Annotated in this window: 52 protein-coding genes (1 of these 52 only partly in view); 23 read left to right on the top strand and 29 right to left on the bottom strand. The window is 72.0% G+C overall.

The features are described from left to right. Positions 1-838: 838 nt before the first annotated feature. Positions 839-2,077 (bottom strand): acyltransferase family protein, encoded by a 1,239-nt coding sequence (locus VYL96_RS14570; protein WP_131885077.1) that lies wholly within the window; start codon positions 2,075-2,077, stop codon positions 839-841. A 104-nt stretch (positions 2,078-2,181) separates the two neighbouring features. On the opposite strand from VYL96_RS14570, the gene VYL96_RS14565 reads away from it, so the two are divergent. Continuing rightward, positions 2,182-3,537 (top strand): cell envelope lipid trafficking protein PgfA, encoded by a 1,356-nt coding sequence (locus VYL96_RS14565; protein WP_131885076.1) that lies wholly within the window; start codon positions 2,182-2,184, stop codon positions 3,535-3,537. Positions 3,538-4,126: 589 nt separating this feature from the next. On the opposite strand, the gene VYL96_RS14560 is transcribed toward VYL96_RS14565, so the two are convergent. Next, positions 4,127-5,407: a polysaccharide biosynthesis protein gene (locus VYL96_RS14560; protein ID WP_131885075.1), complete on the bottom strand. Its 1,281-nt coding sequence runs from the start codon at positions 5,405-5,407 to the stop codon at positions 4,127-4,129. A gap of 181 nt (positions 5,408-5,588) precedes the next feature. On the opposite strand from VYL96_RS14560, the gene VYL96_RS14555 reads away from it, so the two are divergent. Continuing rightward, entirely contained in the window at positions 5,589-7,475 is a 1,887-nt protein-coding gene (locus VYL96_RS14555; RefSeq protein ID WP_243699586.1) for an MmpA family trehalose lipid delivery protein, read from the top strand. On the opposite strand, the gene VYL96_RS14550 is transcribed toward VYL96_RS14555, so the two are convergent. After that, a complete protein-coding gene (locus VYL96_RS14550; protein ID WP_131885074.1) occupies positions 7,441-8,655 on the bottom strand; it encodes a glycosyltransferase family 4 protein in 1,215 nt (404 codons plus the stop codon). The genes VYL96_RS14555 and VYL96_RS14550 overlap by 35 nt on opposite strands. Before the next feature lie 56 nt (positions 8,656-8,711). On the opposite strand from VYL96_RS14550, the gene VYL96_RS14545 reads away from it, so the two are divergent. After that, a complete protein-coding gene (locus VYL96_RS14545; protein ID WP_131885073.1) occupies positions 8,712-9,530 on the top strand; it encodes a class I SAM-dependent methyltransferase in 819 nt (272 codons plus the stop codon). A 91-nt stretch (positions 9,531-9,621) separates the two neighbouring features. Further along, the gene (locus tag VYL96_RS14540; protein WP_131885072.1) at positions 9,622-11,121 is read left to right on the top strand and encodes an aldehyde dehydrogenase; all 1,500 of its coding nucleotides are present in this window, start codon (positions 9,622-9,624) and stop codon (positions 11,119-11,121) included. 27 nt (positions 11,122-11,148) lie between these two features. On the opposite strand, the gene VYL96_RS14535 is transcribed toward VYL96_RS14540, so the two are convergent. The 7 genes from VYL96_RS14535 to VYL96_RS14505 all read right to left on the bottom strand — a co-directional run bounded on the left by VYL96_RS14535 (position 11,149) and on the right by VYL96_RS14505 (position 18,865). After that, entirely contained in the window at positions 11,149-11,811 is a 663-nt protein-coding gene (locus tag VYL96_RS14535) for a response regulator transcription factor (RefSeq protein WP_131885071.1), read from the bottom strand. A gap of 98 nt (positions 11,812-11,909) precedes the next feature. Beyond that, positions 11,910-13,406 (bottom strand): sensor histidine kinase, encoded by a 1,497-nt coding sequence (locus VYL96_RS14530; protein ID WP_243699585.1) that lies wholly within the window; start codon positions 13,404-13,406, stop codon positions 11,910-11,912. Between the two features lie 77 nt (positions 13,407-13,483). Further along, positions 13,484-14,428 (bottom strand): hypothetical protein, encoded by a 945-nt coding sequence (locus VYL96_RS14525; protein ID WP_131885069.1) that lies wholly within the window; start codon positions 14,426-14,428, stop codon positions 13,484-13,486. Positions 14,429-14,590: 162 nt separating this feature from the next. Then, the gene (locus VYL96_RS14520; protein WP_131885068.1) at positions 14,591-16,417 is read right to left on the bottom strand and encodes a phosphoenolpyruvate carboxykinase (GTP); all 1,827 of its coding nucleotides are present in this window, start codon (positions 16,415-16,417) and stop codon (positions 14,591-14,593) included. Between the two features lie 104 nt (positions 16,418-16,521). After that, entirely contained in the window at positions 16,522-16,935 is a 414-nt protein-coding gene (locus tag VYL96_RS14515; RefSeq protein ID WP_131885067.1) for a DUF6802 family protein, read from the bottom strand. Next, on the bottom strand, positions 16,932-18,212 hold the full coding sequence (locus VYL96_RS14510; RefSeq protein ID WP_131885066.1) for a hypothetical protein: 1,281 nt from the start codon (positions 18,210-18,212) through the stop codon (positions 16,932-16,934). Before VYL96_RS14510 ends, VYL96_RS14515 begins: the two co-directional genes overlap by 4 nt. Further along, on the bottom strand, positions 18,209-18,865 hold the full coding sequence (locus VYL96_RS14505) for a hypothetical protein (protein ID WP_131885065.1): 657 nt from the start codon (positions 18,863-18,865) through the stop codon (positions 18,209-18,211). The genes VYL96_RS14510 and VYL96_RS14505 overlap by 4 nt, the downstream gene beginning before the upstream one ends. A gap of 100 nt (positions 18,866-18,965) precedes the next feature. Between VYL96_RS14505 and trmB the strand changes: the two genes are divergently transcribed. The 5 genes from trmB to VYL96_RS14480 all read left to right on the top strand — a co-directional run bounded on the left by trmB (position 18,966) and on the right by VYL96_RS14480 (position 24,663). Continuing rightward, positions 18,966-19,742, top strand: a complete 777-nt coding sequence (trmB, locus tag VYL96_RS14500; protein WP_007630135.1) for a tRNA (guanosine(46)-N7)-methyltransferase TrmB — start codon at positions 18,966-18,968, stop codon at positions 19,740-19,742. A gap of 49 nt (positions 19,743-19,791) precedes the next feature. Next, on the top strand, positions 19,792-20,466 hold the full coding sequence (locus tag VYL96_RS14495; RefSeq protein WP_131885064.1) for an NYN domain-containing protein: 675 nt from the start codon (positions 19,792-19,794) through the stop codon (positions 20,464-20,466). A gap of 11 nt (positions 20,467-20,477) precedes the next feature. Further along, the gene (locus tag VYL96_RS14490) at positions 20,478-22,886 is read left to right on the top strand and encodes an MMPL family transporter (protein WP_131885063.1); all 2,409 of its coding nucleotides are present in this window, start codon (positions 20,478-20,480) and stop codon (positions 22,884-22,886) included. A gap of 65 nt (positions 22,887-22,951) precedes the next feature. Then, positions 22,952-24,298, top strand: a complete 1,347-nt coding sequence (locus VYL96_RS14485; protein WP_131885062.1) for a lysylphosphatidylglycerol synthase transmembrane domain-containing protein — start codon at positions 22,952-22,954, stop codon at positions 24,296-24,298. Positions 24,299-24,303: 5 nt separating this feature from the next. Continuing rightward, positions 24,304-24,663 carry a DUF3054 domain-containing protein gene (locus tag VYL96_RS14480; RefSeq protein WP_131885061.1) on the top strand — a complete coding sequence of 120 codons (360 nt, stop codon included), beginning with the start codon at positions 24,304-24,306 and terminating at the stop codon, positions 24,661-24,663. A gap of 17 nt (positions 24,664-24,680) precedes the next feature. Here the strand turns inward: VYL96_RS14480 and VYL96_RS14475 are convergent, their stop codons facing one another. Beyond that, complete coding sequence (locus VYL96_RS14475; protein WP_207913527.1) at positions 24,681-25,709, bottom strand: glycoside hydrolase family 25 protein; 1,029 nt, start codon at positions 25,707-25,709, stop codon at positions 24,681-24,683. A gap of 254 nt (positions 25,710-25,963) precedes the next feature. On the opposite strand from VYL96_RS14475, the gene VYL96_RS14470 reads away from it, so the two are divergent. Beyond that, complete coding sequence (locus VYL96_RS14470) at positions 25,964-26,236, top strand: hypothetical protein (protein ID WP_070722748.1); 273 nt, start codon at positions 25,964-25,966, stop codon at positions 26,234-26,236. A 27-nt stretch (positions 26,237-26,263) separates the two neighbouring features. On the opposite strand, the gene VYL96_RS14465 is transcribed toward VYL96_RS14470, so the two are convergent. After that, positions 26,264-26,953 carry a pentapeptide repeat-containing protein gene (locus tag VYL96_RS14465; protein WP_131885060.1) on the bottom strand — a complete coding sequence of 230 codons (690 nt, stop codon included), beginning with the start codon at positions 26,951-26,953 and terminating at the stop codon, positions 26,264-26,266. A 175-nt stretch (positions 26,954-27,128) separates the two neighbouring features. Between VYL96_RS14465 and VYL96_RS14460 the strand changes: the two genes are divergently transcribed. The 6 genes from VYL96_RS14460 (at position 27,129) to VYL96_RS14435 (ending at position 34,460) form a co-directional block, all read left to right on the top strand. Further along, positions 27,129-27,641, top strand: a complete 513-nt coding sequence (locus VYL96_RS14460) for a DUF4395 domain-containing protein (protein ID WP_061229224.1) — start codon at positions 27,129-27,131, stop codon at positions 27,639-27,641. Between the two features lie 71 nt (positions 27,642-27,712). Further along, on the top strand, positions 27,713-28,303 hold the full coding sequence (locus VYL96_RS14455; protein ID WP_131885059.1) for a hypothetical protein: 591 nt from the start codon (positions 27,713-27,715) through the stop codon (positions 28,301-28,303). A 76-nt stretch (positions 28,304-28,379) separates the two neighbouring features. Beyond that, the gene (locus VYL96_RS14450) at positions 28,380-30,386 is read left to right on the top strand and encodes a M13 family metallopeptidase (RefSeq protein WP_131885058.1); all 2,007 of its coding nucleotides are present in this window, start codon (positions 28,380-28,382) and stop codon (positions 30,384-30,386) included. Positions 30,387-30,526: 140 nt separating this feature from the next. Next, positions 30,527-32,284, top strand: a complete 1,758-nt coding sequence (gene ctaD, locus VYL96_RS14445; protein WP_131885057.1) for an aa3-type cytochrome oxidase subunit I — start codon at positions 30,527-30,529, stop codon at positions 32,282-32,284. A gap of 80 nt (positions 32,285-32,364) precedes the next feature. Continuing rightward, complete coding sequence (locus tag VYL96_RS14440) at positions 32,365-33,441, top strand: NAD(P)H-dependent amine dehydrogenase family protein (protein WP_131885056.1); 1,077 nt, start codon at positions 32,365-32,367, stop codon at positions 33,439-33,441. Next, entirely contained in the window at positions 33,438-34,460 is a 1,023-nt protein-coding gene (locus VYL96_RS14435) for an alpha/beta fold hydrolase (RefSeq protein WP_131885055.1), read from the top strand. The genes VYL96_RS14440 and VYL96_RS14435 overlap by 4 nt, the downstream gene beginning before the upstream one ends. A 166-nt stretch (positions 34,461-34,626) precedes the next feature. Here the strand turns inward: VYL96_RS14435 and VYL96_RS14430 are convergent, their stop codons facing one another. The 8 genes from VYL96_RS14430 to VYL96_RS14395 form a co-directional block, all read right to left on the bottom strand. Beyond that, positions 34,627-35,691, bottom strand: a complete 1,065-nt coding sequence (locus VYL96_RS14430; RefSeq protein WP_131885054.1) for an ABC transporter ATP-binding protein — start codon at positions 35,689-35,691, stop codon at positions 34,627-34,629. A gap of 122 nt (positions 35,692-35,813) precedes the next feature. After that, entirely contained in the window at positions 35,814-37,139 is a 1,326-nt protein-coding gene (locus VYL96_RS14425) for an ABC transporter substrate-binding protein (protein ID WP_131886713.1), read from the bottom strand. A 75-nt stretch (positions 37,140-37,214) separates the two neighbouring features. Continuing rightward, a complete protein-coding gene (locus VYL96_RS14420) occupies positions 37,215-38,306 on the bottom strand; it encodes an IS110 family RNA-guided transposase (RefSeq protein ID WP_198150851.1) in 1,092 nt (363 codons plus the stop codon). A gap of 236 nt (positions 38,307-38,542) precedes the next feature. Beyond that, the gene (locus VYL96_RS14415) at positions 38,543-39,382 is read right to left on the bottom strand and encodes a carbohydrate ABC transporter permease (protein ID WP_131886654.1); all 840 of its coding nucleotides are present in this window, start codon (positions 39,380-39,382) and stop codon (positions 38,543-38,545) included. Continuing rightward, complete coding sequence (locus VYL96_RS14410) at positions 39,379-40,254, bottom strand: carbohydrate ABC transporter permease (RefSeq protein WP_043565650.1); 876 nt, start codon at positions 40,252-40,254, stop codon at positions 39,379-39,381. The genes VYL96_RS14415 and VYL96_RS14410 overlap by 4 nt, the downstream gene beginning before the upstream one ends. Positions 40,255-40,482: 228 nt before the next feature. Further along, positions 40,483-41,424, bottom strand: a complete 942-nt coding sequence (locus VYL96_RS14405) for a L,D-transpeptidase (protein WP_131886653.1) — start codon at positions 41,422-41,424, stop codon at positions 40,483-40,485. A 124-nt stretch (positions 41,425-41,548) separates the two neighbouring features. Then, positions 41,549-42,472 (bottom strand): L,D-transpeptidase, encoded by a 924-nt coding sequence (locus tag VYL96_RS14400; RefSeq protein ID WP_131886652.1) that lies wholly within the window; start codon positions 42,470-42,472, stop codon positions 41,549-41,551. Positions 42,473-43,060: 588 nt separating this feature from the next. Next, positions 43,061-43,996, bottom strand: coding sequence for a hypothetical protein (locus VYL96_RS14395; protein WP_131886651.1), 936 nt, complete (start codon positions 43,994-43,996; stop codon positions 43,061-43,063). A 98-nt stretch (positions 43,997-44,094) separates the two neighbouring features. Between VYL96_RS14395 and VYL96_RS14390 the strand changes: the two genes are divergently transcribed. Next, complete coding sequence (locus VYL96_RS14390; protein ID WP_131886650.1) at positions 44,095-44,676, top strand: DUF1990 family protein; 582 nt, start codon at positions 44,095-44,097, stop codon at positions 44,674-44,676. A 73-nt stretch (positions 44,677-44,749) separates the two neighbouring features. Here VYL96_RS14390 and VYL96_RS14385 read toward each other — a convergent pair whose 3' ends face one another. After that, positions 44,750-45,373 carry a TetR family transcriptional regulator gene (locus VYL96_RS14385; protein WP_131886649.1) on the bottom strand — a complete coding sequence of 208 codons (624 nt, stop codon included), beginning with the start codon at positions 45,371-45,373 and terminating at the stop codon, positions 44,750-44,752. 74 nt (positions 45,374-45,447) lie between these two features. Here VYL96_RS14385 and VYL96_RS14380 point away from each other — a divergent pair, with 74 nt between their 5' ends. Next, positions 45,448-46,011 carry a DUF2020 domain-containing protein gene (locus VYL96_RS14380; protein ID WP_243699830.1) on the top strand — a complete coding sequence of 188 codons (564 nt, stop codon included), beginning with the start codon at positions 45,448-45,450 and terminating at the stop codon, positions 46,009-46,011. 61 nt (positions 46,012-46,072) lie between these two features. Here VYL96_RS14380 and VYL96_RS14375 read toward each other — a convergent pair whose 3' ends face one another. The 5 genes from VYL96_RS14375 to VYL96_RS14355 form a co-directional block, all read right to left on the bottom strand. Continuing rightward, positions 46,073-46,669 (bottom strand): TetR/AcrR family transcriptional regulator, encoded by a 597-nt coding sequence (locus VYL96_RS14375; RefSeq protein ID WP_106385150.1) that lies wholly within the window; start codon positions 46,667-46,669, stop codon positions 46,073-46,075. A gap of 56 nt (positions 46,670-46,725) precedes the next feature. Further along, complete coding sequence (locus VYL96_RS14370; protein WP_106385149.1) at positions 46,726-46,983, bottom strand: antitoxin; 258 nt, start codon at positions 46,981-46,983, stop codon at positions 46,726-46,728. Positions 46,984-47,088: 105 nt separating this feature from the next. Beyond that, on the bottom strand, positions 47,089-47,370 hold the full coding sequence (locus tag VYL96_RS14365) for a GlsB/YeaQ/YmgE family stress response membrane protein (protein WP_106385148.1): 282 nt from the start codon (positions 47,368-47,370) through the stop codon (positions 47,089-47,091). A gap of 138 nt (positions 47,371-47,508) precedes the next feature. Beyond that, positions 47,509-47,799 carry a GNAT family N-acetyltransferase gene (locus VYL96_RS14360; RefSeq protein WP_106385147.1) on the bottom strand — a complete coding sequence of 97 codons (291 nt, stop codon included), beginning with the start codon at positions 47,797-47,799 and terminating at the stop codon, positions 47,509-47,511. After that, the gene (locus tag VYL96_RS14355; protein WP_106385146.1) at positions 47,796-48,692 is read right to left on the bottom strand and encodes a universal stress protein; all 897 of its coding nucleotides are present in this window, start codon (positions 48,690-48,692) and stop codon (positions 47,796-47,798) included. Before VYL96_RS14355 ends, VYL96_RS14360 begins: the two co-directional genes overlap by 4 nt. Before the next feature lie 156 nt (positions 48,693-48,848). Between VYL96_RS14355 and VYL96_RS14350 the strand changes: the two genes are divergently transcribed. Then, positions 48,849-49,490 carry a dihydrofolate reductase family protein gene (locus VYL96_RS14350; RefSeq protein WP_106385145.1) on the top strand — a complete coding sequence of 214 codons (642 nt, stop codon included), beginning with the start codon at positions 48,849-48,851 and terminating at the stop codon, positions 49,488-49,490. A gap of 234 nt (positions 49,491-49,724) precedes the next feature. Here VYL96_RS14350 and VYL96_RS14345 read toward each other — a convergent pair whose 3' ends face one another. Continuing rightward, entirely contained in the window at positions 49,725-50,189 is a 465-nt protein-coding gene (locus tag VYL96_RS14345; RefSeq protein WP_317815029.1) for a hypothetical protein, read from the bottom strand. Between VYL96_RS14345 and VYL96_RS14340 the strand changes: the two genes are divergently transcribed. The 4 genes from VYL96_RS14340 to VYL96_RS14325 are packed head-to-tail and all read left to right on the top strand — an operon-like array spanning position 50,188 to position 55,738. After that, on the top strand, positions 50,188-51,330 hold the full coding sequence (locus VYL96_RS14340; RefSeq protein WP_063973651.1) for an IS630 family transposase: 1,143 nt from the start codon (positions 50,188-50,190) through the stop codon (positions 51,328-51,330). The two genes, VYL96_RS14345 and VYL96_RS14340, sit on opposite strands and share 2 nt — an antisense overlap. 41 nt (positions 51,331-51,371) lie before the next feature. Continuing rightward, positions 51,372-52,370, top strand: a complete 999-nt coding sequence (locus VYL96_RS14335; protein ID WP_131886662.1) for a pseudouridine synthase — start codon at positions 51,372-51,374, stop codon at positions 52,368-52,370. Between the two features lie 27 nt (positions 52,371-52,397). After that, positions 52,398-53,165 carry an ABC transporter ATP-binding protein gene (locus tag VYL96_RS14330; protein WP_007628503.1) on the top strand — a complete coding sequence of 256 codons (768 nt, stop codon included), beginning with the start codon at positions 52,398-52,400 and terminating at the stop codon, positions 53,163-53,165. Continuing rightward, positions 53,165-55,738, top strand: coding sequence for an ABC transporter permease (locus tag VYL96_RS14325; RefSeq protein ID WP_063972364.1), 2,574 nt, complete (start codon positions 53,165-53,167; stop codon positions 55,736-55,738). The genes VYL96_RS14330 and VYL96_RS14325 overlap by 1 nt, the downstream gene beginning before the upstream one ends. A gap of 64 nt (positions 55,739-55,802) precedes the next feature. Here VYL96_RS14325 and VYL96_RS14320 read toward each other — a convergent pair whose 3' ends face one another. Beyond that, complete coding sequence (locus VYL96_RS14320) at positions 55,803-56,465, bottom strand: TetR/AcrR family transcriptional regulator (RefSeq protein WP_243699833.1); 663 nt, start codon at positions 56,463-56,465, stop codon at positions 55,803-55,805. A 127-nt stretch (positions 56,466-56,592) separates the two neighbouring features. Beyond that, positions 56,593-56,781 carry the final stretch of a fatty acid desaturase family protein gene (locus VYL96_RS14315; protein ID WP_131886663.1) on the bottom strand. Its footprint extends 1,053 nt past the window's final position, so 189 of the gene's 1,242 nt are visible here — the last part of the coding sequence; its start codon lies off the right edge, out of view — the gene reads right to left on this strand; the stop codon is at positions 56,593-56,595.

Genomic DNA, 56,781 nt, shown 5'->3' with positions numbered 1-56,781 from the left:
CGTCCCGCCGGGCCCTGCTCGAGGGCCGCGCCGTTCCGGCCGAACTCTGCGACGAGTCCCCGGTCCCGCTCCCCGCCGGGCCGCAGGAGGTCTCCGTGGATCCCGGTGAGGCGTTCTCGGTGGACACCGTGGGCCTCGTCGTCGTCGACGGTCCCGGCTCCACCACCGGCGGCGAGGGAGCCGGCAGCGCGTCGGCCGGCGCCGCGCGCGTCCTCGGCGGCGCCCCGCAGCCAACCCGGGCGGTCACCACCGTCCGGTGGGACGACGCCCACCGCGAGCTGCACGTCCCGGCCGCCCCGCGCGAGCGCGTGCTGGTGGTCCCCGAATCGGTCTCGCCGGCGTGGCGGGCGCGCCTGGTCGCCGACGACGGCACCGCCCTGGCCGATCCGCGGGCCGTGACGGTCGACGGGTGGAAGCAGGGCTGGGTGCTGCCCGCCGCCACGACCGGCGCCACGCTCGTGCTCACCGTCCCGCTCGACGCGCCGTACCGGTGGGCGCTGCTCACCGGACCCTTCGCGTTGCTGCTGGTCCTGCTGCTGTTCCTCGTGCGCGGCCACCGCGACCGGGCGGGGACCCGCGCGACGCCGTGGCGCGGCCGCGGTCCCGTCACCGTCGTGGCGACCGCCGCGGTGGGCTACCTTCTCGCCGGGCCGGTCGGGCTCGCGGTGACCGCCGGGCTCACCGCCTGCGCGCTGGCGGCCAGCCGCCACCTCGGCGCGGCAGGGGCGCGGCGGCTGCTCGTCGCCGGCGCCGGCGTGGGAATCGTCGCCGGTGCCGCGCTGCTCGCCCGCGCACCGTGGCCGGACCCGCTCGGCTACGCCGGGGACTCCCTCGGGCCTCAGGTCGCGACGGTCGCCGGGCTCGTCTGCGCGGGGCTCGCCGCGAGCTGGCCGTCCGCCGGACGCCCGCGCGGCGCGCGTCGGGGCGCCAGCCAGCGCTGGGACGGGACCTCCACCAGCGCGTAACTCGCCGCCGCCACCACCGTCGAGATCACGGCGGTGACCAGCCAGACCGTGAGCATCCGGCCCGAGAACATGGGCACCGACGCGATCTGGAACGCGAAGTGCAGGACCAGGACGTGCCACAGGAACACGCCGTACGACCACCGGCCCAGCGTGGTGAGGGCCGGCGAGCCCAGAACGGCGAACCGCTCCCGGTCCGGCGACAGGGCGACCGGCGCCAGGAGGCAGAACGCGACCACCGCACCGAGGGCGGTGCGGGCCGCGAACTCCGGGCCCGACGGGTGGACGAAGCCCTCGGTGAACCACCGGGGGACCGTGGTGGCGAGGAACGCGGCGGCCGCGACCGCCCACCACGCCCACCGCGCGCGCGAGTGCCGGGCCAGCGCCGCGACCCGCCCGGGCGGCGCGGCGACCAGCTCGGCGAGGATCATCCCGGCCGCGAACCACGACGCGAACGCCGGGGGCAGGATCTGGTCGTTGATCCGCTCGGGAAGCCCGAGATCATACCACGGCACGAGCGCCCAGCCCAGGCTCGCCACCCCCACCGCCGCGATCGCCGGGATCCGCCACCGCGCGGCCGGACCACGCAGCCGCGACAGCGCCCACCACAACAGCGGCAGCACCAGGTAGAAGCTCATCTCCACCGACAGCGACCACGCGTGCGTCAGGCCCTCGACCAGCGAATCGGGCACGAACACCTGGGTGAGCGTCACGTTGGACGCCCAGGTCGCAGCTGACGCGCGGACGTTCTGCGGGATGAGGAGGAAGACCGCCGCGACCACTCCGAGGTAGGCGGGCAGGATCCGGACCAGGCGGGAGCGCAGATAATCCACCGCCGGACGGGCGGTGCCCGGGCCGTTCCGACGCGCGTGGAGGGCGTGCGCCCGCCACAGCAGGAACCCGGACAGTGCGAAGAAGACGGCCACGGACAGGTCGAACCGGCCCCACACCCGGTGGACGAACGAGCCCGTGGAGGAGCCGGTCTGGAACGCGACGTGCGTCGTGAGGACCGCGAACGCGGCGACCGCCCGCAGGCCTTCCAGCGCCGGGGCGAAGCCGGTCGCGGACGGCAGAGTGCCGACTCGGGGGTCGGGGGTGTCGAATGCGTTCTTCATCACTGTTAATCTTCTCCTGATGATGGTCCGGCCGGGCAGGCAACCCGGTGGTTACCGGGTGGTAACCCGGCGGGCCCAGGGCGCGACACCAGGAGGACTAGACGATGGCACGTCAGAGCAGTTCGGCGGGACGGAGGTCGTCGGTGCCCGCACTGGTCCTCGTCGGGCTCGGCGCATTTCTCATCACTATGGCACTGGCTCTCGTGTTCTTCGTCGTGCCGGCGCAGAAGAAGACGCCGCTGGACATCAACTCCACCACCGTCACCGACACCGTGCCGGGAGCGGTCCTCGTGGGCAGTGCGCTCGCGTCCAACACGCCCACCGAGCTCAATGCCGACCGCGCCGAGTGCCGGGCGCCCGAGGCCACCGCCGACGAGGGCGAGGGCGCCGGTGAGGGTGCCGAGGGCGAGGGTGCCGAGGGCGAGGGTGCCGAGGGCGCCGGTGAGGGCGAGACGGTCGAGACCCTCGACGGGCCCGAGGCCGACGACTCCGACGTGCAGTTCCCGGTCACGTGCTTCATCGACAACGACATCCCGATGTACTCGCAGCGTCGTGTCCAGGCCGTCGAGCCGTCTGACGCCGAGGTCATCACCATGCAGGCCGCGCAGTCGCTGATGCGTGAGGACAAGCAGGGCGGCGACGATGTCGAGGCGCTGATCAACGCCACGATCGACCGCGTCACCCTCGATCGCGTGTCGGCCAGGCCGGTCGACGAGCCCGTGAGCACGCTGCAGCTGGTCTCCGCAGGCGGCTCCACCGACGAGACCGCGCCCGTCGGGTTCGTCCGCGACGGCCTGCAGTACAAGTTCCCGTTCGACACGGAGAAGACGAACTACCCGTACTTCGACGCCAGCACCTTCACCACCAACCCGATCGAGTTCGTCGGCGAGACCACCGTCGGCGGCATCGACGCATACGAGTTCCGCCAGGAGCTCGGCCCGATCGACATGTGGACCTCGATCCGCGACCACTACGCCTCGGTCTCCGACGGCTACGACCCCACCGTCGAGTCGATCCTGGCGAGCTACCGCCGCGAGGGCACCGCCGGGCAGTGGGGCCTCGAGGGCGATCCCGAACGCCCGGTGGACATGCGGCGCTTCTACACCAACACCCGCACGGTGTGGGTCAACCCGGACACGGGACAGATCATCAAGGGCGGCGAGAGCATCTTCCAGTTCTTCGCCGAGAACCAGGACGAGGCGGAGGAGTTCTTCAACGACAAGGCGCGCGTCGAGCAGGAGAAGGCGGACCCCACCCGCACGGCGGTCAGGTTCGACGCCGGCTGGAACGAGGAGACCATCGACACCACGGTGGCGGCCGCCCAGGACAGTGCCGACACCCTCAACACCTTCGGCCGGATCGTCCCGGCGATCCTGGGCATCCTCGGGCTGCTGTCGCTGATCGGCGGCATCGTCCTCGGTCTCCGCGGTGGCGGGCGCGCCGCCCGGGCGCGCGCCTGAGCTGAGTCGGCCACGGCCGGCCCGGAGGCGGTGACGGCCTGAGCTGAGCCGGCGGGTTCGCGCTGGCCGTGCCGCGGCGGCCGGACCGGCCGCGGATGCCGGACCGGTCCGGCCGCCCGGAGCATCGACAAGAGCGTTCCGCACGCATCACCCGAGAGGGCGTGTGCGGGACGCTCTTCTCGTTGGGTGGCGGACCCGCGACCGCCGCGCAGCCGGCTGCGGAACCGGCCGACTGCGCCACCAGCCGCCCGTCTCCCACGATCTGCCCCTCGGATCGCGCGACGCGCTTCGGATTGCGTCTTGCCCCAGGAACTCCGAGAGCGAATCGCAGCGCGAGGGGCGAATCGCGATCCGAGGGGCAGGTCGTGCGCCGCGAGCCCGACGCCGGCCTCGACGGTCCTTCTTCGGCAGCCGCGCCGCCCACGGGTGCGCACGCCGCCCACCGGATGACGCGCCACCTAGCGGATGACGCGCCACCTACCGGATCACGCGCCACCTAGCGGACCCGGTAGGCGGCACGTGAACGGATAGGTGGCGTGGCTCGGCTGACCGGGGGCGGTCCGGCCCACGCCCGCTCGGCCCCCTCTACTCAGGCCGGCCGCGACCAGAGCGCGCGCCAACCGGCCGTGACCGTGGTGAGGACGACGGCGACGAGCGCGGCGGCCAGGACGCCGTCGACCCCGCGGGGAGCGAGCCACACAGCGACGGCGGTGAGCGCCAACCCGCACCACGCGATCCCGGCCTCGACCGTCCGGTCGGAGGCGATGGTGGCCAGCAGAAACGCCTGCAGGACGCTCAGTGTCACGCCGAGTGCGGCGAACGCCCAGAGGAGCCCGGCGACCGGCCGGTAGTCCTCGCCGACGACCGCCGGCACCAGCGGCGCGGCCACGGCGGCCCCGATCACGACGACCGCGCCGATGCCCAGCAGGACGGCCACTGCCGATCGGACGGCACCCCGGTGTCCGGCCGGATCGGCCATTCGCGGGTAGAGCACCGTGCCGACGGCCTGCGGCAGCCAGAACGCCGCCTTCGCGGCGACCGCCCCCAGCGCGTAGCGGCCCGCGTCTTCCGGGGTCAGCAGTGCGCGCGCGAGGAGCAGGTCGACCGAGGTGAGTGCCATCATCACCAGCTGCACCTGGCCGGCGGCGAGCACGGCGGCCACGCCCGGGGAGGCCAGAACCGCTCCGCCCCCGCGCGGCTCGACCCCGCTGCCACGCGGTCCCGCGCCGACCGAGCCCCCGGCCGTCCCCACGCGGGACCGGGCCGTCGCGGGACCGGACGTCACTCGCGCCGCCACGAGCCAGGCCACGCCAACACCTACGGCCCCGGCGGCGAGTGCGGGTCCGACACCGCCGCCGGCGGCGAGTACCGCGACGGCGGGCGCGACCTTGCCCGCGCCGGCCAGGGCGAGCACCACACCGAGGGCCCGGAACCGCTCGGCGCCCTGCAGGAGCCCCTGCTCGGTGGCGAGCAGGCACAGCACCGGGCCGGGGGCCAGCGCGGCGGCCGTGGCCCATATCGGGGTGTCGAGCAGCAGCGACACCGGGGCGACGGCCAGGGCCGCGACCACCGCGACCAGCAACGCAACCCGCCTGCCGAGCGCGCGGAGGACGTCGTGGGGAACACCGCGGACGTGCTCGCGGGCCACCACCGCCTGTAGCGCGAGCGAGGGCACGGCCACCAGCAGCTGCGCGGAGAGCAGGGCGGCGAACGCGCCATAGCCTTCGGGACCGAGCCACCGGGAGGCCGGGAGATGCAGGAGGTAGGCGGCGATGTTGGCCAGCATCGACCCGGCCGTGACCGCGCCCGCGCCGGTCAGGACGCGCCGGGCGGCGGAGCCGGGTGCCGCCTCGCGCGCCTGTGGGTCCACATCGGTGATCGTAGGGGGCCGCCGCGTGGCCACCCCGGCGGGCCAGGCGACTCGGCTGCACCCCGGGCGACACGGCTGCACCCCGGGCGACACGGCTGCACCCCGGGCGACGCGCTGGCGCCGGGTCGCCCGGCCCGGCCAGGGCGATCGGGGCGACCGGGCCGCGTGGTGGAATGTGCGCATGTCCTCGACTGCCGGGTTCCGTCGCGTGAGCGTGCGGCCGGCCGTGACGGACGCCGCGGTGGGTGTGGTCGTCTCGGGCGTTCTGTTGGCCGGGGTGGCGCGGCCGGGCTTTCCGCTGTTACGGGACTGGGTGGCCACACCGACGCCGCCGCTGTCGGACGCCTCGCTCGGGCTGGGGGAGTCGGCGGCGCGGGCGGTCCCGCAGGACGTGGCGGTGGCGTGGGCGACACGGGCGCTGGGCGCGGTCGGGCTGCCGGTGTGGCCGCTGACGGGTCTGCTCGCGGCGGTGTTCTGTGTGTGGCTGGCGGTCTCGGCGGGCGCGCTCGTGCGGCGGGTGGCCCCCGCTGGTCGGGCCGCGGGGGCGTGGCTGCGGCTGCCGGCAGTGGTGGGCGCGGTGTGGAATCCGCTCGTGGTGGAGCGGCTCCTCCAGGGCCACTGGTCGCTGCTGGCGGGGGTCGCGGCGGTGGTGTCGATGCCGGTTCTGCTCGCGCGCGGTCGGCCCCGGGTCGCCGCGGCGTGCGCGGCGCTGGCCGCCGCCGGGCTCACGCCGACGGGGTGGGTGCTGGCGGTCGTCGCGACGGTGGTGGCGCTGGTCTGTGGGGGAGGTGGCGCTCGCCGGACCCGGGCTGCGGTCGCGCTCGCCGCTACAGCTGTTGTGACCGCCCTGCCGTGGGCGCTGGCGACCGCCCTCACCGCGGCGGGTGACTGGGCCGGCGCCGGGCTGGGCGGCGCCGCCGTCGGGGGAGCGGAGGCGGCCGCAGGGGTGGCCGCGTTCGCCACCCGCGCCGAGCCGGGGATCGGGACGCTGGGTTCGGTCGTCGCGCTGGGGGGGATCTGGAACTCCCAGGCCGTGCCGCCCTCGCGTGCCACGTGGTGGGCGGCCGCCGCGCTGGTCGCGCTGCTGCTCGTGTGGACGCTCGCGGCGCGCGGCCTGTGGCGGGCGCGGCGCGACCCGGTGGTGCGCGCGACGGTCCCCGTGGCCCTCGCCGCGTGGCTGCTCGTCGCCGCCGCCGCGACGGGCCCGGGCCTCGCGGCGATGGAGGCGCTGGTCACCGCCGTACCGGGCGCGGGGTTGCTGCGCGACACCCAGAAGTTCGTGGCGCTGGCACTGCCGGCGACCGTGCTCGCGCTGGCCTTCGCCGCCCGCGCCCTCGCCACTCGCGCCGGCGCCGCCCGGGCCGCCGGCCGGGGCCTTCCCGCGCGCGTGCGGTCGATCGCCGCCGGAATGCTCGTCACGGCGGTGGCCGTGACCTCCGTCCCCGACGCCCCCAGCGCGCTGTGGCAGCAGCTGCGGCCGGTGACGTACGGGCCGGGGTGGGCGCAGGTGGCGGGCATCGTCGACGGTCGGCCCGGGGACCTGCTGGTGCTGCCGGCGGGGTCGTTCCGCTCGACGCCGCTGTGGGCCGACGGCCGGCCGGTCCTCGACCCCGCGCCGCGGCTGCTCGACACCCGCGTCCTCGTCCCGGGCGACCTAATCGTGGCCGGGGCCGGCGTCGGTGCGGGTGACGCCACCGCGGTGCCGGGCGAGGGGGATCGCGCGCGCCGCGCCACCGACGCGCTGCTGCGGGGAGCCGACCCCCGCGAGCTGGCGGGCATGGGCGTGCGGTGGGTGCTCGACGAGCGCACGTCCGCCGGGCCCCGGGGCGCGGCGGACGAGACCCTGACGGCGACGACGACGAGGTTCTCCGACCCCGAACTGACCCTGCACGAGCTCGCCCCGCCGGACGGGCCCGGTGACGCGGACTCGCGATGGAGCGCGGTCACCCCTCCCGGCGCCCCGGCGTGGGCTCGCGCAGCGGTGCTGGCGGCGCACGCGCTGTGGCTGCTCACGCTGGCCGGCGCGGCGGTGGCTAGCGGTCGGCCCGGCCGTCGATCACGCCGCTGACCCACCGGCCCTCGGCGACGGCCGCGAGGACCCGCGCCATCGCCGCGCCGGTGGCGGGCCACGACATCCCCGCGGCCTTCCGGCGGGCGGCCTCACCCATCCGTTCCCGCAGGTCGGGGTCCGACAGGAGGAGGTCCGCGGCGACGGTCATGGCCGCGACGTCGTCCACGAGGAGGCCCGTCTCGCCGTCGTCGATCGAGTCCCGGAGTCCCGCGGCGTGGTGGTACCCGACGGTGGGGACCCCGTGCTGCGCGGCCTCGGAGACGGCGAGCCCCCAGCCCTCCTTGCGCGAGGGCATGAGGTGGACGGCGGCGCCGGCGAGCAGGCGGTGCTTGGTGGCCTCGTCGACGTGGCCGTGGAACACGACGCCGCCGGCCCCGCCCACGCCACCGGCCCCGCCCGCGGGGGCGGTGAGCCCGCGCTCGGCGGCGTACTCGCGGAGCCGGTCGGCCCACCAGCCGCTGCCGATGACGTCCAGCACGAGCCCGGGCCGACTCGCCCGCAGGGTCGCGAGCACGTCCAGCGCGTCCTCGACGTGCTTGTGCGGGACCAGCCGGGACAGGACGACGAGGCGCGGGCCGGCGGCGCGGGTGTCCTGCGCGGCCGGTGTGACGCCGTCGGGCAGCGGGTCGAGGCCGTTGCGGACCACCGCGATGCGCGCGGGCGCGACGCCGAGCGCGGCGAGCTCGTCGGCCGACGGCAGCGACACGGTGACGTACTGGGACCGGGCGTGGACGCGCGGCGCCAGCCACGACTCGACCCACCACCCGATCCGCGCGACCAGCCACCCGGCGACCGGCCACTGCTCGCGGTGGATGTGGTGGACCAGCACCACGACGGGGGCGGTGGTGGCCAGGCGGGCGAAGAAGGGGACGCCGTTCTGGGTGTCGACGACGACGTCGGGCCGTCGCAGAACCCCGAGCGGGCCGAGCCCGTACCGGCCGGACAGGATCGCCAGCAGCGCCCGGGGATAGACGGTGAAACGTCCGCCGGCCCGGCTGAACCGCACGCCGGTGGAGGTGGTGACGGAGCGGGCCGCGCCCCGCGAGCGGGAGGTCCGGTAGACGACCGTGTGGCCGGCCGCGGCGAGACCGTCCGCGACGTGCTCGAGGTAGCGCTCGCTGCCGCCGCCCTGCGGATGAGTACTGTCGCGCCAACACAGCAGCAGGATTCGAGCCACCCGGACACTGTACGCGGGCGGCCGGGCCTCCCCGGACCGCCGGTATCGTCACCGCCGTGCTCACCGATCCCGTCCACCGCTCGCCCGCGCTGCGATCGGTGGCCCGCCGCGCCACCCTCGGCCGCTCGCTCGGGCTGCTGCGCTCGTTCCCCCTCGAGCAGGCCGACCCGGACGCCTTCTACTCCGGCCTGGCGCGCGACACCGTCGAGCTGGTCGCCGACCTGTGGGCCGAGTCCGGCGATCGGCCCGCCCGGCCGGGCCCCGGCCCCGACGCCGGTCGACTGCCCGGGCTGACGGTCCTCGACGTGGGCGGCGGGCCCGGCTACTTCTCCGACGCCTACGCCGCCGAGGGCGCCCGGTACGTCTCCGTCGAGCCGGACGTCGGGGAGATGTCCGCGGCGGGCCTGGACCAGACGGGGTCGATCCGCGGCAGCGGGATGGCCCTGCCGGTGCGGACCGACGCGGTGGACGTGTGCATCTCCAGCAATGTGGCAGAGCACGTGCCCGAGCCCTGGCGCATGGCCGAGGAGATGTGCCGCGTGACGCGACCGGGCGGCCTCGTCGTCGTCTCCTACACCCTCTGGTACGGACCCTTCGGCGGCCACGAGATGGGCCTGACCCACTACCTCGGCGGCGAGCGCGCGCGGCGCCTCTACGAGCGCCGCCACGGCCGCCCGCCCAAGAACGTCTACGGCGAGTCCCTCTTCGAGGTGGGCTGCGCTGACGGCCTGGCCTGGGCGCGCGACACCGACGCCGCCGACCTGCTCGCCGCGTTCCCGCGCTACCACCCGCGGTGGGCGTGGTGGCTCGTGCGCGTGCCGCTCGTGCGCGAGGTGCTCGTGTCGAATCTCGTGTTGGTACTGCGCGCGAAGTAGCGCCCCACGGCGGGCCGGACCCTCGCTACAGTGAGGTGGAACACGTTCTCGTTAGCTTCACTCCTGGTTGGCGGGACGGTTCCCACCGCTTATGTACCCCACCGCACGGAGGTCCCCCGTGGTCGTCGTCCATGACAAGCTCTTCTCCGGCACCCGCTGGACCGATCCGGTCACCACCGGCGTCCTCGAGGTGACGTCCCCGGCCACCAACACGGTCGTGGGTCGTGTCGCCGAGACCACCACCGAGGACCTGGAGGAGATGATCAGCCAGGCCCGCGACTCGTTCGAGTCCGGCGTCTGGCGGAACACGCCGCCCGCCGAGCGCGGCGCACTGCTCGCTCGCGTGGCCGACATGCTCGAGGAGCGCCAGGCCGAGGTCTGCACCCTGCTGTCGCAGGAGATGGGCGCGCCCGCGAGCGCCGCCTCGATGATCCAGGTGACCCCCACCCTCGGCGTACTGCGCTACTACTCCCGCCTCGCCGAGACCTTCCCGTGGTCCGAGGTGCGTCACGGCGATTTCGGCGCCTCTGTCGTCACCCGCCAGCCCGTCGGCGTGGTCGCGGCGATCACCGCGTGGAACGTCCCGCTCTACCTCAACACCGCCAAGCTCGCGCCGGCCCTGCTGTCCGGCAGCTCGGTCATCCTCAAGCCGTCCTCGGCCACCCCGCTGTCCGCGCTGTGGCTGGCGGACCTGTTCCGCGAGGCGGGCCTGCCCGAGGGGGTGCTGTCCGTGGTGACCGGCCCCAGCTCCGTGGGTGATCACCTGGTGTCCCACCCGGATGTCGACAAGATCTCGTTCACCGGCTCCACCGAGGTCGGCAGGCACATCGCCGGGATCGCCGCGCAGGGCCTCAAGCGCTGCTCGCTCGAGCTGGGCGGCAAGAGCGCCGCCATCGTCCTCGAGGACGCCGACCTGGCCTCCGCCGCCGGCACCATGGTGTTCTCCGCACTCATGAACTCCGGCCAGGCGTGCGTGTCCCAGAACCGGATCCTGGCGCCGCGCTCGCGCTACGACGAGGTCGTCAACGCGCTGGTCGAGAACGTCTCGTTGATGCCCCTCGGAGACCCCGCCGACGAGGGCACCGTGTTCGGCCCGCTGGCCAACCACAAGCAGAAGGCGTCCGTCGAGGGCTACATCCGCAAGGGCGTCGAGGAGGGCGCGACCATCGCCTACGGTGGCGGCGAGGTCGAGGGCCTGCCCGAGCACGTGGCCGAGGGCGCGTACGTCCAGCCGACCGTCTTCCGCGATGTGGACAACTCCATGACCATCGCCCAGGAGGAGATCTTCGGTCCCGTCCTGCAGGTGATCCCCTACGACACGGTCGACGACGCCGTGCGGATCGCCAACGACTCCGAGTACGGCCTGGCCGGCGCGGTGTACTCGTCGGACCCGGACGCCGCGCTCGCCGTGGCCCAGCGGGTGCGCACCGGAACCATGGGCATCAACTGGTACGCCTTCGATCCCACCGCCCCGTTCGGCGGGTTCAAGAACTCCGGTATCGGCCGCGAGAACGGGCCCGAGGGGCTGGACGCGTACTGCGAACTGCAGAGCGTGCTCATGCCGTTCGGCTGGGAGCCGTCCGGCACCTGACGCCTGCGGGCGCCCCGGCCCGCGCGCTCACTCCACGCGGTAGCCGACCCCTCGCACCGTCTGCACCTTGTTCTCACCGATCTTGCGGCGCAGGGAGCGGATGTAGACGTTGACGATGTTGGAACCCGGGTCGAAGTCCATGCCCCAGACGCTCTCGAGGAGCTGCTCGCGGCTGATGGTCTCGCCCTTGTTGCGCAGCAGCATCTCCAGCAGCGAGTACTCGCGGTTGGTGAGCTCCTGGATGCGGCCGTCCACCTCGACGCGGCGGGTACGGATATCCAGGCGCATGCCGGCGTGCTCGAGGACGCCCGGGTCTTCGGTCGCCTCGTGCTCGCGCAACCGCAGCCGGATGCGGGCGAGCAGCTCGGGGACTCGGAAAGGCTTGACCATGTAGTCGTTGGCGCCGGATTCCAGTCCCTCGACGGTGTTCGCGACGCTGTCGCGGGCCGTGAGGATGATGACGGGCGCGGCGAACCCGCGATCGCGGGCCTCGCGCAGCAGCGTCAGTCCGTCGGTGTCGGGCAGGCCGATGTCGAGCAACATCAGGTCGATGTCGGAGATGGTCGACAGGATGGCACGCGCGCTCTCCCCGTCCACCGCCTCGAGTGCGGTGTACTCGGCACCACCGAGTGCCTTGACCAAGACCGAGCGGATGAGGTCATCATCCTCCACGACGAGAACGTTCGTCATGCATCCCTCCTTCTCCGACTTCGGAGTATCGCACGGGTACCGCGCTGCTGGACGCTGGCGGGCGACCGTGTCCGCGGCTCGGCCGGGGACCGGGGGGTTCAGCGGGTCTCGGAGCCGCTCGCGTCGGACGGGTCGGTCCCGGCGGGCGAGCCGGAACCCTTCGCGGGCGGCGCCGCGACGAAGGGGATGACGATGCAGAACGTCGCGCCGCCCCCGGCGGCGTTGAACGCGAACGCGCGGCCTCCGTGCGCCTTGGCGATCGTCGAGACGATAGCGAGCCCGAGGCCGGTGCCGCCGCGTCCGTCACGGAGCTGGCCGCGCGCGGTGTGGAACCGCTCGAAGATGCTCTCCTCCTCGCCGGGCGGGATCCCCGGCCCCCGGTCGCGGACCCACCACAGAAGCCGGCGACGGTAGGACTCCCGCTCCGGGGTCTCCGGGACGGCCCCGGACACGAGCTCCGCGGCGATGGTCGGGTCACCGGGCTCGATGACCCGGCACCCGATCTCGATGGTGTCCCCGGGGCCGGTGAACCGGACCGCGTTGGAGCAGAACTGCATGAGGGCCTGGGTGATCCGGTGCTGGTCCAACCTGGCCAGGCCCTCGGCGTACGGCAGCACCCGCCAGTCCCGGTCGGCCACCACCTCGATCTTCGCCTCGACGTCCAGCACGAGCTCCGTGACGTCGGTCGCGGCGGTGCGGAGGAAGTCCGGACGGTCGGCGCGGGCGAGCGTGAGCAGGTCCTCGACGATGCGGGTCATCCGGGACAGCTCGTCCTGCATGAGCCGGATGGTCTCCGCCCGGCCCTCCGGGTCCTCGGGCATGAGGTCGAGATTGCCCTGCACCACGGTCAGCGGTGTCCGCAGCTCGTGGCCGGCGTCGTCCAGGAACTCCCGCTGCGTGCGGTAGGCCTCCTCGACCCGCTCGAGCATGTCGTTGACGGTGTCGGCGAGGGCGACGATCTCGTCGGGCCCGTCGGAGGGCACGCGCCGTGACAGATCGGCCGCGGAAATGGTCTCCGCCGCCTCGCGGATCCGTCGCACCGGGACGAGCATCCGGCCGGCGATCCACCACGCGAGCAACGCGCTCACCACCATGCCCCCGGCGGCCGCCCAGCGCAGAAAGCTCTTGACGCGGCGGGTCTCGTCCTGCGTTCCGCGGTCGTTGATGGCCACCACAATGTTGGCCGGCCCGGCGGGGCTCTCGACGGTGGCCTTGCGCCAGCGCACCGAGTCGTCGATCACGCCGGAGTCCTCCATGGGGGACAGTCCGATCCGCTGGATCTGCGAGCGCATGGCCGGGGGGAACAGCCGGTCCTCGTCCGGTCCGTACCGGGAGAGGGTGAACTGGGTCCCCGACTCGATGGCCGTGCCGACGAGCAGCATCTCGGAGGAAGGGTACTGCTGAGCCAGGTACGCCCGGATGAGCTGCTCGACGGTGGGGTCGTCCGACTCGAACGACGGCAGGATACCGGCGGACATGAAGGTCGAGAAGTCGGCCGCCTCGCGGTTGAGCCGGGAGTCGGTGACGCGTTCCGTGCTCAGGTCCAGCATCTGGATCATGAAGACCACCATCGCGGCGAACACGGCCGCGGTCACCAGGGTGATGCTGACGGTGATGCGCAGACGCGCAGAATGCCACCACCGGGCCGGCTGTGACCTACGGAGAGCGGGGCTCACCTCGGTGCGGAGACGTCATCGGCGGGTATCGCCGCGTCCGGGGTGTCCCAGGCGGGGACGTCCGGGGTCGGGACGACGATCGGGGCGCCCACCACCGGTCCGATCATGTCCGGCGCGTCCCCGTGGGCCGGGTGCTCCGGACGATCGGGCGCGCCCGCGTCCGGGGACGGGAGGTCGTCGACGACGTGGGGCGGCGGATCCAACGGGGACGTGCCACCACCGGGCGGGCCGGGCAGGGTCAGCGGCGGCCTGCCGGTCAGTGGCGGCCGGCCCGTCAGCGGAGGACGGTCGGTCAGCGGAGGACGGTCGGTCAGCGGGGGCGGGCCGTCACCGTCCGGAGCGGGCGTGCCCTCGGCGGGCTCGTCCTCGCCACCGTCGCCGGTGGGCAGTTCGCCCTTCGGGCCGTCGCCCATGGGCGACGGGATGGCGGGGCGATCCTGGCCCGGCCGGGGAGCCTGGGGATCGGTGCCGTCCGTCGGGGTGTCGTCCTCGCCCGAACCGGCCGAGCCGAGCGGCTCGTCGCGGTCCACGGTGTCACGGATCTGACCGCGCCCGGCGCCGTCACCGGTCGCCGCTCCGGCTCTCGAGCGCGCGGGTTCGGTACCGCCGTCGGCCCGCGTCGGCAGGGGCGCGAGGTCGGCCGGCTGCGCGGCCAGTGTCGACAGGACCGAGGGGATCGTCGCCGGGACGGGGAGGGCGGACAGGCCGTCGATCACGGTGAGGTGGGGCCGGACGCCCTCGATGGCGGTGCCGGCGGGCTCGGGGGCGGCGACCAGGGTCTCGGCTGCGGCGTCGGAGCCTCCGCCGGTCGAGGCGGTGGCGGTCCGCTCGGCAGCGGTGGGAGGGGCCTCGCCGTTCCCGGGGTCCAAGGCCGTGACGGCGAGGGCCAGCCCCGCGGCCGCCACGGGGAGGGCGATGAGTCCGACGACGGTGGCTCTCATACTTCTCCCTCCGCGGGAACGCGGTGCTGCTCCCCACTCAGCCGTTCACTTTGACACTTGGTGGCGCCACTGTGAAGAGCGTCGAACACATAGTAATAGCGAGACGGGTCACACCGGAAAAAAATGTGTGACCCGTCCGCTATCTACCGTGTGAAGGGAGCGTCAGCCCAGGCGCTCCTTGAGGGCGGCGAACTGCTCGTGGACCTCGGCCGGGACCTTGGGGCCGCAGAACTCGAGCCACTCGGTGATGAGCGGCAGCTCGCGGCGCCACTCCTCGGGGTCGACGGCCAGGGCGGCTTCGACGTCCTCGAGCGGGGTGTCGAGCCCGGTCATGTCGATGTCGGCGGCGCGGGCGGTGAGGCCGGCGGCCGTCTCGTCACCCTCGACGCGACCCTCGATGCGGTCGATGACCCACTTGAGCACGCGGCTGTTCTCGCCGAAGCCCGGCCACAGGAAGCGACCGTCGGCGCCCTTGCGGAACCAGTTGACCAGGAAGATCTTGGGCATCTTGTCGCCACCGCGGGCGCCCATGTCGACCCAGTGCTGGAAGTACTCGCCGACGTTGTAGCCGACGAACGGCAGCATGGCCATCGGGTCGCGACGCACCGCGCCGACCTGGCCCTCGGCGGCGGCGGTCTGCCCGGAGGACAGGGTCGCGCCGATGTACACACCGTGGTTCCACGAGTACGCCTCGCTGACCAGCGGGACCGTGTCGGCGCGCCGGCCACCGAAGAGGATCGCCGAGATCGGCACGCCCTCCGGGGAGTTGAACTCGGGCGCCGTGACGGGGCACTGGTCGATCGGCACGCAGTAACGCGAGTTGGGATGCGCGGCGTTGCCGGCCTCGCCGTCGCCGGTAGGGGTCCAGTCGTTGCCCAGCCAGTCGATGAGGTGGTCCGGAGTGCCCTCGAGGCCCTCCCACCACACGTCGCCGTCGTCGGTCAGCGCGACGTTCGTGTAGATCGCGTTGCCCGGCTCCAGCGTCTTCATGGCGTTGGGGTTGGACGAGTAGTTGGTGCCGGGGGCCACGCCGAAGAAGCCGTACTCGGGGTTGACGGCGTAGAGGCGACCGTCGGCGCCGAAGCGCATCCAGGCGATGTCGTCACCGACCACCTCGGCGCGCCAGCCCTCGATGGTGGGTTGGATCATCGCGAGGTTGGTCTTGCCACACGCGGACGGGAAGGCCGCCGCGATGTAGTGGACCTCGTCGGTGGGGGAGATGAGCTTGAGGATGAGCATGTGCTCGGCCATCCAACCTTCGTCGCGGGCCATGGCGGAGGCGATGCGCAGCGCGAAGCACTTCTTGCCCAGCAGGGCGTTACCGCCGTAGCCGGAGCCGAAGGACCAGATCTCCCGGGTCTCCGGGAAGTGGGTGATGTACTTCTCCTCGTTGCACGGCCAGGGGACGTCCTTCTCGCCCTCGGCGAGCGGGGCACCCACCGAGTGCAGGCCCTTGACGTAGGCGCCGTCGGCGCCGATCTTCTCGAGGGCCGCGGAGCCCATGCGGGTCATGATCTTCATGGAGACGACCACGTACGCGGAGTCGGTGAGCTCGATGCCCAGCTTGGGGTCCTCGGCGTCCAGCGGGCCCATGCAGTAGGGCACCACGTACATGGTGCGCCCGCGCATGCAGCCGCGGTAGAGGTCGGTCATCTGGGCGCGCATCTCGGCCGGGTCGCGCCAGTTGTTCGTCGGGCCGGCACCCTCGGCGGTCTCGGAGCAGATGAACGTGCGCGACTCGACGCGGGCGACGTCCTTGGGGTCCGACTGCGCCAGGAACGAGTTGGGCTTCTTCTCCTCGTTCAGCTTGACGAAGGTCCCGGCCTCCACCATCTCGGCGGTGAGGCGATCCCACTCCGCGTCGGAGCCGTCGGCGAAGACGACCCGGTCCGGCTGGGTGAGTTCGGCGACCTCCGCGATCCACGCGAGCATCTCGGTGTGATCGGTTGGTGCCTGACCCTCGAGGCCGGGAATGGTGGTGGTGGTCATCACAGCTCCTCGCGCGTGGTGCATGGTCTTGGTCACAGGGTATCGCCAACCGGTGCGGATCGCCGCGTCCGAGCCCCCGTTCGCGCCCAAATGTGAGGGATCCCTCAGATGTGGCCGTGGTCGATGCGCTCCCAGCGCGCCGGCGGCGGGAGCGGCGCGGCCGGATCGTCCCCGGTCTCGTTGGTGAAGCCCCCGAAGGGTACTCCCTCGGCGGGATTGGCCAGCCGCCACGAGTCATAGCTGCCGTCGAAGCGCACGGTCGAGACGTGGTCGACCGTGCCGTCGCCGTCGACGTCCGTGTACACGGTCAGGCCGCGGTCGTCGCCGCGCGTGACCGCCTCCATGAATCCGTCCCCGTCGAGGTCCGCCTCGGGTGAGCCCAGATCGAGGACCTCGTCGCCGACGGGGACGTGCAGCCCCAGCGACGACGGCTCGGCCAGCGGCGCGCCCTCCAGGCCGCAGACGTCGGGCGCGGTGTGGTGGTCGAACGGGTCCGGGCCGGCGAGTGGATCGGTCATGGCGACGTGCCCCCTGCGGTGGTGTGGGGCCGGGCGGCCTGCTCGGCACGCACCCGGCGGATGCGCCGGTCGAGGTCGGTGACCCGGGGCCCGGGATCGTGGGCGAACCCGTCGGTGATCGTGGCCTCGGCGGCGAGGATCCGTGAGCCGAGGGATTGTTCGGTCTCGGCGCGCAGCGCCGCGAGCCTGTCGCCCACCGCGGCGACGGTGTGCGTGCGCAGCGCCTGCGTCCGGCGCACGGTGACGGTGACCCAGCCCAGCGCCACGCCGCACAGCAGCGCCAGCGGGATGACGAGAGCCGCGGCCCCGGGGACCTCCGCGAGCGGGGCGAGCAGCATCCTGCCCACGCCGGTGCCACCGGCGGCGCCGGTGATCATGACGAGCAGTTCCTCCCCGGTGTTGCGGGGCGGGCGGCCGGGTGTGAGGCCGCTCGTCGGCGCGGGGATCCGCGGTCCGGTCGGGGCGGTCGAGCCGAGGTGCCGGGCGACGAGGGCGTCGGCGCGGCGGTCGGCGCGGGCGACGGTGGCCGCCACGGCGGCGTCGGCGTCGGCGGCGAGTCTGCGGACGAGGGCGTCGACGCGGGACCGTGGCGCGGCGGCGAGCTCCTCGCGCGCGCGGCCACCGAGGTCACGCACGGACCGGTGCAGGTCCTGGACCACCTCCATGCGTAGCGCCTGCACGTCCTGGCGCAACGCCTGCGAGCGCGTGGTGATGGCCTCGGTGCGGCGGGCGAGGAGCCAGTCGACGGTGGCGGTCGCCGGGTCGGGCCCGGCCGGCCGCGGGCCGGGCCCGCGTGGCGCGGCGGGCACGGAGCCCGCGCGCACGGCGGCCAGGAGCGACGACAGCAGCGCGGCGGGCGCGCCGGGGTGAGCGTCGTCGACGACGTGGACCGGGCAGTCCACGCCCGCGTCGACCAGGCGGCGGGTGGTGACGTCGACCGACTCCGAGAGGTGCTCGGCCGTGCACGTGTGGGCGCGCCCGGCCACGGCCACGGCCATCGGCAGGCGGGCGGCCACGCCGCGCGCGACCTCGACGTCGTCGGGGCGCACCGGGCACACGGCGTCGACGACCAGGACCGCCGCGTCCGGCCGGTCCTCGGGTGAGGCGTCGACGAGTACGCGGATCCGGGCTCCGGCGTCGGCGGCCGGGCCCGCGGCGGCGGACAACGCTGTGCCCGCGGCGGCGGACAACGCCGAGGCAACGGCGGGAGCGGCGGAGTCCCGGGCCCCCAGCACCGCGATCGTCAGCTCGCGGGGCGGGGCCGGAGCGGCCGTCACGTCGACGCCGATCCGGGGAGCGCGGCCGCGCCCAGGGCGCACAGGGCGGCCTCGGCGAGATCGCCCACCTCGTCGTGGACCGCGAGCATCTCCAACTCGGCCTCGAGACGGGACACCCGGGTCGTCGACAGATCGAGCAGGGCGCGTTCGAGGAAGGACACGACGCCGTCGACCGACCGGTTCTCGGGCTCGCGCGCGTCCACGGCGGGCAGCCCACGGGCCCAGTGCGGCGGGTCGTCGTCATCGACCCCGGTGGCCACCACCAGCAGCGGGTGCCGGCGCGCGCGACGTATCCACGCCTCCTCGTGGCGGCACGGGGCGGTGCGCAGACACACGATCTCCGCATCCGGCGGCGCGACGGGCACGGCGCCGGGTGCCGCGACGACGTCCAGGTCGTCGACCCGCGCGCGCCACCCCCGGCGGACCCGCAGCGCGGCGGCGAGCGTGCGGCGACCCGAGCCCAGGCCGCCGCGGATGCGGATATCGGCCGGCGCGTCGACACGCGCGACGGCGGCCTCCACCGGACCGGTCCCACCCCGGCCCCCGTCCCGCTCCCGGGCGGACGCGACCAGGCGCCGGACCCGCGCGGCGGGGTCCGGATCGGAGGCGCGCACCGGGGCCGTGGGCTCGGTGTCGGGGGTCGCGGTCGGCACGCGCTCATCGTGGCCTGACGGCCTGCGGGCGGCAAGGCCTTCCCCTCGTACCCCGACGCCCGGATTCGGTGGCGACCACTGATTACGGGATGATGGCCGGGTGAACCAGAGCGAGAACCCCGCCCACGCGGCCGGTGGCACCCCGGACGACAGCGGCACCCCGGACGGCGGTGGCACCCCGGACGACAGTGCCCGTCTCTTCCCCCGGGTGACCGCCTACCGGTTCCGCCGCGGCACCCTGCGGCCCGGTCAGCAGCGCAACTGGGAGGAGCACTGGCCGACCTACGGTCGCAACGTCTCCGACGAGATCGTGGACCCCGAGGCGCTCTTCGGCCGGCGCGCGCCGCTGATCGTGGAGATCGGCTCCGGCACCGGTACCTCCACGGCCGCCATGGCCGCGGCCGAGCCGGACATCGACGTCATCGCCGTGGAGGTCTACCAGCCGGGACTGGCCCAGCTGCTGGGCATGATCCTGCGCGAGGGCCTGGAGAACGTGCGCATGATCCGCGGCGACGGCGTGGACGTGCTCACCAACATGATCGCGCCGGCCAGCCTGGACGGTGTCCGTGTGTTCTTCCCCGACCCCTGGCCCAAGGCCCGCCACCACAAGCGGCGGCTCCTGCAGTCCGGCACCTTCGAGCTCATCGCCTCGCGGCTGAAGCCGGGCGGCGTGCTGCACGTGGCCACCGACCACGCCGACTACGCCGAGTGGATCGCCGAGACCGGCGACGCCGAGCCCGCGCTCCAGCGGCTGGACCCCGCGACGGACCTCCGCCACGTACCGTTCAGTCTGGACAGACCCGTGACGAAGTTCGAGGGCAAGGGGTTGCAGGAGGAACGGGTGATCAACGAGTTCCTCTGGCGTCGGGTGCACTGACGCCCCACCCCAGGACCCCCGAACGACGAGAACCGAGGCGGACGACGCGATGACCCCACCAGACGAGATGCGCAACCACGACATGACGGACGTGGCCACGCCCGACGGACCGGGGGTGGTGCTCCTCGTGTGGGACGCGCCCAACGTCGACATGGGGCTCGGCTCGATCCTCGGCGGCCGCCCGACCGCCGTGTACCGCCCGCGCTTCGACGCGCTCGGCCGCTGGCTGCTCGGCTACACCGCCGACCTGTCCGTGCGGACGCAGGACGCCCTCGAGGCCGAGGCGACCGTCTTCACCAACATCGTCCCGGGCACCTCGGACAACGTCCGCCCGTGGGTCGAGGCCCTGCGCAACGTCGGCTTCGCCGTCTTCGCCAAGCCCAAGACCAGCGACGACTCCGATGTCGACGACGACATGCTCGAGCACATCGACCGGCGCGCCGAGTCCGGCCGGCTCGCCGGCGTCGTGGTGGCCTCCGCCGACGGGCAGGCGTTCCGCGAGCCCCTCGAGGAGCTGGCCGAGGACATCCCGGTCGCAGTGATCGGGTTCCGCGAGCACGCCACCTGGGCCGTCCAGCACGACACCATCACGTTCCTCGACCTCGAGGACATCCCCGGGGTGTTCCGCGAGCCCCTGCCGCGCGTCAGCCTCGACAACCTGCCCGACGAGGGTGCCTGGCTGCAGCCGCTGCGGCCGCTCACGGCACTGCTCACCTCGCGCTAGGAGCTCCCCCGGTGTTCAACTCACTCGGGCGGTTCGTCGCCCGCCGCCGCGTCCTGGTCGTGATCTGCTCCGTGGTGGTCATGGCCTTCCTCAGCCTCGCCGGCTCCGCGTTCGGCAACCCGTTCGGCCAGGGCGGCTTCGAGGACCCCGACAGCGGATGGGCGACCGCCGAGCAGTTGGAGCAGGAGGCGTACGGGCGCGACGCCCTCGGCGACGTCGTGGTGTCCTACCACGCCCCCGAGGGCACGTCGGTCGACGATCCGGCGTTCCAGGAGCCCATCCGGCAGTCGTTGGAGTCGATCCGTACGGAGAACCCCGACCGGGTCACCGGCGTGACCAGCTTCGTGTTCAACCAGTCGCCGGCCCTGGTCAACCGTGACGCGGGTATCGCGGTGGCCTCCATCCAGATCGCCGGTGAGGCCGAGGAGATCCTCCAAAACTTCCGGGCGATCGAGGACCAGATCCCGGTCGAGGGCATCGAGACCGACATCGCCGGCCTCCAGCCCGTCGCCGGCGCCCTCCAGGACGGCATGGACGCCGACCTCGTGCGCGCGGAGCTCATCGCGCTGCCGCTCGTGTTCCTCCTGCTCATCGTGGTCTTCGGCGGAGTCGTTGCCGCGTTCCTGCCTGTCGCGGTCGGCGTGCTGACGATCCTCGGCTCGCTCGGCGCCCTGCACCTGCTGTCGCTCGTCACGCCCGTGAACTCCTTCGCACAGAACGTCGTGACCCTGATCGGGCTAGGGCTGGCGATCGACTACGGCCTGTTCGTGGTGAGCCGGTTCCGCGAGGAGATGGCCGAGGGGTATCCACCGGACGCCGCGGTGCGCCGGTCCGTGGCCACCGCCGGCCGGACCGTGGTGTTCTCGGCGGTCATGGTCGGCGTGACCCTGTCGGGCCTGCTGGTCTTCCCGCAGGACTTCCTCAAGTCCGTCGCCTACGGCGCGATCGCCGCGGTGATCCTCGCCGCCGCGCTCTCGGTGACCCTGCTGCCGGCCGTGCTCATGCTGCTCGGCCACCGCGTCGACGCGCTCGGCATCAAGCGGATGCAGCGGCACCGCACCCGCGAGGAGGTGGAGAACGGCCTGTTCGGCCGCGTCGCCGACTTCTCCATGAAGCGCCCGGTGGCGGTGGCGATCCCGGTCGTGGTGGTGCTGGTCGCGCTCATCATCCCGTTCTCGGGCGTGAAGTTCGGCGGCATCAACGAGACCTACCTGCCGCCCGACAACCCCACGCGCGTCGCGCAGGAGGAGTACGACCAGAACTTCCCCGGCACGCGGACCGACCCGGTCAAGCTCGTGGTCCTCGGCTCGGACGGCGCGACGCTGTCGCAGATCCGCTCGGCCGCCAACGAGGCCCCCGGGCTCACCGGGCCGTTCCAGTTCGCCCGCTCGGGCGGGCAGGACTCGCAGGGCCGCGAGGTAGTGGTCCTGCAGGCCGGCGTGGAGGACCGCAACGCGGCCACCGAGACCGTCGAGTACCTGCAGTCCTTCCCCATCCCCGCCGGCACCGAGGTGTTCGTCGGCGGCAACCCCGCCATGGAGAAGGACTCGGTCGACGCCCTGATCGCCGGGCTGCCATGGTTCGTCCTGTACGTCCTCGTGGCCACGACGCTGCTCATGTTCCTGGCGTTCGGGTCGCTGGTGCTGCCGATCAAGGCGGCCATCATGAACATGCTCGGCCTGGGCGCCACGCTGGGCATCCTCACGTGGATCTTCGTCGACGGGCACCTGTCCGGGCTGCTCGGCTTCACGCCGGGCCCGCTCACCTCGCCGGTCGTGGTGCTGCTCATGGCGATCATCTACGGTCTGTCCACGGACTACGAGGTGTTCCTCGTCTCGCGGATGGTCGAGGCCCGCTCACGCGGCGCGCGCACCGCGGTGGCGATCCGCAGCGGCGTCGCGCAGACCGGCCGGATCATCACGTCGGCGGCGCTCATCCTCATCGTGGTGACGGGCGCGTTCGCCTTCTCCGAGATCGTGATGATGAAGTACATCGCGTTCGGCATGATCGCCGCGCTCATCATCGACGCCACCGTCATCCGCATGCTGCTGGTCCCGGCGGTCATGCAGATGCTCGGCACCGACAACTGGTGGGCGCCGAAGTGGATGAAGCGGGTCCAGGAGCGGATCGGCCTGGGCGAGGCGGAGATCGACGACGAGCCCGAGCTCCTCACCGGTCGGCCCGCCGACACCGACGGCACGGGACCGGCCGGGGCCGCCACGTCGGTCGCCGTGCTCGACCGGGAGCCCGCGGGCACCAGCGCGCCGCAGGCGCGGGACGCCGAGCCGGAGTCCGAGTACGAGTCCGTCTACGACACGGAGTACGACGACGAGCCCGGGTCCGCGCCCGGCGGCAAGATCCCCGCCTCTGAGCTGATCGCCCGCCTGATGCAGGAACGTCGACAGGATCCAGAGGCGTGACCGCCGCCCCGGGCCCCCGGTGTGGGATCCTGGGACGGGCGGCACGCTCTGGTTATGGTGAGGTGATGACGGGTACGCGGGGCGCCGAGGTGCGGCGCCGTATCCGGGCTGTCCTGGGCAACCCGTGGTTCAAGGCCGGCGCGACGCTCGCCGTCCTGGGGTTCATCCTGTACTGGCTCCGCGGCCAGACGCCGTTCTTCGCCGAGGGCTTCGAGGCCGTCGCCCGCCCGCACTGGGGCTGGATCGCGGCCGCTCTCGTCTTCTCCTACCTGTCCATGTCGAGCTACGGCTCCGTGCAGAAGGTGCTGCTGCAGTCCGCCGGTGTCCGCGTCGGCTACTGGGCCAGCGTCGGCCTCGTGTTCTCCGCCAACGCCTTCTCCACCTGCATCCCCGGCGGGCAGGTCTTCGGCACCACCCTGACGTACCGCAAGACCCGGCAGTGGGGCGCGACCCGGGTCGTGGCGTCGTGGCAGCTCGTGATCTCCGGCGTCCTGTCGACCGTCGGCATCGTGCTGCTCGCCCTGCTCGGCTTCTTCCTCGTGGGATCCGTGTCCAACCCGTTCCTGCTGGTGCTCTCTGCGTTCGGTCTGGTCGCGATCGTCGTGGTGGTCCAGTGGGCGGCCCGCCACCCGGACAAGATCGAGGGGTCGGTCCTGTCGATCCTGGCCTGGATCAACGCCCGGCGGCACAAGCCCGCGGACCACGGCGCGGCCGGCGTGCGCAAGGTCGTCGAGCAGGCCGACGCCGTCGACCTGAGCAAGCGGCAGATCGCACAGGCGTTCGCGTTCTCCCTGCTCAACTGGGTCGCCGACATCGGCTGCCTGTGGGCGGCCGCCAACGCGGTCGGTGCCCAGCACAGCATCGGCGGCCTGTGCATCGCCTACGTCACCGGCAAGATCGTCGCCACCGCCCCCATCACGCCCGGCGGCCTCGGGACCGTCGAGGTCGCGCTCATCACCGCCCTCACCGCGGGCGGGCTCGGCGCGCATCAGGCCTTCGCGACCGTGTTCGTCTACCGCATCGTCAGCTTCGTGCTGGTCGCCCTGGCCGGGTGGGTGGTCTTCTTCCTCTTCTACCGTGGTGCCGTGGACGTCGACCCCGACGCCGACCCGTTGGGTGAGGACGGCCCGGGCGAGCAGTCCTCGTCGTCGTCGCCCTCGTCGTCGTCCTCGTCGTCCGGGTCGTCTCGCACCGCACAGTCCCGCGCGACCGTCGCGGCGGCCCCACCGGCCGGGCTCACCGCGATGTGGCCGCTGCACGGGAACCCGTGGCGCCCGACGGTGACCCATGACTCCGGCCCCCTCCCGCTCCTGCGCGTGCGCGTGCGGGAGGACGGCGCCGCGGACGAGGAGTCGGGGCAGAACCCCTACCCGTTCACCGGCCGGGAGGCCCGGGAAGAGAAGGACAGGTGAGACCCGTGGCCGTGCCGGTCATGATCGTGCTCGACGCCGTGCTGGTGGTGGTGTTCTCCACCTTCGGGCGCGGCGCGCACTCCGAAGGCCTGGGCGTGGCGCAGGTGTGGGGCACCGCGTGGCCGTTCCTCGTGGGCCTGGCGGTGGGCTGGCTCGTCCTGCTGGCCGGCCGCCGAGAGCCCTCGTCGATCGGCTCGGGCGTGCTGCTGTGGCTGGCCACGCTCGTGGTGGGCATGGTGATCCGCGGGCTCGGGGACGGCCGGGTGCCGCACTGGAGTTTCATGATCGTGGCCGGTGTCGTCACCGGTCTGTTCCTGGTGGGGTGGCGCGCGGTGCGCGCGATGCTCGTTCGACGACGGCGCTAGCGCAGCCCGTCCGCCAGCTACGCCACGACCTCCGCCGGGACCTCGATGGACTCGGGCAGCCGCACGCCGTCGGGCGTCGGGAGATCGCGCGGGACGGGGATCGTCACGGCCTCGACGGGCACGGGGACCTCGGGCGGGATCGGCGCGGGGGCCGGGGCGTTCTCGGGAGCGGCGGCGGGGGCCGGGGCGGGCGCGTTCTCGGGAGCCGGTGCCGGGGCCGGGGCGTTCTCGGGTGCCGGCGCCGGGGCGGGCTGCGCCGCGGGGTCGACGGGACCGAGCCACGCGTCGAGATCCGCGCGGGTGCCGGCGAAGACGTTGAGGTCCACGGCGTCGGCGAACCCCGGGACCTCGCCGGTCTCCGAGCGCTGCCAGAACAGCCACTGGTCCCAGCCGCCGATCACGGGCAGCGTCGGCTCGGACACGCCGTACTCGGCGAGCCACAGCGGGTACTCGGCGAAGCGCGGGGTGTTGTCCATACGGTCGATCCAGAAGTAGCGGTACGTGTAGAGGATCGGCGTGCGGCCGGTGCGGTGGGCGAGCGTGTCGAGGAAGACCTGGGCCCAGTCGGCGAGCTGGCGGGCGTCGAGCCCCTCGTCGGTCTCGAGGTCCAGCACGGGCGGCAACTGCGGGCCGCCCACCGACTGCAGGCGGTCGGCGAACGCGTGGGCCTGCTGCGCGGGGTCCATCGCGGGGCGGGCCTTGTGGTAGCTGCCCACGAGCATCCCGGCGGCGCGCGCCTCGGCGATGTCGTCCTCGTAGTACCGGTTGGCCGGCCCGGTGCCCTCGGTGGCCTTGATGAAGGCGAAGGACTGTCCGGCCGCGGCGGCGGCCTGCCAGTCGACCCCGGCGCCGTGCGGATGCTGCCAGCTGGAGGCGTCGAGGCCCTGCGCGAGGCCGTGGTAGACGGGTGAGAGCGGCACCTCGGCGTCGGCGCGGGGGGAGATGACGACGACGAGGAGGCCGACCGAGAGAGCTGCTGCAGAGGCCAGGGCGACGAGGAGTCGGGGAAGGAGGGCGCGTCGGGCTGACGGTCCGGCAGTGGTCATGGGGTGAGTATGTGGCAACCACAACAGTCACACAAGCAACTCGCGCATCTTTTTCCACAACTGTCCAGTTCGGGTGGTCGGCGACGTCCCCGCAGGCCCGCGGTCGAGCGCGTCGAAGCCGGGCGGACCGCGGGTGGAGGTGGCGTGGGTCACGGAATCACAACAACCTGTAACACGCTGTCCCACGCGTACGTTGACCTGGTTTTCTCACCTACTCTTAAGGCGACCCCACCGAACAGTCGGGAGTGCCCCTCATGACCGATGCCATCGACCTCACCACCCCTCGTTACCGGCAGGACCTGGTCACGGAGGTCGACGGTCCGGACGACGACCCGTTCCTCGAGGTGTCCGTCGCCGAGACCGTGGTGCTGGACGAGGACGGCGCGGACCGCGGTGTGCCGGAACTCCGGCTGCGCACCGGGGCCGACGGCATCACGCTCACCGACCGCGACCAGATCCTCCAGCTCCAGGCGATCATCAACCGGGCCGTCAACCAGTGGCGGGCCTCCGCGTCGCATCTGGCCTGACGCCGCGGCGCGATCGGCCCGGCTGCACTACTCGACCCGGATCCCCGCCTCGCCGATGAGGGCGAGCCCGACGCCCAGCACCTGGTCGGGCGAGATGAGCGCGCCCCGCAACGCCGAGGCCCCGCGCAGGTCCGCGAGGTCGGCGCCGCGCAGGTCCGCGGCTGAGGCGCTCGCCCGCTCGACGGTCGCGCCGCGCAGGTCGGCCCCCTCGGTGGTGAGGTCGGCGATCTGCGCCTCGAGCAGGTCTGCCTGACGGCAGCGGGTCGCGGCGAGGCGCACCCGTTGCAGGCGCGCCATCCGCAGGTTGATCATGTCGGCGTGACAGTCTTCGAACGTCACGTCGGTCAGGCGCGCGTCGGACAGGACGACGCCGGTCAGTCGGCAGCCGACGAAACGCACGCGGGTGAGGTTGGCCCCGTCGGCGACGAGTCCGGACAGGTCGCACCCGCTGAGCGCCACATCGGTGAGTCGGAGGCCGTCGGCGCGGGCGCCGCTGAGTCGCAGGTTCTCGAGCACGGATTCGCGGATCTCCATCCCGCCCATCGCGACGGCGCCCTCCTCCGGGCCGGGTACGTGCTCGGCGGTGGCCAGGACTCCGCCCCACAGGCCGTCGGACTCCACGTCCGAGAGGGGCGGGCCGAGCTGGTCGCGCCGGGGGAGCGCGGGGGCGGCGGGGGGACGGGGAGAGCTCGAGCGACGACGCAACGGTGGGGCCACGGCCGTCAGCCTAGGCCGCGGTGGCTGCGCAGTCCGCGGCGGTCATGCCGTCAGCCTGGGCCGCGCCGTCAGCCTGGGCCGCGCCGGCCGGGCCTCCCGGGTCGCGGGCGACAGGAGTAGGCTCGACCCGGAGATAGACAGATCGGTCTATCTGCAGTGATCGAGAGGTGAGGCCATGAGTCTGCGCGAGGCGTTCGCTTTCCCCGAGGTCGTCAACGACTATGCCGCCCGCTGCACCGCCGCCCTCGTGGTGACCCTCGCGGTGGTCACGATCGTCGTGCCGTCGCCCGCCCGGATCTGGCTCGCCGGGGCGTTGGTCGTCGGCTTCGCGCTGCGGGTGGCAGGCGGCCCGCGGTACTCGCCGTTCGGCCGGCTCTCCGTGCACGTGCTCGCCCCGCGGGTCAGTGCGGAACCCAAGCTGGTCTCCGGTGCGCCCAAGCGGTTCGCCCAGACCATCGGCCTGGTGATGTCGTCGGTCGCGTTCGGGCTGTTCCTCGGCGGACTGACCACGGCGGGGATCACGGTGCTCGGCGTGCTGGTGCTGGCCGCCCTCGCGGAGGCGGCGCTCGGCTTCTGCCTGGGCTGCTGGATGTACGGGCGGCTTCAGCGTGTCGGCCTCATCCCGGACGACGCGTGCGTGGACTGCGCTGACATCTGGGCCCGGCCCGGGATGACCGCCCGGAGCTGAGGCGCCGCGGCGGCACGCGATCGTGTCCTCGCCTCGACCGGCCCGCCGCCGCCCCGCGTTAGTGTGGGCCCATGAGCACTCCCGCTGACGGCACCGCCTCCGACCGCCCCGACGACCGGTCCGGCGACCGCGACTTCGAGAAGCGCTACGACACGTGGGCCCAGCAGGAGGGGGTCCGCGGGTACCCGGGCTCCGACGTCGGCGACACGCAGTACGGCGGGGGCTACGGCGACCCGCAGTACGGCGCGGGGCAGTTCGATCCGGCGCAGTACGGCGCGCAGCCGGGCTACGGGACCCAGCCGTACGCGCAGCCCTATGCCCAGCCCTATGACATGCAGCAGTACGGGATGCCGCAGTACGGCCAGCCCGGCCAGCCCTACGCCCAGCAGTACGGTGCGATGCAGCCCTACGGCCAGTACCCGCCGGCCGCCCGCAAGGACCCGGCGCTGATGCTCGTGGCCTCGCTGCTCATCCCCGGGCTGGGCACGATGCTCAACGGTCGGGTCGGCAGGGGCGTCGGGATCCTGGCGGGTTACGGCGTGGGCGTGCTGCTCTCGGTGGTCCTCATCGGGCTGCCGATCATGTTCGGGTTCTGGGTCTGGGGGATGGTCGACGCCTATCAGGGGGCGAAGGATCACAACGCCCGCCACGGTCTGCCCTGATCGCGGGCCGGCCGCCGCGGGTCCTCGCCGTCGTCATCCCACCCGCGGGGGCCGCGCACTTCCGTAACCTGGTCGCATGACAGCGACCGAGATCCCCACCACCGACGCCCCTCGCCCCTCGGGCCTGGACCTGCGGTACGTCGACCCGGACGTCCGGCCGCAGGACGACCTGTACCAACACGTCAACGGCACGTGGATCCGTGACCACGTGATCCCCGCGGACCGGCCGATCGACGGCGCGTTCCTCGCGCTGCGCGACCTGTCCGAGGAGCGGGTGCGCGACATCATCACCGACGCCCCGGTCGACTCCCGGATCGGCGCGTTCTACGCCTCGTTCATGGACACCGACGCGGTGGAGGCGGCGGGCGTCGAGGCGCTGGCGCCGGACCTGGCCGAGGTCGACGGCGCCGGGGACGCGGACTCCCTCGCGCTGGCGATGGCGCGGCTGGAGAAGGTCGGCGTCGGCGGGCTCATCGGCGCCTACGTCAACAACGACGCCAAGAACTCCACCGAGTACATCCTCTACCTGGTGCAGTACGGCATCGGGCTGCCCGACGAGTCCTTCTATCGCGAGGACCAGTACGCGCAGATCCGTGAGCAGTACACGGAGCACATCGCGCGGATGCTCGAGCTGGCCGGGCTCGCGGACGCCGCCGTGGCCCGCGAGAGCGCCGGGCGGATCCTGGCTCTGGAGACGCGGATCGCGGCCGCGCACTGGGACGTCGTGGCCCGCCGCGACGCGGACAAGACCTACAACCCCGTGATCTGGGACGAGCTTCCGACGCTGGCCCCCGGCTTCCCCTGGCACGACTGGGCGCGCGAGCTCGGCGGCACCGAGGAGACCTTCGGTCGGCTCGTCGCCATGCAGCCCGACTTCCTCACCGCCGTTGCCGAGCTGTGGTCGGCCGAGCCGCTCGAGACGTGGAAGGAGTGGCTGCGCTGGCGGATCGTCTCCTCCCGCGCGCCGTACCTGCCCGCGGAGCTGGTCGAGGAGAACTTCCGCTTCTACGGCACCGTCATGTCCGGGACCGAGGAGATCAAGGCCCGCTGGAAGCGCGGCGTCGGCGCGGTCGAGGCCGCCCTCGGCGAGGAGGTCGGCAAGGAGTACGTGGCCCGCCACTTCCCGCCCGGCCACAAGGCGCGCATGCAGGAACTGGTCGCCAACCTCACCGCCGCGTACCGCTACTCGATCAGCAGGCTGCCGTGGATGACCCCGGCCACCCGCGAGCGCGCACTCGACAAGCTCGAGGCGTTCGTGCCGAAGATCGGCTACCCCGACAAGTGGCGGGACTACTCGGCGCTCGAGGTCCGCGCCGACGACCTCATCGGCAACGTCCGTCGCTCCGCCCGGTTTGAGCACGAGTACGAACTGGGCAAGCTGGGCGGGCCCGTCGACCGCGACGAGTGGCACATGACGCCGCAGACCGTCAATGCCTACTACAACCCGGTGATGAACGAGATCGTCTTCCCGGCCGCGATCCTGCAGCCGCCGTTCTTCGACGCCGACGCCGACGACGCCGCCAACTACGGGGCGATCGGCGCGGTCATCGGCCACGAGATCGGCCACGGCTTCGACGACCAGGGGGCGAAGTACGACGGCGACGGCAACCTGGTCGACTGGTGGACCGATGACGACCGCGAGGCGTTCGGGACCCGCGTGGAGGCGCTGATCGCCCAGTACCAGGGCCTCACCCCGGACGGCCTCGATCCCCAGAAGGACCACGTCAACGGGGCCTTCACGGTGGGGGAGAACATCGGCGATCTGGGCGGCCTCACGATCGCGCTGCTGGCCTACCGGTTGGCGCAGGGCACGGACGGCCAGCCGGCGCAGGGGCCGGACGTGGGTCCGGAGATCGACGGCATGACCGGGATCCAGCGGCTCCTCACCTCGTGGGCGATCGTGTGGCGCACCAAGACCCGCGCCGAGGAGGCCGCCCGGCGGCTCGCCGTGGACCCGCACTCGCCGCCGGAGTTCCGCTGCAACCAGGTGGTGCGTAACCTCGACGACTTCCATGAGGCCTTCGGCGTGACCGATGCGGACGGGCTGTGGCTGGCGCCTGAGGAGCGGGTGAGCATTTGGTGAGCCCTCTCGGGGGCGATCCCGCTCCGTTCCGCCGGGGGACGCGTACGGTGAGAGTCGTCACCTGATCTTGGCGCTGGTCACAACGCGGGACGCGGCGACCGCCGCGCCCCGCCTCGGCCGTGAAGAGGAACGGGGTACCGATGTCAGACACTCTCGTGCCGCCCGGGCGGGCGGTCACCGCAGCGGACGCTCCCGCCATCCGGCGGCCGTTCGGGCTCTCCTGGCGTGAGCTGTTCATCACGACCGATCACAAGAAGATCGGCCTGATGTACATCGCCACGTGCCTGGTGTTCTTCTCGATCGGCGGCCTGATGGCCCTGCTCATCCGGGCGGAGCTGTTCTTCCCGGGCATGCAGTTCCTGTCGAACGAGCAGTACAACCAGCTGTTCACCATGCACGGCACCGTGATGCTGCTGTTCTACGGCACGCCGATCGTCGTGGGGTTCGGGAACTACGTCATGCCGCTGCAGATCGGCGCGCCGGACGTGGCGTTCCCGCGCCTCAACGCCATGGGGTTCTGGCTGTTCCTCTCCGGCGGCATCATCCTGCTCACCGGCTTCATCACTCCCGGTGGCGCGGCGTCGTTCGGGTGGACCATGTACGCCCCGCTCTCGGACAAGATCCACTCCCCGGGCGTGGGCGCGGACCTGTGGATCCTCGGGGTGGCGATCGGTGGCATCGGCACGATCCTCGGCGCCGTCAACTTCGTCACCACCATCATCTGCCTACGGGCCCCCGGCATGACGATGTTCAGGATGCCGATCTTCACGTGGAACATCCTCGTCACGTCGGTGCTGATCCTGCTCATCTTCCCGCTGCTCACCGCGGCGGGCATGGGCGTGTTCTACGACCGCACGTTCGGCGGCCGGATCTTCGACCCGGCCAACGGCGGGGCGATCCTGTGGCAGCACCTGTTCTGGTTCTTCGGCCACCCCGAGGTCTACGTCCTCGCGCTGCCGTTCTTCGGCATCATCACCGAGGTCATCCCCGTGTTCTCCCGGAAGCCGCTGTTCGGCTACGCCGGCCTCGTCTTCGCGACCCTGGCCATCGCCGGCCTGTCGATGGCGGTGTGGGCGCACCACATGTTCGCCACCGGTGCCGTGCTGCTGCCGTTCTTCTCGTTCATGTCGTTCCTCATCGCCATCCCCACGGGCGTGAAGTTCTTCAACTGGATCGGCACCATGTGGCGCGGGAAGATCACCTTCGAGACGCCGATGATCTTCGCCCTGGGCTTCCTGGTGTCGTTCCTCTTCGGCGGACTGACCGGCATCATGCTCGCGGCGCCGCCGATCGACTTCCACGTCCACGACTCGTACTTCGTGGTGGCGCACTTCCACTACGTCCTGTTCGGCACCGTCGTGTTCGCCACCTTCGCCGGGATCTACTACTGGTTCCCCAAGATGACCGGCCGCATGCTGGACGAGCGGCTGGGCAAGTGGCACTTCTGGTTGACGTTCATCGGCTTCCACACCACGTTCCTGGTCCAGCACTGGTTGGGCAACCAGGGCATGCCGCGCCGCTACGCCGACTACCTGGACTCGGACGGCTTCACCGTCCTCAACCAGATCTCGTCGGTCGGCTCGTTCATCCTCGGCATCGCGATGCTGCCGTTCATCTGGAACATCATCTCCAGCTGGCGCTACGGCGACCTCGTCCTGGTGGACGACCCGTGGGGCGCGGGCAACTCCCTGGAGTGGGCCACCTCCTGCCCGCCGCCCCGCCACAACTTCGCGAGTCTGCCCCGCATCCGTTCCGAGCGCCCCGCGTTCGAGTTGCACTACCCGCACATGAGCGAGCGGATGCGCGAGGAGGCGCATGTCGGCGGCGGCCGCAATGCGGAGGACCCGAACGCACCCAAGGACGTGCCGGAGCGGGGGCCGTCGCCGCAGGACAGGTGAGACGCCCCGGCGCCACGTGATTGGCCCGCCCGCCACGTGACCCGCCGGGGCACCCGGGTCGTCGCATAGGGTCACGTTCCATGACGATCCGGGTCGTGGAGTGGTCGACGGGGTACCTCGGGCGGATGGCGGTCGAGGGGATCGATGCCCGGCCCGAGCTCGAGCTGGTGGGCGTGTTCGTCTCCGACCCGGCCAAGGTCGGACAGGACGCGGGCCGCCTGGCCGGGCTGGGCCGCGACCTGGGCGTCGCCGCCACCGATAACGCCGCCGCGCTGCTCGCCCTGCAGCCCGACGCCGTCGTCTACACCGCGGAGACCGAGACGCGGTTCATGGAGGCCATCGAGGACTTCCACCGGTTCCTGCGCGCGGGGATCGACGTCATCGCCTCCGGGCCGGTGCTGCTGCAGTTCCCGCACGGCACCATCCCGGAGGACATGATCACCGCGCTGGACGCCGCCGGGCGCGAGGGCGGCGTGACACTGCACGTCAACGGGATCGACCCCGGTTTCGCCAACGACGTTCTTCCGTTGGTCATGACGAGCCTGTCCCGGCGGATCGACCACATCCGCGTGGGCGAGATCGCCGACTACTCGGTCTACCACCAGGGCGAGACCATGCGTCGGCTCTTCGGCTTCGGGCAGCCGATGGATACCCTGCCGCCGCTGCTGCGGCCCAGGATGCTCGCCGCCGGCTGGGGGTCGGTGGTCCGGCAGCTCGCCGCCGCGCTCGACGTCACCCTCGACGAGCCGCTGGTCGAGCGGCACGAGCGTCTGCCCGCCGACCGGGACCTGTCGCTCCTCGCGTGCGAGGTGCCCGAGGGGACGCAGGCGGCGCTGCGGTTCGAGGTGGTCGGACAGGTCGACGGCGAGGACCGCATCGTGCTAGAACACGTCACCCGCACGGCCCACGATCAGGCCCCCGACTGGCCGCGGCCCGATCACGGCGACGGCTGCTACCGCGTCGAGATCACCGGCGAGCCGGCGATGCGGATCGAGTTCGGTCACCACGCCGAACACGGCGACCACAACGAGTCCGGCATGCGGGTCACCGCGATGCGGCTGGTCAATTCTGTCGAGGCGGTCGTCGCCGCGGAGCCGGGCCTCGTCTACGCCAAGGACCTGCCGATGATCACGGGCCGTGGCTTAATGAGCAGATGACGCTCCTGCGCGCTGTCGCGGTGGCGGCCCTCGTCGTCGTCGCCACCTCCTCGGCCACCTCCACGGCCGCACCCGCCGCCTCGGCCGTGCCCGCCGCCTCGGCCGCGCCCACCACCCCACCCACAGCCGCCGGCGTCCCGTGGCGCTGGTGGGACGGCGCTGTCCACCAACTCACGCACGGCCTCGCCGACCCGCCGGGTCTCAACCGCGACGATTGCCGACCGACCGCCGACCGGCCCGAGCCGGTGATTCTGGTCCACGGCACGGGGCTCAACGGCGGAAACTCGTGGGCGACCGTCGGGGCGGCGCTGGCCGCGGACGGGTTCTGCGTGTGGGCGCCGACCGTCGGGGCGCTGCCCGGGCTGGGGGCCGCGGGCGGCCTGGACTCGCTCACCGGGGCGTCAGCGCCGCAGCTCGCCGCGGAGATCGACCGAGTGCGCGCGCTCACCGGCGCCGCCGAGGTCGACCTGGTGGGGCACTCGCAGGGCGCGATCGTCGCCTCCTACGTCGCCGCCACCGCGCGGGCCGACTCGGTGCGGACGGTCGTCACGCTGGGCGCCGATCCCGCGCGGTCGGGCGAGGGACCGCCGGAGTTCGTCACCGACCTGCTCGGCGTGCTGTCCGCCGAGACCGCCGAACGCGACGCGGAGGCGACCCTGGCCTGGCTGGGCGACGAGGGTGTGCCGTTCGCGCGCGGCGTGCGCTACGTGGCCGTGTCGTCCGACTACGACGAGCTCACCGGTCCGGTGGTCGCGCCGCAGGTGCCGGACTTCGTCGACCTGCGGGTGGTCCGACTGCAGGACGGGTGTGAGGCCGATCGCTCGGGGCATCTCACCGTGCTGGCCTCGCCGCGCGCGGTGGATCTGGTGATCGATGCGCTGGGTGGGCCGCTGCGCAGTGGGCACGGTGGGCCGGGCGACGGCGGGCCGGGCGGTGGCGCGGGCCTCGACGTGCCCCCGCCCCGATGCGTGCCCGCGGACCAGCTCGTGGGCGTGCTCGCGCCCGTCCCGCCCCGCTGATCAGGGCCGCCCCCACGCAGCCGCTCCCCGGCATGGCGTCTCGCGCGCCCCGCGGGGTGGGCGAGACGCCATCGAGAGGGGCGGCTGCCGTCGCCGCGTACCGGGGCCCCCGCGAGACGCCATCGGGAGGAGCGGCTGCGGCCGGCCGTCCGGTGCGGGCCGGCGCTCAGTCGATGCGGTCGCCGGTCTCGGTGTCGAACGCGTGGACCTCGGCGTCGATGTGGCGCACGCGGATTCGTTCGCCCACCGCTGTACCGTGCCCGCGGTCGAGGCGGATCGCGACGCGGTCGCCGGCGTCGGAGTGCCCGTAGGCGAACGCCTCGGCGCCGAGTTCCTCCACCAGATCGACCGTCAGCTCCAGCCCGGGTTCGCCGGCGCCGACCAGCCGCAGGGCCTCGGGGCGAGCGCCCAGGATGATGCGGTCGCGGCCGTCGAGCGAGGCCGGCACGTCGATCTCGGCGTCGCCCACGAGGGCGCGACCCGCGGCGACGGGCACCTCGACGAGGTTCATGGCGGGGGTGCCGATGAACCCGGCGACGAAGGCGTTGACGGGCCGGTCGTACAGCTCTCGGGGCGCGGCGACCTGCTGCAGGACGCCCTTGTCGAGCACGGCCACGCGGGTCCCCATGGTCATGGCCTCGACCTGGTCGTGCGTGACGTACACGGTGGTCACGCCGAGCCGACGCTGCAGCCCGGCGATCTCCCCGCGGGTCGACACGCGGAGTTTGGCGTCGAGGTTGGACAGGGGTTCGTCCATGCAGAAGACCTTGGGGCGGCGCACGATCGCCCGGCCCATGGCGACGCGCTGGCGCTGGCCGCCCGACAGCTGGGACGGCTTGCGGTCGAGCAGGTCCTCGAGCTGCAGGATCCGGGCGGCCTCCTCCACCTGCCGGCGGGTGTCGGTCTTGTTGACGCCGGCATTGCGAAGGGCGAAGCCCATGTTCTGCGCGACGGTCATGGTGGGGTACAGGGCGTAGTTCTGGAAGACCATGGCCACGTCCCGGTCGCGGGGCGCCACGCGCTGCATGTCACGGTCGTCGATGAGGACGCGCCCGGAGTCGACCGGCTCGAGGCCGGCGAGCATGCGCAGGCTCGTGGACTTGCCGCACCCGGAGGGGCCGACCAGGACGAGGAACTCGCCGTCGGCGATGTCGATGTCGAGCGAGTCGACGGCGGGCGCCGAGGACGCGTCGAAGCGCCGGGTGGCGTGGTCGAACCGGGCGGTGGCCATGGTGGGGTGGGTCTCCTGGGCGGGGGGTGGTGGGGAGGCGGGGGGTCGACGACGACGAGGTCGGTCGCCGACCCGCCCGCCCGCGGGCTCGGGTCCCGCCGGACTGGCGGGAGGTGAGCCGCTCAGCCGAGCTTCGGGGTGAGCTGCGTGTCGATGATCTGCTGGGTTTCGGTCTGGAGTTCCTCCATCACCTGCCGGACGTCCTGGCCGGCGAGGACCTTGTCGAGTCCGCCGCCGATCCGGGTGCCGCCGTTGGGCACGAACACGCGCGCGTTGTCCTGCGGGCGCGTGAACTCGAGCTGGTCGATCGCGGTGCCGGCCTGCGGAGTCTCGGCCAGGTAGTCGCGGATCTCCTCGGCTTCGCGGGCGTTCTTGCGGACCGGCATGTAGCCGGTCGCCTGCGCGAAGATCGCGGTGCTCTGGGTGGAGGTGATGGAGTCGATGAACTTGAGCGCGTTGATCTTGCGTTCGTCGGAGATCTTGGCGGGGATGGCGAGGCCGGCGCCGCCGGTGGGGCAGGAGGAGTTGGCCCGGGCGCCGGGCAGGAAGGCGGTTCCGAAGTCGAACTGGGCGTTCTCGATGGCCGTCCGCAGGGAGCCGGTCGAGGCCATGGCGCACGCGGCCAACCCGGACCCGAACTCGGTGATGGAGTCGGCGGAGACCACGAGGAAGCCCTCGTCGTTGATCCGCTTGAGCTTCTCGACTCCGGCGATGGTGGCGGGGTCGGTGAAGGTGGCCTCCCAGTCGCGGGAGAACGCGCCGCCCTCGTCCCACACCATGTTCTGCATGGTCCAGTCGAGGTAGTTGGAGCCGTCGTACATGGCGATCGCGTGCTTGCCCTTGCCGATCGCCTCCTGGATCCGTGGGGCCCAGTCGAGGAATTCGTCCCAGCTCTCGGGGCCGCGGTCGGGCAGGCCGGCCCGGTCCCAGACCTGCTTGTTGTAGTAGAACAGCGGGGTCGAGCGGGCGAAGGGCAGGCCGTAGGTCCTGCCCTCGAGCTCGTAGTCACCGATGAGCGCGTCGACGTAGCTGCTGGTGTCCACGCCGGCCTCGGCGAACAGGTCGTCCAGGGGGGTCAGCTGGTCGTTGAGCGCGAAGTTGAACCAGGTGACGTCGGAGACCACCACGACGTCCGGGACGTCGTTGCCGGTGAGGGCCGCGTTGAGCTTCTGGGCGACCTCCTCGTAGTTCTTGCCGCCGTCCACGAGGTTGACGGTGAGGTCGGGGTTCTCCTGGCTGAAGTTGGCGATGAGCTCTTCTTCGACGGCCTTGGAGTCGCCGGGGTGGTTCGACCAGAAGGTGATGGTGCCCGCGTCACCTCCGCCACCGCCGCCGCTCGCGTCGCCGGAGGTGTCGTCGCCGCCTGTGCCGGCGCAGCCGGCGACGGTGACGGTGGCGGCGGTGGCGCCGAGGAGACCCAGGAATAGCCTGCGGTTCAGGGGATTCATGGCGATGATGCCTTTCTCGAGGTCGAACCTGACGGAGGGTGGACTGGATGGGCGGCGCGGATGCTCCTATGGATGTCAAGCGGCTTTGGCGAGGTCGGCGGTGGTCGGTGCTTTGGTGGCGGGGTCGCGAGCCTGTAGGTCGTTGATCAGGGCATGGTAGATCTCGCGCGCGATGTGGCGTTTGAGGCAGCGCATGATGTCTTTCTTGGACAGGCCTTGCGCGGTTCGTCGGTCAACGTAGGAGCGGGTGCGTTCGTCCCATCGCATGCGGCTCAGTGCGATGGTATGCAGGGCGTGGTTCGCGGCCCGGTCGCCACCGCGGTTGAGTCGGTGTCGGTCTCGTCGTCCTGAAGAGGCAGGGATCGGGGCCACGCCGCACAGGTGCGCGAACGCCGCTTCGGAGCGCAGCCTGTCTGGGTTGTCGCCCGCGGTGGCCAGAAGCTGCCCGGCGACGTCAGGTCCCACGCCCATGCGGTTCATCAGGGTCGGAGCCGTCTGCGCGGTCAGGGCTTTCAGCTCGACGTCGAGGTCGGCGATCTCCTCACTCAGTGCCAGGATCCGGCGGCTCAGAATGCGTAGTGCCGCCTTGGTCGCGCCGAGGGGACTAGCGAGGTCGCTGGGACGGAACCGGGCGCAGACTGCGGCCAGCTCGCGGGCGGGCAGGCCACGCAACTGGGCTCGCAATTCCTCCGGAGCGGTGATCACCAGCTGCCTGGCCTGGTTGATCGCTTGGGTACGGGCCTTGACCGCGGAGCGCCGAGGCACACGCAAGGCCCGGACGGCCTCCACGATCCCGTCGCGGGTCTTCGGCACGCCAGTGGCACGCCCGGAGGCGACCGCGGTAGCAGCGGCATAGGCGTCTATCGGGTCGGACTTGCCCTTCATCCGCCGGGTCTTGCGGTCGGGTCGGTCGACTTCGACCACCGATAGTCCGGCCCGGGCCAGCACCCGAGACAGCTCGGCGCCGTAGGCACCGGTGCCCTCGACCCCAACGGCCTGCACGGTGCCGTGGCCGCCGAGCCATGAAAGTAGCTGCCGGTACCCGGAACCCGTGGCCGGGAACTCTCGGTCGGCCAGATGCCGCCCGAGGGAGTCGATCACCGCCGCGTGATGGGTCTGGCCATGCGTATCCACTCCGGCGATGACATGCACGTGCTGATCGGACATCATGGTCACTGCTGCCTTTCTCGTTGATCCCGGTGGGGCAGCACGCGCCGGCCAGGCGGGCGGACAAGACAGTGGCGGGGCTTCTGAACCAAGCTCCTATGAGGTCACAAACGCCCGTCCGGTCGCGTGCGTAGCGATCCCCCGAGCGGGCCGACAAATCCGCTTCTAGTCAGCCACCGCGACGGTCAGCCCGTGAGTCAGACCCGCCCGAAGAACCACTACACACATCATCACTGTCAGCCCTTGACCGCGCCGGAGGTGAGGCCCTTGATCATGTGCCGTTGCAGGAGCAGGAACACGATGAGGATCGGGGTGATGGTGAGGATCGTGGCGGCCATGACCATCGGCCAGTCGATGTAGGCGTCGGTGGAGATGAGGCGTGCGAGCCCGACCTGCAGCGGTGCGACGGTCTCGTCCGAGGCCACGAGGAACGGCCAGAGGTACTCGTTCCACTCGTTGACGATCGTGATGAGGGCGAACGCCACCACGGTGGGCCAGCTCATGGGCAGTAGAACCCGCAGCAGCAGTTTCATGTGGCCGCAGCCGTCCATGCGCGCGGCCTCGATGATCTCGAAGGGCAGCGTGAGGAAATGGTTGCGCATGAGGAAGGTACCGAACGCGACGCCGGCGAGCGGGAAGATGATGCCCTGGAACGTGTTGATCCAGCCCAGCTGAGAGATGAGCGCGTAGTTGGAGATCACGGTGATCTGGTTGGGCACCATGAGCGCGGCCAGGACGAGCATGAACACGAGGCCGCGGCCGGGGAAGCGCAGATAGACGAACGCGTAGGCGCTGAGGATGCCCAGGACGAGCTTGGCGGTGACCAGTGCGCCCGTGATGACGAGCGAGTTGGTGAAGTAGCGCAGGAACGGCACCTGTTCCACGACCCGCGAGTAGGGGTCCGCGGTGACGGGGTCCGGCCACCAGGCGGGCGGCTGGATGTAGACCATGTCGGGCGTCTTGAACGAGGTGACGAGCACCCAGTACAGGGGCAGCGCGATGGTGGCGAGCACCAGGATCATGGCCAGGTACCCGGCGATCCTGAAGGCCCGCGACCGGCCGGCGATCGGGTTCATGTCGTCCTCCTGTCCATCACGCGGACCTGGATGGCGGTGATGACGAGCAGGACCAGGAACATGATGGTCGCGACCGTGGCGCCGTAGCCGGCGCGGAAGTTCTGGAACGTCTCCTGATACACCTGGAACACCATCGTGGTGGTGCCGTTGCCCTGCGGCCCACCGCGGGTCATCACGTAGATGATGTCGAACACCTGCAGCGAGTTGAGCATGACGGTGATCGACAGGAAGAACGTGGTGGGGCGCAGCAGCGGCAGGGTGACCGAGCGGAACGTCGCCCAGCGTCCGGCGCCGTCCATCTCGGCGGCCTCGTAGAGTTCGGCGGGCTTGGCCTGGAGGGCGGCGAGATAGATGACGAAGCTGTAGCCGAGGTTCTTCCAGATGTAGGTCACGGTGACCATGAACAGGGCCCAGTCCGGGTCCTGATAGAAGTTCGGCACCGGCAGCCCGACCATCGTCAGCAGCGCCGAGATCATCCCGAACCGGGGGTCGAAGATGAACTGGAAGGCCACGCCGATGGCGGCGCCGGCGATGACGAACGGGGCGAACACCGCCGAGCGGACGATCCCACGGCCCACCAGCTGCTGGTCCAGGAGCAGTGCCAACGCGAGGCCCAGGATCATCGACCCCACGACCGCCGCGACGGTGAAGATGACGGTGTTCTGCACGACCTCCCAGCTGTCGGCACGGTTCCACCACTCGATGTAGTTGGACCATCCGATGAAGGTGGACGTGGGGGAGGAGATGTTCCAGTCGAAGAAGCTGAGCCGGATGTTGTCGATCAGCGGTCGGTAGACGAACACCCCGAGCAGGGCGAGGTTGGGCAGTACCAGTGCGAGGAACAGGACCTTCTCGCCGAGGGGCCCGGCCAGGCGCGCGCGTCGGGGCCGCGCCCTGCGCTCGGGCCGGGTGTCGGCCACCGGGTCTCCGGCGGCCGGGGAGGACGGTATCTGCACGGTGGGAAGCCTCGTCGTCGAGGGTGAACGGACTTTGTCCGGACGATAGACGACTGGTGGCCTGGCGAGGTCGAAACAGTACAGATGTTGAAAAACACGGGGGGCGCGCTGCTTCTCGCAGCGCGCCCCCCTTGGGCGGTGGTCTCAGTAGTTCCAGTCGCCCTGACCGTCGAAGGCACCGAAGGGTCGTCCGGGGCCGTTCTTGACGATGAACGGGTCGCCGTTGCGGGTGGTGTCGTAGTACCAGCGGGCGTCCTCGGGGCTGACGTTGATGCAGCCGTGGGAGACGTTGCGAACGCCCTGGTCGGCGACCGACCAGGGGGCGGAGTGGATGTAGATGCCGTCGTAGCTGAGCCGGACGGCGTCGTTGACGATCGAGTTGTAGCCGCCCTCCTCGATCCGTAGCCCGAACGTCTCGGAGTTCATGCGGACCTGCCGCCCGCGCTGGCCGGTGTAGTAGATGCCGTTGTAGGTGTCCCAGCCCGGGCGGCCGGCGGAGGCGCGCATGGTGCGGACGTGCTGGCCGTTGCGGGTGACGGTGACGAGCTTGGTGCGGTCGTCGAACTCGGCGATCACGGCGTCGCCGGTGCGGAAGGACTGCTGACGCTTGCCGCCGGCCCACACGGTGACGGAGGTGTTGACGGGCCAGAACTGGTGGGGGCGCCAGCGCACCTCCCGGTCGCTCACCCAGTAGAACTTGCCCGCTACCGGCGGCTCGGTGCGGATGCCGATGGTCGCCTCGGCGCGGGCGCGGTCGGTGATGGGTCGGTCGAAGAAGAACATGACCGGCTGCGCGACGCCCACGACCTCGTTGGGGGTCGGGAAGACGGTGACGTCGCCGTACTCGGGTGCCGGACGGGCGGGGCCGATGACCGGGTAGGTGAGCACGGGCTGCGCGGGCACCCCCGGGATGACGGGGGTCGGCAGCGGGGCGTTCTCGAGCTGGGGGACGCCGGGCGGGCTCAGCGGCATGACGGACTGGGCCTGCGCGGCGGGGGCGGCCCCGGTGGCAGCCGGGACGCCCAGGACGAGGGCGACCGCGGCGAGGATCGCGGCGGCTGCCGAGGAGCGGGGGTGTCGGGGCATGAGGGGCTCCTGGGGACGGACGGGATTCTTCTTCGGTCTCGCTCAGACTTCTACAAGGAGATGTCGTGTGCCACAACCGAAGTGTTTCCCGGGGGTCCGCCCCGCGCACCCGGGAACCCCGAGGTCAGTAGTTCCAGTCGCCCTGTCCGTCGAAGGCACCGAACTGCCGGCCGGGGCCGTTCACCACGATGAACGGGTCGCCGTTGCCGGTGTTGTCGTAGTACCAGGCCGCGTCCTCGGGGCTGACGTTGATGCACCCGTGGGAGACGTTCCGGACGCCCTGGTCGGCGACCGACCACGGTGCGGAGTGGATGAAGATGCCGTCGTAGCTGAGTCGCACGCCGTTCTCGACGGTCGTGTCGTAGCCGCCGGCGTCCATCGCCAGTCCCCAGGTGGAGGAGTCCATGCGTACCTGGCGGTCGCGCCAGCCGTTGTAGTAGATCCCGTTGTGGGTGGGGAAGGCGTCGCGGCCGGCGGAGGCGCGCATGGTGCGGATGACCTCGCCGTTTCGGGTGACGGTGACGAGGTGGGTGTTGTCGTCGTAGGTGGAGACGATCGCGTCGCCGGTGCGGAAGGCGTGCTCGCGTCCGCCCGCCCACACGGTGACGGAGGTGTGGGCCGGCCAGAACTCGTGCGGGCGCCAGCGCAGTTCGGTGTCGCTCACCCAGTAGAACTTGCCGCCGACCGCGGGGGCGGTCCGGATCGACACGGAGGCCTCGGCGCGGGCACGGTCGGTGACGGGGCCGTCGAAGTGGATCATCACCGGCTGTGCGACGCCGACCGTCTCGCCCGGGGTGGGGTAGACGGAGGCGACGCCGACCTCGGCGGCGGCGCGCGCCTGTGCGGGGACGGGGATCGTGAGGACCCCGGACACGCCGGGTATCGGGGGTGTGGGGACCGGGGCGGATTCGGAGCCGAACGCGCCGACCGATCCGGTGGATCCGGTGTAGCCGGCGAGTGACTGCGCGGAGGCGGCGGGGGAGAGGCCGACGACGACGAGGCCTGCCGTGGCCAGAAGCGGGGCGATGATCCGGGGTCGGCGCGACATCGGTCTCCTCGGTGCGGCGCCGCGATGAGGCGGCGGGGCGGGGCGACGCGGGCGCACGGGCGGGCCGGAGCGGTTAGTCCCATGCGCCACATCAGTAACAGGAGCAACAATACCCTCGTCTCGTCCCGCCTGTACATCCCGTGGGGCGCAGGGCGTCCCGGGCCGCCGCGGACCCGCGGGCGCGACTCGCGGACCCATGACGCGCAACCGTCCCAACGTTCGTTGGTAACGGGGATCGGAGAACCGCTGGTAGGCACGCCGCGAGCCGTTATTGACCGTAAGTCAGCGACAGAACGCCTGCTCATGGGGTTGATGTGTTCTCGGATGCAACATATGGTCGACGCAGTCACCGCCTGAGGGGTCGGTGGCGAGGGTGAAGTGGTTGCTGAGGGGCTGCGACTTCACACTTCAGAGGGGCCGGTCGAGAGACCGGGGCACCTGGGGGGTGCCACCCGCAGCCGTGCAAGGCAGCGAGGAAGGCCGGATCGTGATCGATCCGCCGGATAGAGGAACGGCGTCGGATGCTGAGAGGCTCCGGCGCCGTTCCCGTCTGTGCCGATAGGGATCCGCAGGCGGTGTCGCCGGCTGTCAGGCCAGGATGCGCTGTGCCACCCGGTGCAGTCCGCTCAACGCTGACGCCTCGGCGTCGGGCGACCGCGGGGTTTCCGGCTTGAGCAGGGTGATGTGCCACAGTTCGTCCCCCGCCACCAGGATCGTGTGCACCTCGACTCCGCCGCCGGTCGGCGCCGCCACGCAGTCGAGGTAGGCCGTGGCCAGGTCCGGTCGGACGGGCGCGGGCGCCCCGGGGGCCGCCGGCGCCGCGTCCTGGATCGCCGCGGCGTCGCTCCCGCGCACCTCGGAGCAGGCGTAGCGCACCCCGAGGAGCGTGGCCTGCCCGGCGAGGGCCGCCTCCGCCCCGGCGCGCGGCGTGACGACGCCGGCGGCGAACGTGTCGGGGACGATCCCGGGGTCGAACGCCGGCGCGGTCGGCGAGGTGGTCACCGCCGCGGACGTGGTCTGCTCGGCCCCGGCCCCGGTCTCATCCTCGGCCTCGGTCGTCTCCGTGTCCTCCGTGGCGGTGACGGTGGTCTCGACCCCGTCCGCCCCGGTGACGGTGGTCTCGGCGCCGGTGGTCTCGGTGTCGGTCGCTGCGGCGGCGGAGCGCTCGGCCTCGAGTCGCTCGGGCGAGCCCGGGCCGCCGTAGGTGCACAGCAGGCCGAGGTCGCCGGAGCCTGTGGGGTCGACCTCCGGCATGTCCGCGCGGGTGAGCTGGATGACCTCCTCGGTGGTCAGGTCCAGAAGTTCGCAGGCGTTGAGCCGCTCGTCGGGTGCGGGTCGGCCCTCGACCATCGCGGCCGCGATGTCGTGTCGTGGGTTCGGCGTCAACCGCGGAGGGCCGGAATCGCCCGCGTCGGGGCCGGCCGTGCACCCGGCGACAGCGGCGACGGCGGCGATCGCCGCGAGGACGGTGGATCCGCGGGCGAGACGACGACCGTGCGCCGGTCGGAGTCGCTGGGATCGCATGATTCGATCCTACGGTGCGGCCCACAGGACGGTCCCCCGACGTCCGCCGTTCATCGCGCGTGCGCCGTCCGCTCACCTGACCCGGCGACACTGCGGGAGTGGAGTCGATATCCGGTGCCGTCCCCGAGGGCGATCGTCGCCAAGGCCCTCCCCTGGACCCGCCCCAGGCGTCGCTTCCGGGACCCGCGCTCGGGTACCAGCGCTCGGCCCTGCCCGCGCACGGCTGCGCGCCCGAGGGCTGGCGGGAGGCCGTCGCGACCGCGGGGCTCGGTCAGGGCGTCGCCGTGTTCGACGCGCTCGCCGACGATCTGATGTCGCTGTCCGCCCACCGTCGGTCGGGACTGCGCATCACCCCGACCGATCGGGACTCGTCGGTGGACGTGGTCATCCTGGACGGGCCCATGCGGGGACCCTGCAGACTCGTCGACCGGATCGACGAATCGCTGCGGCAGGGCCTCGTCGTCGGCACCCTCGAGGGCAACACCGCGGTGGCCGAGCACCGCTGCCACCTCGACCTCGACCCCGACGCGTCCGCGGTCACGGCCACCGTCCGCACGGTGTGGCGACCCAGGACGTCCTACGTGCTGCCCGGCGCCACCGCGCGCGAGGCGCGCGCCTACGACCGCATGGCCGACCGGCTGCTCCGCGCGCTCAGTACGCCCCGCCCGGGCGGGGCGTGACCCCGCACCGCGCGACCCCGCACCGCGCGACCCCGCACCGCGCGACCCCGCACGGCCTCGCGCGGCGCCCGACTCAGTCCGAGGCGTCCGGGGTCGACACCGAGTCGGCGACCGCCTCGAACGCCTCGCGGATGCGGTGCTCGAGCAACGACCCGGACTCGTCCGTCCGCCACCGCTCAACGGCGACCCGCAGGATCGCGATCGACGCCGCGGCCACGGTCGCCGCCTCGACGGAGTCCGGCGCCCGGCCCTCGCGGCGCGCCACGAGGTGTGCGAGCTCCTTCTCCGTGATCGCGAGGATCTCGTGGACCTGCGTCCGGACCCCCGGCTCGCGCCGCCACATGTCGTGGAACCGGTCGAACGCCCCGCTGCGTCGCCGCGCGTTGGACACCTGGTGCCACATGAGGCGGGCCAGCGCGGTCATGGTGGACACGCTGCGGTCGGAGAGGAACTCCTGCACGGCCTTGCGCCCGGCCGGGGGAGTGTCCGGGATGCACGCGGCGGCCTTGGAGGGGAAGTAGTTGAAGAACGTCCGCCTCGACACGTTGGCGGCTCTGGCGATCTCGTCGACCGTCACCGCGTCGAGTCCGCGCTCGATCACCAGGTCGACCGCCGCGGCGGAGATCACCGACCGGAGCTCGCGCCGCCGGTCCTCGGTGCGGTCGGCGCCGGAGGCGGTACCCGCGGATCCACCCATGGCCACCCTCCCGTTCCTTCGACCGGTCTGCTGCCGCCGACTCTACTGAGCGGCCCGGCCTCTATCCTGGCCCTGTGCGCAAACCCGCGAGTATGGTCCTCGACACAGTCACCCTCGGCGCGGCCTCCGTGCTCCTGCTCGGTGTCCTCGCCGGGTGCAGCGGTTCCTCGCAGCCGGCCGCGGAGATGGGCACCATCCGGACCGCCCCGCCCGAGACGGTCGAGCCAGAACTGCCTCCGGTCGAACCGGTCTCGGAGGCCGACTGCCCGTACCTGTCCGCCGACGAGGTTTCGGCGGCGGCCGGTGTGCCCGCCGCGGACGTCCGGATCGACGACGGCGTGGACCCGGCGGCCTGCTTCTTCTACGACGCCGACGGCGCCGTGCACCTGACGACCACCGTCTACGAGGTGGCGTCGCCCGAACGCGCGGCGGAACTCGTCGCCGAGTCGGCGCCGCCGGGCGAGTCCGAGCCGGTGGAGGCCGGGGCCGGATGGAGCGGCGGCGTCACCGTCGGGCCGGCCGGGGCGCTGGCCGTCCTGTCCGGCGACGACCGCGTCCTCGCCGTGCAGTCGACCGGCGAGGAGCCCGGCGCGGTGCGGAGCGTCGTCGAGCTCATCGGGCCGCGGCTCGAGAACTGAGGCTCGGCGGGACGCGGGGCTCGGGCCGCGGGGCGGGGCGCGGGACCGGGGCCCGCCGGCCTCAGGCGGTGACCATCCCCAGGATGAGCTCGGCCATGCTCCGCGCGGTCATGGCGGTGGTCCGGACCTCGCCGAGCATCGCGGCGGTGACCGAGCCGTCGTGCAGCAGCGCCAGCCGGTCGGCGAGGTCGGCGATGTTGTCCGGGTCCTCCAGTCCCATCGCGGCGAGTTCGTCGCGCAGGGTCTGGGCCACCCACGCCCGCTGATCGGCCACGGCCGCGCGGATCGCGCGCTCGCCGTCGGTCGCGGGGCTCGGGAACTCGATCGCGGCCGCGAGGTGACAGGACCCGGGCATCGCCGGCTCCACCTGCTCGCGCACGATGTCGAACAGTGCGAGGACGCGTCCCCGGGCGTCCGGGGCAAGGTCGGCGCGGCGGCGCCACAGTTCGCGGTCCCGTTCGGCGACCGACCGCAGGTACGCCACCACCAACTCGTCCTTGGACCCGTAGGTGTTGTAGAGACTGGCCTTGGCGACCCCGGCCTCGCGCAGGATCCGGTCGATCCCCACCGCCCGGATCCCGTCGGTCGAGAACAGACGGGTCGCCGTCGCCAAGAGCCGCTCCCGCGGTCCGGGCTTGGTCGACCGTGTTCTCGTCACGGGTAACAGACTATCGGCAGAGATAGCCGATACCACCTCGGCCGGGCGGGCGTCGGTCAGTCTCCCGGCCCGCGGCTGTGCTGCGACGTGTCCGGGTCGGGGGTCGGCGTGCCGTCCGGCGCGTCGGGCACGCCGGGAGCGTCGGCCGTCCGCCCGGTGAGGAACTCGCCGGCCTTCTGCTGGACGCTGTCGGTACGCGCGGCGTGCTTGCCGCCGGTGCGCTGGTCGAACGCGTCTCCGGCCTTGTCGAGGGCAGCCTCCACCTTGTCGGGATTCTTCCGCGCGAAGTCCCTGGCCTTGTCGAACAGTCCCATCTCGTGCTCCTTCCAGTGCTGGTGCGAAGAGGGTGGTGATTGTGTGCGGACGGCCCGGCCCCACGTGGGAGCCGGGCCGTCCTGATAGCGATCGTGCGAGGGGTGTCAGACCCTGGAGCGCCCGCGACCACGGATCGCGGAGACGATCCAGATCAGGAGGCATGCACCGACGATCGCGGCGAGGACGCCGGGAATCGAGAAGGCCTCCGGCATGGCGCCGCCCTCACTGCTGGTGAAGAACGACACGAGCCAACCGACGACGAAGGCGCCGATGACGCCGGCGAGGACGTTGGCGACGATGCCCATCTCGGCGTCACGCTTCATGATCTTGGAGGCGACCCAGCCGGCGAGTCCGCCGATGATGATCCAGGCGATGATGGTGCCCATGGCGATTGTCCTTTCCCGAGAGATGTTCTCGGCCCGGGACGGGCCGCTCACTCAGGAGAACACGACAACGACACGAACGCTTCCGGTCGGAGGCGCTCGGTGATCAAACGTCGCTCACTCGTTACTGGCCCGTGTCCTTCAGGCGACCTCCGCCGAGTCGGGGTTTCTCTCGATGTACCGGGCGACGAACGAGCAGGATGGGCGCACGCGCAGGCCCTCCTCGCGGGTCACCCGCAGGGCCTCGGCGACCAGGCGTCCGGCCAGGCCACGGCCGCCGAACTCGGACGCGACGACCGTGTGCGGGAACTCGCGGACGCCGTCCGGGCCGTCGCTGTACTCGGCCTGGCCCGCCACGACACCGTCCACGAGGATCTCGAACCGCCCCGCGGCGTCGTCGCGCCGAACCTGAACATCCTCCGAGCCGCTCATGAGTGCGACTCCGGACGCACGACCATGACCGGGCAGGGCGCCGCCTGCAGCAGCGCCCGCGAGGTGGAGCCGAGGACCATGCCCGCGAAGCCACCGCGCCCGTGGGATCCGACGACGACGAGCTGGGCGTTCTCCGACTGCTCGACCAGAGCCCGTACCGCGCGATCGCGGGTCACGTACCGCTGCACCTCGACATCGGGGTAGCGGTCCGAGAATCCCGCCAACCGCTCGGACAGCGTCTGCAGCTGCTGGTCCTCGAGCTGCTTCCAGTCGTCCTCGGTGAGCGAGATGCCGGCGGCCGCGGCCTGGACCTGCGGGTCCATCCAGGTGTGCACCGCGACGAGCGGGGTGTTGCGCGCGGAGGCCTCCGCGAACGCCCACTCGGTGGCCTTGGCGCTGACCTCGGAGCCGTCGATGCCCACGACTACCGGGCCGGTGCGGTCGAGGTCGTCCGTGTCCTCACGGGTGACGACGACCGGGCAGAACGCGTGGCTGGCGACGGCCGCCGAGACGGATCCGAGGACCATGCCCTTGATGCCGCCCAGTCCGCGGGAGCCCAGGACGATCATCTTGGACTTGCGTGAGTAGTCGATGAGCACCTGCGCCGGGTTGCCCTCGACGATCGCGTGCGACACCTCGACGCCGGGCGCGACCTTCTCCGCGGTGGCCCGCGCCTTCTCGATGATCGGGTGACACTCGCGCTCCAGCTCGTCGTAGACGGGCTGGGGCGGGATCATCCCCTCGGCGAACATCGCCGCCGGCATCGTGTACGTGGTCACGAGCCTGAGCGGGACGCGCCGGGCGGCGGCGGTGTTGGCGGCGTAGGCGACCGCGCCGGTGGAGGCGGCGGAGCCGTCGACGCCGACGACGACGGTGTTCTCGAGGGAGCTCATGTCCTGAGACTACCGCCGTTCTCGACAGTTGATAACAGATCTGTCGGTCACACCGGCCCTCCTCGGATCGGCCGGCCCGTCCACCGATTCCGGTCTCGACGCGGTCCTCACCTCTTAGGGTGATCGCATCCCGCTACCGCGATCTCTGGAGCGCTCATGGCCGTCCGCGTCGACCTCAACATCTCCCTCGACGGATTCGCGACCACCACCGACCAGACCGCGGACGACCCGATGGGAGAGGACTGGGGCCGGTTGACCGCCGCGTACGCCGCCACCCGCACCTTCCGCGAGCGCGTGCTGCACGACCCGAGCGGTGAGGGCACGACAGAGGTGGACGACGAGTACGCGGCGGCCTACTTCGAGGGGATCGGCGCCGAGATCATGGGAGCGGGCATGTTCGGCCTGCACGCCAATCCGGACGACCCCGACTGGCGCGGGTGGTGGGGCGACGAACCGCCCTTCCGTGTGCCGGTCTTCGTGCTGACGCACTCTCCGAGGCCGCCGATCGACATGGCGAACGGCACCCGCTTCATCTTTGTCGACGCCGCCCCCGAGGACGTGCTCGAGCGGGCACGACAGGCCGCCGGTGGGCAGGACATCCGGATCGGCGGCGGCGCGAGCGTCGTGCGGGACTTCCTCAAGGCCGACCTCGTCGACCAGCTGCACGTGGGGATCGCGCCCATCGTGCTCGGCCGCGGGGTCCGACTCTGGGACGACCTGCGCGGGCTCGAGCGGGGACGCACCGTCACCACGGAGACGGCGGCCAGCGGGACGATCCACGTCACCTTCCGGCGCTGACCGCCGCCGGGCCCGGCCGACCCCGGGGGAGGCGGGCCCGGTCAGAACTCGTCGGGGAACGGTGCGTTCGCGGGGTAGGCCAGGTTGAAGCTGCCCTGAAACGCCGGGAGGACGGCGCGACCGGGGCCGAAGAGGAAGAAGTCGACGACGGCGTCGATCATGAGCGCTCCCGAGGTTCTAGTGGTGCATGTGATGCACGAGACAGTTGTTGCGCGAGTGAGTGTAGCCCACCGACTAGTGGGCATCTCCGTTAGTTCGTCGGGGGTCGGTGATCCAGGCGGTGGGGTCGCCGAGATAGAGGCCGCAGGCGGTGTCGAGGGCTTCTGCGGGAGTGCCTGAGGGCCATCCGTTTGGCAGGGCGGCTTGCTGGTAGTCGTCATGGCTGGCGCGGTAGATCGCAAAACCCCACTGGCTGGCTGATCCGGCGTAGCGCAGTCGGCAGAGCTTGACTTCGTCGCCGTCGGTCAAGGTGGCATCGATGTAGGCGAATCCGGCCCGGTAGCGGGTGTGCAGGGCCTGGATCTGGGGCCACCGTTCGGCAGCGCGGGCCAGCAGCTTCTGTCGCAGTGAGGTCTGGGTCGACTCGGGGATCTTGGCCATGATCTCCATCATCGCCGCCGCCGGTTCTCGCCCTCGACTTTCGGCTTGTTCCGGCGTGGCGGCTTGGCGGGCACCGCTGGGTGCGTCAGAAATGAACATGCCCCCCACCAGCGCCGTTATCGTCATCCTCACCGACAAAGAACGCGACGTGCTGACCCGCCGCGCGCAAGCTGCCCGCTGTGCGCACCGCGATGTACTGCGAGCCCGGATCGTCCTGGCGGCCGCCGACGGTGACACCAACGCTGCGATCGCCCGCGAGGTCGGGGTGTGTCAGGACACGGTGCGCCAGTGGCGGCATCGGTTCTGCACCGAGCGCCTGGAGGGTCTCAAAGATCGGCCCCGCTCGGGACGACCGCGAGTGTTCACCCCCGTCGAGGTCGCCCAGGTCAAAGCGTTGGCGTGTACGCGCCCGGCTGACCACGGTCTGCCACTGACCAGATGGTCGGCCGCCGAGTTGAGAGCCCACGCCGTCGCCGCCGGGCTGGTGCGCCCCGTGGCGTCGGCGACGATCGGGCGCTGGCTGGCCGCAGATGCGATCAAGCCGTGGCAGCACCGGTCGTGGATTTTTCCCCGCGACCCCGACTTCGCCGTCAAGGCCGCCCGGGTGCTGGACCTGTACCACCGGCGCTGGAACGGCGTTGCTCTCGGCGACGATGAGTACGTCATCAGTGCGGACGAAAAATCACAGCTCCAAGCCCTCAAACGCCGTCACGCCGAGACTCCCGCCAGGCCCGGTCAGCCGCGGCGCGTGGAGTTCGAGTACCGCCGCGGTGGGACGTTGGCCTACTTCGCCGCCTACGACGTCCACCAGGCCCGCGTGATGGGGATGACCGCACCCAAGACAGGGATCGCCCCGTTCACCGAACTGGTCGAGCAGGTGATGACCCAAGAGCCATACGCATCCGCGAAGCGAGTGTTCTGGGTCGTCGACAACGGCTCATCCCACGCAGGTCAGGCCTCGAAAGACCGGATGCGTCATGCGTTTCCCAACGCGGTCCTGGTGCACCTTCCGGTGCACGCCTCGTGGCTCAACCAGGTCGAAATCTACTTCTCGATCCTGCAGCGCAAAGCCATCGCCACCGGCGACTTCGCAGACCTCGACGATCTCGCCGCACGCATCCTCGCGTTCCAGGATCGCTACAACCGAAGCGCCGAACCGTTCGGCTGGAAGTACACCCGCGATGACCTCAACCGCCACCTCGACCGCCTCAACAACGACGGCACCCTCCGCGCAGCATGACCCCCGACGAACTAACGGAGATGCCCACTAGGCTGAGGGACATGTCCGGTTCCAGGCGACGCGGTCGTCCGCTCCCGCTGCGAGACGGCGTCGACCCGGTGCGGATCCGCCTCGCCGACCCCGGACAGGGACCCCGCAGCATCGTCGAGGAACTGCGCCGCCGCTTCCCCGACCGGCTCGCCGAGCTCGACGCGGCCCTCGAGGCCGGGCAGGTCGTCACCGCCGACGGGGCGGCCGTCACCCCGGCCACCCGGCGGCACCGGGGGATGGACGTGTGGATGTACCGGACGCCGGACCCGGAGATCCCCGTGCCGCATCAGATCGAGGTCCTCCACCGGGACGACCACCTCGTCGTCGTCGACAAGCCCCACTTCCTCGCCACCACCCCCCGCGCCGGACACGTCACCGAGACCGCGTTGGTGCGCCTCAGGCGCGACCTCGGGCTCGACGACCTCGCGCCCGCCCACCGCCTCGACAGGCTCACCGCCGGCGTCCTCGTGTTCACCACCGACCCCGCCCACCGCGGCGCCTACCAGGACCTCTTCGCCGCCCGCCGCGTCACCAAGACCTACCTGGCGGTGGCCCCCGCCCCCGACGGTGTCGCGACCGTGCGCGAGCGCTCCAGCCGCATCCTCAAGACCCGCGGCGTCCTCCAGGCCGCCGAGGTGGCCGGCGAACCCGACGCCCACACGCGCATCACGCTCCTTGACACCCGCGGATTCGGCCCCGGGCGCCTCGGCCTCTACCGCCTCGAACCGACCACCGGGCGCACCCACCAGCTGCGCGTCCACATGAACGCGCTCGGCACCCCGATCCTCGGCGACGACCTCTACCCCGAGGTCCTCGACGTGACCCCCGGCGACTTCACCCGCCCCCTGCAGCTCCTCGCCTCCGAGATCGCCTTCACCGACCCCGTCACCGGGCAGCGGCGCCACTTCGCCACCCGTCGCACCCTCGACGCGTGGCCCGGCGGGCAGGATCAGGGTGGGAACCCGGGCAATCCCCGATCGGCCCCGGCTCCGAACTCCTGCAAGCTGTAGGTCGACCACCATGATCCGAGGGAGCACATGACCACCCAGGCCGAGACCCACCACCGGGCGGGCGCGGCGGACGCCGCCGCCGTCGCTACCGACCTCGTCATGACGTACGGGGAGGGGGAGACCGAGGTCCGCGCCCTCGACCACGTCAGCGCGACCTTCGAACGCGGCCGGTTCACCGCCATCATGGGTCCCTCGGGCTCCGGCAAGTCCACCCTCATGCACTGCATGGCCGGCCTCGACCGGCCGACCTCCGGCTCCGTGCGCATCGGCGACACCGAGATCGTCGGGCTCGGAGACAAGGAACTCACCGCCCTGCGCCGCGACCGGATCGGCTTCGTCTTCCAGTCCTTCAACCTCGTGCCCACCCTCACGGCCGAGGAGAACATCACCCTGCCGCAGGACATCGCCGGGCACACCATCGACCGCGCCTGGTTCGACGAGGTGATCGGGCGGCTGGGTATCGCCGACCGGCTCTCGCACCGCCCGTCCGAGCTCTCCGGCGGACAGCAGCAGCGCGTCGCGTGCGCCCGCGCCCTCGTCGGCCGCCCCGACATCCTGTTCGGCGACGAGCCGACCGGCAACCTCGACTCGACCTCCTCCGCCGAGGTGCTGTCGATCCTGCGCAGCGCCGCCGACGACTTCGGCCAGACCGTCGTGATCGTCACCCACGACCCCCGCGCCGCCACCTACGCCGACCGCGTGCTGCTGCTCGCCGACGGCCGCGTGGTCCGCGAGCTCGAGCGCCCCACCGCCGACGAGATCCTGTCGGCCATGGGCGCCCTCGAGGAGCGGTGATGGCCGGCGGAAAGCACGAGGCGCGACACGCGCCCCGCCACTCCCGACCCATGCTGCGCGTCTCCCTGCGCAACATCGCCGCCCACAAACTGCGCCTGGTCCTGTCCGTGCTGGCGGTGGTGCTGGGCACCGCGTTCGTCACCGGCTCGCTGGTGTTCACCTCCACCCTCAAGAGCACCTTCGACGGCCTGCTCGAACAGGGCACCGCCGACCTGTCCGCCATGATCGAGCCCGAGGACCCGCGCGGCGCCGGCGTCCCGTTCGAGGTGGCCGAGCGGGTACTCGACCTGCCCGGCGTCGAGGCCGCCACGCCCGGCGTCTCCGGCACCGTGGTGCTGTTCAACGCCGACGGCACCCCTTACCAGTCCGGCGGCGCCCCGTCGGAGGGCCTGGCCTGGGTCGACCCCGAGCACTCGGTGGGCGACAGCAGCTGGATCGTCGACGGCCGCGCCCCCGCCGGCGACGACGAGGTCGTCCTGCCCACCACCGTCCTCGAGAGCGCCGGGCTGGCCATCGGTGACACCGCGCAGGTCTACACCACCGGCCAGGGCATGCTCGACGTGCGGATCGTCGGCTCCTACGCCAGCGACACCGACATCGGCGGGTACGTGGGCGTCGGGTTCTCCGAGGACCGCGCCCGCGCCCTGTTCACCGACGGTGAGAACGCCTCCGACGTCTCCGTCCGCGCCGAGCCGGGCGTGAGCCAGGAGCAGGTGCGCGACACGATCGCCGCCGAGTTCCCCGACTACACCGTCAGCACCGGTGACGAGGTCCGCGAGCGGCTCTCCGAGCAGTTGTCGACCATCCTCGACTTCGTCAACTACTTCTTCGTGGCGTTCGGTCTCATCGCCCTGCTCGTGGGCACGTTCATCATCTACAACACCTTCTCCATGCTCGTCGCGCAGCGGCTGCGCGAGCTGGCTCTGCTGCGCGCGATCGGTGCGTCCCGCGGCCAGCTCACCCGCTCGGTCATGGCCGAGGCGGCCGTCACCGGGCTCGTCGGCTCCGCGATCGGCGTGGTGGCGGGCTTCGGGCTGGCGCAGCTCATCTTCCTGGTACTCGAGGCCCTCGACCTGGGCATCCCGTCCGGCGCCCTCTCGCTCACGCCGATGTCGGTCATCACCCCGCTGGTGCTGGGCTTCGTCGTCACCGTGTTCTCCGCCTGGGCCCCCGCCCGGCGCGCCGGACGCGTCGCCCCCGTGCAGGGCATGCGCGTCGGCTCGGTCTCCACCGAGGCCGGCGGCGCGTGGCGCACCTACGTCGGCGTCCTCGCCGTGGTCAGCGGACTGGCGTTGGCGCTGATCGGCACGTGGCACGACACGACCCGCGACGGGGCGATCACCGTCGGCGTCGGCGCCGCCGCCCTGATCGTCGGCAGCTTCCTCGTCATGCCCGCGCTGGCCAAGCCCATCGCCGGCGGCATCGGCCGCGTCATCGGCGCGCCCTTCGGCGCTGTCGGCAAGCTCGCCGCCACCAACGCGGGTCGCAACACCCGCCGCACCGCCGCGACCGCCTTCGCCCTGACCCTGGGGCTCACGCTCGTCGCCGCGTTCGGCACGCTCGGCGCGACCACCAAGGAGAGCGTCTCCGGCGTCATCGACCAGGACATCAACGCGGAACTCGTGATCCAGGGCGTCGCCTCCCAGGGGCCGCCGACCCCGCTACCCGGGGGCATCCAGGACCGGGTCGCCTCGGTCGACGAGGTCGGCGACGTGGCGTGGCTGGCGTTCTCCTTCGCGCAGCTGGCCGGCGAGCCGCAGGCGCTGGCCGCCGCGGGCGGGCCGCTCGAGGAGATGATCGACGCGACCATGGTCGACGGCTCGCTCGTGCCCGGGCCCGACTCGCTCGTCGTGTCCCGCACCGTCGCCCGTGACCGCGGCTGGACCGTCGGCGCGAGCGTCCCCCTCGTGGGGCCCGACGGCACCGAGTCGACCCTGCGGGTGACCGGCGTGTACGAGGACTCCCAGATCCTCGGGCCGTTCTACACCGGTATGGACGTCTACGAGCGTCTGGTGCCGGAGAACCTGCGCTCGACGTTCATCATGCTGGCCTCGGCGGCCGACGGCGTCGGCAGCGACGAGGTGCTCACGGCCGTCACCGACGAGCTCACCGACATCCCGATCGCGATGGTGCAGAGCAAGCAGCAGTACATCGACGCCCAGACCGGCGGCATCGACCAGCTGCTCTCGATCATCTACGCCCTGCTGGGTCTGGCGCTGGTGATCGCCGTCCTGGGCATCGTCAACACCCTCGCACTGTCGGTGATCGAACGCCGCACCGAGATCGGGATGCTGCGCGCCGTGGGCATGCAGCGCTCGCAGATCCGCCGCACCATCAACCTCGAGTCGACGCAGATCGCCGTGTTCGGCGCGCTGATCGGCGCGGCGGTGGGCGTCTACCTGGGCTGGGCGTTCGTCACCGTGCTCGCCGACAGCGGCCTGACCGAGACGACCATCCCGTGGGGCAGCATCGTCGTGGTGCTGGCGTCCTCGGCCGTGGTCGGCGTACTCGCGTCGCTGTGGCCTGCACACCGGGCCGCCAAGACGGGGCCGCTGGAGGCGATCGCCGACTGACGGGCGCTGGCGGGGCTGCCGCTGGTGGGGCTGCCTGTCGCGGGGCTGCCGGTGGCGCGGCCTGCTAGCGCCGCAGGCCGAACAGGTTGCGCGGGCCGCGGTGCTCGTGGCGGGCGAGCACCGCGCCCAGCAGTTCGGCGTCGTGCTTCGCGTCGACCTCGGCGCCCGCCAGGCGTCCGACCGTGCGCTCCCACAGCAGGCCCTCGTACACCGTGAGCAGGTCGAGGGCGGCGGTGGCGGGATCGCGTAGCCCGGCGGCGTCGAGCGCGCCCACCAGGTCGCTGGGGTCGAGGAGGGAGGCCACGAGGTCGGTGGTGTCGGCCTTGCCGGCCAGTTCGACGATGAGCGCCGACCGGGCCGCGAGTTCACCGCGGTAGTCCTCCAATAAGCCGTCCACCATGCGCGTGAGTGTCGACAGCACCTCGTCGGCGTTCGATGACGCGAGTTCCTGGATGCCCGAGACCTCGACGAACCCCCGCAGCAGTGAGGTGAGCCGGTCGACGGTCAGTGTGAGCAGTTGGGCGCGGGTACGGCAGTAGTAGGAGGTGGAGCCGGAGGGGAGTCCCGCCTCCGAGTCCACGGCGCGGTGGGTGAGAGCACGGACACCGTCCCTCGCCACGACCTCGATCGCGGAATCGGCGATGAGCATCCGCCGGTCCTCCATGGGGGCTCCCGTCGTCGTCTTGTGTCCGGTGACCGGCTCGACCGCTGTAGCGCCGGTACGCATAACCGTCCCGCTGACTCCTGCGCAAGCCTATAGCCGACCCGCACCGCAGGGCGTCGGAATCAGCGACGCCCCGGCACCAGATCGCGGTGCCGGGGCGTCGCCGGTCGTGAGGGGGTCGCGGGCCTCGTCAGGCCACGGCGACGACCTTGCGCGCCCGCCGGCGCGCGCGGTGGTGCTTCAGCGCGGTCTTCAGGCCCGCCCGCTTGCCCTCCGGGGCGGGCAGCGGCGTGGGCAGGTTCTCGAACATCCGCTCGGAATGAGTCTCCGGCGCATCGTCAGCCGTGGCGCGCAGCATGTGGTTGGGCAGCGACAGCTT

It is taken from the genome of Dietzia maris, assembly GCF_036287335.1.
Classification (GTDB): Bacteria; Actinomycetota; Actinomycetes; order Mycobacteriales; family Mycobacteriaceae; genus Dietzia; species Dietzia cinnamea.
Note: the sequence above shows the minus strand (reverse complement) of the source record. Positions and strands in the feature narration are given on the sequence as shown.

Excerpts from the sequence above, each read along its gene's own strand:
- VYL96_RS14335 (WP_131886662.1), top strand. The coding sequence starts at position 51,372 with ATGTCCGGTTCCAGGCGACGCGGTCGTCCGCTCCCGCTGCGAGACGGC.
- VYL96_RS14340 (WP_063973651.1), top strand. The coding sequence starts at position 50,188 with ATGCCCCCCACCAGCGCCGTTATCGTCATCCTCACCGACAAAGAACGC.
- VYL96_RS14440 (WP_131885056.1), top strand. The coding sequence starts at position 32,365 with ATGACGATCCGGGTCGTGGAGTGGTCGACGGGGTACCTCGGGCGGATG.
- VYL96_RS14385 (WP_131886649.1), bottom strand. The coding sequence starts at position 45,373 with ATGGGTGGATCCGCGGGTACCGCCTCCGGCGCCGACCGCACCGAGGAC.
- VYL96_RS14420 (WP_198150851.1), bottom strand. The coding sequence starts at position 38,306 with ATGTCCGATCAGCACGTGCATGTCATCGCCGGAGTGGATACGCATGGC.
- VYL96_RS14400 (WP_131886652.1), bottom strand. The coding sequence starts at position 42,472 with ATGTCGCGCCGACCCCGGATCATCGCCCCGCTTCTGGCCACGGCAGGC.
- VYL96_RS14525 (WP_131885069.1), bottom strand. The coding sequence starts at position 14,428 with ATGAGAGCCACCGTCGTCGGACTCATCGCCCTCCCCGTGGCGGCCGCG.
- VYL96_RS14520 (WP_131885068.1), bottom strand. The coding sequence starts at position 16,417 with ATGACCACCACCACCATTCCCGGCCTCGAGGGTCAGGCACCAACCGAT.
- VYL96_RS14450 (WP_131885058.1), top strand. The coding sequence starts at position 28,380 with ATGACAGCGACCGAGATCCCCACCACCGACGCCCCTCGCCCCTCGGGC.
- VYL96_RS14370 (WP_106385149.1), bottom strand. The coding sequence starts at position 46,983 with ATGGGACTGTTCGACAAGGCCAGGGACTTCGCGCGGAAGAATCCCGAC.
- VYL96_RS14365 (WP_106385148.1), bottom strand. The coding sequence starts at position 47,370 with ATGGGCACCATCATCGCCTGGATCATCATCGGCGGACTCGCCGGCTGG.
- VYL96_RS14405 (WP_131886653.1), bottom strand. The coding sequence starts at position 41,424 with ATGCCCCGACACCCCCGCTCCTCGGCAGCCGCCGCGATCCTCGCCGCG.
- VYL96_RS14460 (WP_061229224.1), top strand. The coding sequence starts at position 27,129 with ATGAGTCTGCGCGAGGCGTTCGCTTTCCCCGAGGTCGTCAACGACTAT.
- VYL96_RS14535 (WP_131885071.1), bottom strand. The coding sequence starts at position 11,811 with ATGACGAACGTTCTCGTCGTGGAGGATGATGACCTCATCCGCTCGGTC.
- VYL96_RS14430 (WP_131885054.1), bottom strand. The coding sequence starts at position 35,691 with ATGGCCACCGCCCGGTTCGACCACGCCACCCGGCGCTTCGACGCGTCC.
- VYL96_RS14345 (WP_317815029.1), bottom strand. The coding sequence starts at position 50,189 with ATGTTCATTTCTGACGCACCCAGCGGTGCCCGCCAAGCCGCCACGCCG.
- VYL96_RS14555 (WP_243699586.1), top strand. The coding sequence starts at position 5,589 with ATGTCCTCGACTGCCGGGTTCCGTCGCGTGAGCGTGCGGCCGGCCGTG.
- VYL96_RS14355 (WP_106385146.1), bottom strand. The coding sequence starts at position 48,692 with ATGAGCTCCCTCGAGAACACCGTCGTCGTCGGCGTCGACGGCTCCGCC.
- VYL96_RS14455 (WP_131885059.1), top strand. The coding sequence starts at position 27,713 with ATGAGCACTCCCGCTGACGGCACCGCCTCCGACCGCCCCGACGACCGG.
- VYL96_RS14395 (WP_131886651.1), bottom strand. The coding sequence starts at position 43,996 with ATGCGATCCCAGCGACTCCGACCGGCGCACGGTCGTCGTCTCGCCCGC.
- VYL96_RS14325 (WP_063972364.1), top strand. The coding sequence starts at position 53,165 with ATGGCCGGCGGAAAGCACGAGGCGCGACACGCGCCCCGCCACTCCCGA.
- VYL96_RS14515 (WP_131885067.1), bottom strand. The coding sequence starts at position 16,935 with ATGACCGATCCACTCGCCGGCCCGGACCCGTTCGACCACCACACCGCG.
- VYL96_RS14435 (WP_131885055.1), top strand. The coding sequence starts at position 33,438 with ATGACGCTCCTGCGCGCTGTCGCGGTGGCGGCCCTCGTCGTCGTCGCC.
- VYL96_RS14540 (WP_131885072.1), top strand. The coding sequence starts at position 9,622 with ATGTACCCCACCGCACGGAGGTCCCCCGTGGTCGTCGTCCATGACAAG.
- VYL96_RS14415 (WP_131886654.1), bottom strand. The coding sequence starts at position 39,382 with ATGAACCCGATCGCCGGCCGGTCGCGGGCCTTCAGGATCGCCGGGTAC.
- VYL96_RS14320 (WP_243699833.1), bottom strand. The coding sequence starts at position 56,465 with ATGCGTACCGGCGCTACAGCGGTCGAGCCGGTCACCGGACACAAGACG.
- VYL96_RS14485 (WP_131885062.1), top strand. The coding sequence starts at position 22,952 with ATGACGGGTACGCGGGGCGCCGAGGTGCGGCGCCGTATCCGGGCTGTC.
- VYL96_RS14495 (WP_131885064.1), top strand. The coding sequence starts at position 19,792 with ATGACCCCACCAGACGAGATGCGCAACCACGACATGACGGACGTGGCC.
- VYL96_RS14330 (WP_007628503.1), top strand. The coding sequence starts at position 52,398 with ATGACCACCCAGGCCGAGACCCACCACCGGGCGGGCGCGGCGGACGCC.
- VYL96_RS14565 (WP_131885076.1), top strand. The coding sequence starts at position 2,182 with ATGGCACGTCAGAGCAGTTCGGCGGGACGGAGGTCGTCGGTGCCCGCA.
- VYL96_RS14350 (WP_106385145.1), top strand. The coding sequence starts at position 48,849 with ATGGCCGTCCGCGTCGACCTCAACATCTCCCTCGACGGATTCGCGACC.
- VYL96_RS14475 (WP_207913527.1), bottom strand. The coding sequence starts at position 25,709 with ATGACCACTGCCGGACCGTCAGCCCGACGCGCCCTCCTTCCCCGACTC.
- VYL96_RS14470 (WP_070722748.1), top strand. The coding sequence starts at position 25,964 with ATGACCGATGCCATCGACCTCACCACCCCTCGTTACCGGCAGGACCTG.
- VYL96_RS14570 (WP_131885077.1), bottom strand. The coding sequence starts at position 2,077 with ATGAAGAACGCATTCGACACCCCCGACCCCCGAGTCGGCACTCTGCCG.
- VYL96_RS14360 (WP_106385147.1), bottom strand. The coding sequence starts at position 47,799 with ATGAGCGGCTCGGAGGATGTTCAGGTTCGGCGCGACGACGCCGCGGGG.
- VYL96_RS14425 (WP_131886713.1), bottom strand. The coding sequence starts at position 37,139 with ATGAATCCCCTGAACCGCAGGCTATTCCTGGGTCTCCTCGGCGCCACC.
- ctaD (WP_131885057.1), top strand. The coding sequence starts at position 30,527 with ATGTCAGACACTCTCGTGCCGCCCGGGCGGGCGGTCACCGCAGCGGAC.